The 55,059-nt window shown below is 72.4% G+C and carries 57 protein-coding genes (2 of these 57 running past the window's edge); 28 read left to right on the forward strand and 29 right to left on the reverse strand.

Going from position 1 to position 55,059, the window contains the following annotated elements; all coding sequences use genetic code 11:
• On the reverse strand, positions 1-619 hold the 5' portion of the coding sequence (locus AC067A_RS24985) for a phosphoglyceromutase (protein WP_479244702.1). The gene continues 140 nt to the left of window position 1, outside the view; only the first 619 of its 759 coding nucleotides appear in the window; its start codon is at positions 617-619; the stop codon falls past the left edge of the window.
• Positions 620-744: 125 nt separating this feature from the next.
• On the opposite strand from AC067A_RS24985, the gene AC067A_RS24990 reads away from it, so the two are divergent.
• Positions 745-2,184, forward strand: coding sequence for an MDR family MFS transporter (locus tag AC067A_RS24990; protein WP_479244703.1), 1,440 nt, complete (start codon positions 745-747; stop codon positions 2,182-2,184).
• Positions 2,185-2,218: 34 nt separating this feature from the next.
• Here AC067A_RS24990 and AC067A_RS24995 read toward each other — a convergent pair whose 3' ends face one another.
• Complete coding sequence (locus tag AC067A_RS24995; RefSeq protein WP_479244704.1) at positions 2,219-3,145, reverse strand: MBL fold metallo-hydrolase; 927 nt, start codon at positions 3,143-3,145, stop codon at positions 2,219-2,221.
• 111 nt (positions 3,146-3,256) lie between these two features.
• Between AC067A_RS24995 and AC067A_RS25000 the strand changes: the two genes are divergently transcribed.
• Entirely contained in the window at positions 3,257-4,270 is a 1,014-nt protein-coding gene (locus AC067A_RS25000; protein ID WP_479244771.1) for an AraC family transcriptional regulator, read from the forward strand.
• A 123-nt stretch (positions 4,271-4,393) separates the two neighbouring features.
• Here AC067A_RS25000 and AC067A_RS25005 read toward each other — a convergent pair whose 3' ends face one another.
• Entirely contained in the window at positions 4,394-4,888 is a 495-nt protein-coding gene (locus AC067A_RS25005; protein ID WP_479244705.1) for a type III secretion system chaperone family protein, read from the reverse strand.
• Positions 4,881-6,248, reverse strand: coding sequence for a D-inositol-3-phosphate glycosyltransferase (mshA, locus tag AC067A_RS25010; RefSeq protein WP_479244706.1), 1,368 nt, complete (start codon positions 6,246-6,248; stop codon positions 4,881-4,883). Before mshA ends, AC067A_RS25005 begins: the two co-directional genes overlap by 8 nt.
• Positions 6,249-6,686: 438 nt before the next feature.
• On the opposite strand from mshA, the gene AC067A_RS25015 reads away from it, so the two are divergent.
• The 3 genes from AC067A_RS25015 (at position 6,687) to AC067A_RS25025 (ending at position 10,633) form a co-directional block, all read left to right on the forward strand.
• Positions 6,687-7,481 (forward strand): class I SAM-dependent methyltransferase, encoded by a 795-nt coding sequence (locus tag AC067A_RS25015; RefSeq protein ID WP_479244707.1) that lies wholly within the window; start codon positions 6,687-6,689, stop codon positions 7,479-7,481.
• A gap of 335 nt (positions 7,482-7,816) precedes the next feature.
• Complete coding sequence (locus AC067A_RS25020; protein WP_479244708.1) at positions 7,817-8,866, forward strand: C40 family peptidase; 1,050 nt, start codon at positions 7,817-7,819, stop codon at positions 8,864-8,866.
• A gap of 531 nt (positions 8,867-9,397) precedes the next feature.
• On the forward strand, positions 9,398-10,633 hold the full coding sequence (locus AC067A_RS25025; RefSeq protein WP_479244709.1) for a PP2C family protein-serine/threonine phosphatase: 1,236 nt from the start codon (positions 9,398-9,400) through the stop codon (positions 10,631-10,633).
• A 189-nt stretch (positions 10,634-10,822) separates the two neighbouring features.
• On the opposite strand, the gene AC067A_RS25030 is transcribed toward AC067A_RS25025, so the two are convergent.
• The 3 genes from AC067A_RS25030 to AC067A_RS25040 all read right to left on the reverse strand — a co-directional run bounded on the left by AC067A_RS25030 (position 10,823) and on the right by AC067A_RS25040 (position 12,354).
• Positions 10,823-11,167, reverse strand: coding sequence for a DUF2516 family protein (locus AC067A_RS25030; protein ID WP_479244710.1), 345 nt, complete (start codon positions 11,165-11,167; stop codon positions 10,823-10,825).
• Positions 11,168-11,258: 91 nt separating this feature from the next.
• Positions 11,259-11,879 carry a hypothetical protein gene (locus tag AC067A_RS25035; protein ID WP_479244711.1) on the reverse strand — a complete coding sequence of 207 codons (621 nt, stop codon included), beginning with the start codon at positions 11,877-11,879 and terminating at the stop codon, positions 11,259-11,261.
• Positions 11,880-11,907: 28 nt separating this feature from the next.
• A complete protein-coding gene (locus tag AC067A_RS25040; RefSeq protein ID WP_479244712.1) occupies positions 11,908-12,354 on the reverse strand; it encodes a helix-turn-helix domain-containing protein in 447 nt (148 codons plus the stop codon).
• 152 nt (positions 12,355-12,506) lie between these two features.
• On the opposite strand from AC067A_RS25040, the gene AC067A_RS25045 reads away from it, so the two are divergent.
• Positions 12,507-12,959 (forward strand): helix-turn-helix transcriptional regulator, encoded by a 453-nt coding sequence (locus AC067A_RS25045; RefSeq protein ID WP_479244772.1) that lies wholly within the window; start codon positions 12,507-12,509, stop codon positions 12,957-12,959.
• Between the two features lie 10 nt (positions 12,960-12,969).
• Positions 12,970-13,386, forward strand: coding sequence for a VOC family protein (locus tag AC067A_RS25050; protein WP_479244713.1), 417 nt, complete (start codon positions 12,970-12,972; stop codon positions 13,384-13,386).
• Here AC067A_RS25050 and AC067A_RS25055 read toward each other — a convergent pair.
• The gene (locus AC067A_RS25055) at positions 13,364-14,014 is read right to left on the reverse strand and encodes a hypothetical protein (RefSeq protein WP_479244714.1); all 651 of its coding nucleotides are present in this window, start codon (positions 14,012-14,014) and stop codon (positions 13,364-13,366) included. The genes AC067A_RS25050 and AC067A_RS25055 overlap by 23 nt on opposite strands.
• 78 nt (positions 14,015-14,092) lie before the next feature.
• On the opposite strand from AC067A_RS25055, the gene AC067A_RS25060 reads away from it, so the two are divergent.
• The 3 genes from AC067A_RS25060 to AC067A_RS25070 all read left to right on the forward strand — a co-directional run bounded on the left by AC067A_RS25060 (position 14,093) and on the right by AC067A_RS25070 (position 17,274).
• Positions 14,093-14,578: a MarR family winged helix-turn-helix transcriptional regulator gene (locus AC067A_RS25060; protein ID WP_479244715.1), complete on the forward strand. Its 486-nt coding sequence runs from the start codon at positions 14,093-14,095 to the stop codon at positions 14,576-14,578.
• 249 nt (positions 14,579-14,827) lie between these two features.
• Complete coding sequence (locus AC067A_RS25065) at positions 14,828-16,267, forward strand: MFS transporter (RefSeq protein ID WP_479244716.1); 1,440 nt, start codon at positions 14,828-14,830, stop codon at positions 16,265-16,267.
• On the forward strand, positions 16,264-17,274 hold the full coding sequence (locus AC067A_RS25070; protein WP_479244717.1) for a helix-turn-helix transcriptional regulator: 1,011 nt from the start codon (positions 16,264-16,266) through the stop codon (positions 17,272-17,274). Before AC067A_RS25065 ends, AC067A_RS25070 begins: the two co-directional genes overlap by 4 nt.
• Positions 17,275-17,298: 24 nt before the next feature.
• On the opposite strand, the gene AC067A_RS25075 is transcribed toward AC067A_RS25070, so the two are convergent.
• Positions 17,299-18,543 (reverse strand): GNAT family N-acetyltransferase, encoded by a 1,245-nt coding sequence (locus AC067A_RS25075; RefSeq protein ID WP_479244718.1) that lies wholly within the window; start codon positions 18,541-18,543, stop codon positions 17,299-17,301.
• Between the two features lie 226 nt (positions 18,544-18,769).
• On the reverse strand, positions 18,770-19,390 hold the full coding sequence (locus AC067A_RS25080) for an RsiG family protein (RefSeq protein WP_479244719.1): 621 nt from the start codon (positions 19,388-19,390) through the stop codon (positions 18,770-18,772).
• A 139-nt stretch (positions 19,391-19,529) separates the two neighbouring features.
• On the opposite strand from AC067A_RS25080, the gene dtd reads away from it, so the two are divergent.
• Entirely contained in the window at positions 19,530-19,955 is a 426-nt protein-coding gene (dtd, locus tag AC067A_RS25085; RefSeq protein ID WP_479244720.1) for a D-aminoacyl-tRNA deacylase, read from the forward strand.
• A gap of 110 nt (positions 19,956-20,065) precedes the next feature.
• Here the strand turns inward: dtd and ygfZ are convergent, their stop codons facing one another.
• The 6 genes from ygfZ to AC067A_RS25115 form a co-directional block, all read right to left on the reverse strand.
• Positions 20,066-21,037, reverse strand: a complete 972-nt coding sequence (gene ygfZ, locus AC067A_RS25090) for a CAF17-like 4Fe-4S cluster assembly/insertion protein YgfZ (RefSeq protein WP_479244721.1) — start codon at positions 21,035-21,037, stop codon at positions 20,066-20,068.
• Positions 21,038-21,046: 9 nt separating this feature from the next.
• On the reverse strand, positions 21,047-21,484 hold the full coding sequence (locus AC067A_RS25095; RefSeq protein ID WP_479244722.1) for a Fur family transcriptional regulator: 438 nt from the start codon (positions 21,482-21,484) through the stop codon (positions 21,047-21,049).
• Between the two features lie 112 nt (positions 21,485-21,596).
• Positions 21,597-22,169 (reverse strand): heme-binding beta-barrel domain-containing protein, encoded by a 573-nt coding sequence (locus tag AC067A_RS25100; protein ID WP_479244723.1) that lies wholly within the window; start codon positions 22,167-22,169, stop codon positions 21,597-21,599.
• 227 nt (positions 22,170-22,396) lie between these two features.
• The gene (locus tag AC067A_RS25105; protein WP_479244724.1) at positions 22,397-23,284 is read right to left on the reverse strand and encodes a hypothetical protein; all 888 of its coding nucleotides are present in this window, start codon (positions 23,282-23,284) and stop codon (positions 22,397-22,399) included.
• On the reverse strand, positions 23,281-24,069 hold the full coding sequence (locus tag AC067A_RS25110) for a hypothetical protein (RefSeq protein ID WP_479244725.1): 789 nt from the start codon (positions 24,067-24,069) through the stop codon (positions 23,281-23,283). Before AC067A_RS25110 ends, AC067A_RS25105 begins: the two co-directional genes overlap by 4 nt.
• Entirely contained in the window at positions 24,066-24,965 is a 900-nt protein-coding gene (locus AC067A_RS25115; protein WP_479244726.1) for a hypothetical protein, read from the reverse strand. The genes AC067A_RS25110 and AC067A_RS25115 overlap by 4 nt, the downstream gene beginning before the upstream one ends.
• Positions 24,966-25,152: 187 nt before the next feature.
• Here AC067A_RS25115 and AC067A_RS25120 point away from each other — a divergent pair, with 187 nt between their 5' ends.
• Entirely contained in the window at positions 25,153-25,515 is a 363-nt protein-coding gene (locus tag AC067A_RS25120; protein WP_479244727.1) for a DsrE family protein, read from the forward strand.
• A 9-nt stretch (positions 25,516-25,524) separates the two neighbouring features.
• On the opposite strand, the gene AC067A_RS25125 is transcribed toward AC067A_RS25120, so the two are convergent.
• From AC067A_RS25125 to AC067A_RS25160, 8 genes are all read right to left on the reverse strand, one after another.
• Complete coding sequence (locus tag AC067A_RS25125; protein ID WP_479244773.1) at positions 25,525-25,866, reverse strand: DUF3099 domain-containing protein; 342 nt, start codon at positions 25,864-25,866, stop codon at positions 25,525-25,527.
• Positions 25,867-25,917: 51 nt separating this feature from the next.
• Positions 25,918-26,205 carry a DUF1416 domain-containing protein gene (locus AC067A_RS25130; protein ID WP_017242395.1) on the reverse strand — a complete coding sequence of 96 codons (288 nt, stop codon included), beginning with the start codon at positions 26,203-26,205 and terminating at the stop codon, positions 25,918-25,920.
• 51 nt (positions 26,206-26,256) lie between these two features.
• Positions 26,257-27,102 carry a sulfurtransferase gene (locus AC067A_RS25135; protein WP_017242394.1) on the reverse strand — a complete coding sequence of 282 codons (846 nt, stop codon included), beginning with the start codon at positions 27,100-27,102 and terminating at the stop codon, positions 26,257-26,259.
• Between the two features lie 168 nt (positions 27,103-27,270).
• The gene (locus AC067A_RS25140; protein WP_350497993.1) at positions 27,271-27,351 is read right to left on the reverse strand and encodes a putative leader peptide; all 81 of its coding nucleotides are present in this window, start codon (positions 27,349-27,351) and stop codon (positions 27,271-27,273) included.
• A 274-nt stretch (positions 27,352-27,625) separates the two neighbouring features.
• The gene (locus AC067A_RS25145; protein ID WP_479244728.1) at positions 27,626-28,315 is read right to left on the reverse strand and encodes an LmeA family phospholipid-binding protein; all 690 of its coding nucleotides are present in this window, start codon (positions 28,313-28,315) and stop codon (positions 27,626-27,628) included.
• 155 nt (positions 28,316-28,470) lie between these two features.
• Positions 28,471-29,784 (reverse strand): hypothetical protein, encoded by a 1,314-nt coding sequence (locus AC067A_RS25150; protein WP_479244729.1) that lies wholly within the window; start codon positions 29,782-29,784, stop codon positions 28,471-28,473.
• 10 nt (positions 29,785-29,794) lie between these two features.
• Complete coding sequence (locus tag AC067A_RS25155; RefSeq protein WP_033203785.1) at positions 29,795-30,049, reverse strand: MoaD/ThiS family protein; 255 nt, start codon at positions 30,047-30,049, stop codon at positions 29,795-29,797.
• Between the two features lie 45 nt (positions 30,050-30,094).
• Positions 30,095-30,928: an alpha/beta hydrolase gene (locus AC067A_RS25160; protein ID WP_479244730.1), complete on the reverse strand. Its 834-nt coding sequence runs from the start codon at positions 30,926-30,928 to the stop codon at positions 30,095-30,097.
• Between the two features lie 216 nt (positions 30,929-31,144).
• Here AC067A_RS25160 and AC067A_RS25165 point away from each other — a divergent pair, with 216 nt between their 5' ends.
• Together AC067A_RS25165 and AC067A_RS25170 are read left to right on the forward strand one after the other, a co-directional pair.
• On the forward strand, positions 31,145-31,954 hold the full coding sequence (locus tag AC067A_RS25165; RefSeq protein ID WP_479244731.1) for a response regulator transcription factor: 810 nt from the start codon (positions 31,145-31,147) through the stop codon (positions 31,952-31,954).
• A 24-nt stretch (positions 31,955-31,978) separates the two neighbouring features.
• On the forward strand, positions 31,979-33,007 hold the full coding sequence (locus tag AC067A_RS25170; RefSeq protein WP_479244732.1) for a LacI family DNA-binding transcriptional regulator: 1,029 nt from the start codon (positions 31,979-31,981) through the stop codon (positions 33,005-33,007).
• Between the two features lie 51 nt (positions 33,008-33,058).
• Here AC067A_RS25170 and AC067A_RS25175 read toward each other — a convergent pair whose 3' ends face one another.
• On the reverse strand, positions 33,059-34,276 hold the full coding sequence (locus tag AC067A_RS25175; protein ID WP_479244733.1) for an FG-GAP-like repeat-containing protein: 1,218 nt from the start codon (positions 34,274-34,276) through the stop codon (positions 33,059-33,061).
• Between the two features lie 179 nt (positions 34,277-34,455).
• Between AC067A_RS25175 and AC067A_RS25180 the strand changes: the two genes are divergently transcribed.
• The 3 genes from AC067A_RS25180 to AC067A_RS25190 are packed head-to-tail and all read left to right on the forward strand — an operon-like array spanning position 34,456 to position 37,753.
• Positions 34,456-35,526, forward strand: a complete 1,071-nt coding sequence (locus AC067A_RS25180; protein ID WP_479244734.1) for a S1C family serine protease — start codon at positions 34,456-34,458, stop codon at positions 35,524-35,526.
• A 47-nt stretch (positions 35,527-35,573) separates the two neighbouring features.
• Positions 35,574-36,302 carry a response regulator transcription factor gene (locus AC067A_RS25185; RefSeq protein WP_479244774.1) on the forward strand — a complete coding sequence of 243 codons (729 nt, stop codon included), beginning with the start codon at positions 35,574-35,576 and terminating at the stop codon, positions 36,300-36,302.
• Positions 36,299-37,753 (forward strand): sensor histidine kinase, encoded by a 1,455-nt coding sequence (locus tag AC067A_RS25190; protein WP_479244735.1) that lies wholly within the window; start codon positions 36,299-36,301, stop codon positions 37,751-37,753. Before AC067A_RS25185 ends, AC067A_RS25190 begins: the two co-directional genes overlap by 4 nt.
• Here the strand turns inward: AC067A_RS25190 and AC067A_RS25195 are convergent.
• Both AC067A_RS25195 and AC067A_RS25200 read right to left on the reverse strand, forming a co-directional pair.
• Positions 37,718-38,569, reverse strand: a complete 852-nt coding sequence (locus tag AC067A_RS25195; protein ID WP_479244736.1) for a phosphatidylinositol-specific phospholipase C — start codon at positions 38,567-38,569, stop codon at positions 37,718-37,720. The two genes, AC067A_RS25190 and AC067A_RS25195, sit on opposite strands and share 36 nt — an antisense overlap.
• A 197-nt stretch (positions 38,570-38,766) precedes the next feature.
• Entirely contained in the window at positions 38,767-40,599 is a 1,833-nt protein-coding gene (locus AC067A_RS25200; RefSeq protein WP_479244737.1) for a bifunctional metallophosphatase/5'-nucleotidase, read from the reverse strand.
• Positions 40,600-40,741: 142 nt separating this feature from the next.
• On the opposite strand from AC067A_RS25200, the gene mshD reads away from it, so the two are divergent.
• From mshD to pstB, 11 genes are all read left to right on the forward strand, one after another.
• Positions 40,742-41,668, forward strand: coding sequence for a mycothiol synthase (gene mshD, locus AC067A_RS25205; protein WP_479244738.1), 927 nt, complete (start codon positions 40,742-40,744; stop codon positions 41,666-41,668).
• A gap of 118 nt (positions 41,669-41,786) precedes the next feature.
• The gene (locus AC067A_RS25210) at positions 41,787-42,173 is read left to right on the forward strand and encodes a GntR family transcriptional regulator (RefSeq protein ID WP_026058795.1); all 387 of its coding nucleotides are present in this window, start codon (positions 41,787-41,789) and stop codon (positions 42,171-42,173) included.
• Positions 42,170-43,015, forward strand: coding sequence for an ABC transporter ATP-binding protein (locus AC067A_RS25215; RefSeq protein ID WP_479244739.1), 846 nt, complete (start codon positions 42,170-42,172; stop codon positions 43,013-43,015). Before AC067A_RS25210 ends, AC067A_RS25215 begins: the two co-directional genes overlap by 4 nt.
• Positions 43,012-43,995, forward strand: a complete 984-nt coding sequence (locus AC067A_RS25220) for an ABC transporter permease (RefSeq protein WP_479244740.1) — start codon at positions 43,012-43,014, stop codon at positions 43,993-43,995. Before AC067A_RS25215 ends, AC067A_RS25220 begins: the two co-directional genes overlap by 4 nt.
• A gap of 265 nt (positions 43,996-44,260) precedes the next feature.
• Positions 44,261-46,504 carry an RNA degradosome polyphosphate kinase gene (locus AC067A_RS25225; RefSeq protein WP_479244741.1) on the forward strand — a complete coding sequence of 748 codons (2,244 nt, stop codon included), beginning with the start codon at positions 44,261-44,263 and terminating at the stop codon, positions 46,502-46,504.
• Positions 46,491-47,579, forward strand: a complete 1,089-nt coding sequence (locus AC067A_RS25230) for a CHAD domain-containing protein (protein WP_479244742.1) — start codon at positions 46,491-46,493, stop codon at positions 47,577-47,579. Before AC067A_RS25225 ends, AC067A_RS25230 begins: the two co-directional genes overlap by 14 nt.
• On the forward strand, positions 47,576-47,989 hold the full coding sequence (locus AC067A_RS25235) for an NUDIX hydrolase (RefSeq protein ID WP_479244743.1): 414 nt from the start codon (positions 47,576-47,578) through the stop codon (positions 47,987-47,989). Before AC067A_RS25230 ends, AC067A_RS25235 begins: the two co-directional genes overlap by 4 nt.
• Before the next feature lie 1,277 nt (positions 47,990-49,266).
• Entirely contained in the window at positions 49,267-50,409 is a 1,143-nt protein-coding gene (gene pstS / locus AC067A_RS25240; protein WP_479244744.1) for a phosphate ABC transporter substrate-binding protein PstS, read from the forward strand.
• 111 nt (positions 50,410-50,520) lie between these two features.
• A complete protein-coding gene (pstC, locus tag AC067A_RS25245) occupies positions 50,521-51,495 on the forward strand; it encodes a phosphate ABC transporter permease subunit PstC (RefSeq protein WP_479244745.1) in 975 nt (324 codons plus the stop codon).
• On the forward strand, positions 51,492-52,565 hold the full coding sequence (gene pstA, locus AC067A_RS25250) for a phosphate ABC transporter permease PstA (protein ID WP_479244746.1): 1,074 nt from the start codon (positions 51,492-51,494) through the stop codon (positions 52,563-52,565). The genes pstC and pstA overlap by 4 nt, the downstream gene beginning before the upstream one ends.
• 29 nt (positions 52,566-52,594) lie before the next feature.
• Positions 52,595-53,371 carry a phosphate ABC transporter ATP-binding protein PstB gene (gene pstB, locus AC067A_RS25255; RefSeq protein ID WP_479244747.1) on the forward strand — a complete coding sequence of 259 codons (777 nt, stop codon included), beginning with the start codon at positions 52,595-52,597 and terminating at the stop codon, positions 53,369-53,371.
• 111 nt (positions 53,372-53,482) lie between these two features.
• Here the strand turns inward: pstB and AC067A_RS25260 are convergent, their stop codons facing one another.
• Together AC067A_RS25260 and AC067A_RS25265 are read right to left on the reverse strand one after the other, a co-directional pair.
• Positions 53,483-54,481 carry an inorganic phosphate transporter gene (locus tag AC067A_RS25260; protein WP_479244748.1) on the reverse strand — a complete coding sequence of 333 codons (999 nt, stop codon included), beginning with the start codon at positions 54,479-54,481 and terminating at the stop codon, positions 53,483-53,485.
• Positions 54,482-54,486: 5 nt separating this feature from the next.
• Positions 54,487-55,059, reverse strand: partial view of a DUF47 domain-containing protein gene (locus tag AC067A_RS25265; RefSeq protein WP_033203812.1) — the 3' portion only. It continues 48 nt past the right edge of the window; the window shows 573 of its 621 coding nt (coding positions 49-621); its start codon lies beyond the right edge, outside the window; its stop codon occupies positions 54,487-54,489.

Below are 55,059 nucleotides of genomic sequence, written 5' to 3' on the forward strand. Positions count from 1 at the left end.
CGGCGATGTCGGCGTCGGAGATGCCGTCGAGGTGCTTGACGAGGGCGCGGAGGCTGTTGCCGTGGGCGGCGACGAGGACGGTGCGGCCGGCGAGGAGGTCCGGGACGATGGAGTCGTACCAGTAGGGGAGCATGCGCTCGACGACGTCCTTGAGGCACTCGGTCTGCGGGCGCAGCTCCGGGGGGATCGTCGCGTAGCGGGCGTCGTGGGCCTGCGAGTACTCGTTGTCGTCGGAGAGCGCCGGCGGCGGGGTGTCGTAGGAGCGGCGCCACAGCATGAACTGCTCCTCGCCGAACTCGGCGAGGGTCTGGGCCTTGTCCTTGCCCTGGAGGGCGCCGTAGTGGCGCTCGTTCAGACGCCAGGAGCGGTTGACCGGGATCCAGTGGCGGTCGGCCGACTCGAGGGCGAGCTGCGCCGTGCGGATCGCGCGCTTCTGGAGGGAGGTGTGCAGCACGTCGGGGAGCAGGCCGGCGTCCTTGAGCAGCTCGCCGCCGCGCGTCGCCTCCTTCTCACCCTTCGCGGTGAGGTTCACGTCCACCCATCCGGTGAACAGATTCTTCTCGTTCCACTCGCTCTCGCCGTGGCGGAGGAGGATCAGCTTGTACGGTGCGTCGGCCATGCGTACGAGCCTAATCGACCGCTGACGATTGACGCGCGTCGTCAATCCGTTGGCGTCCGGCGTATGAGATGCGTAAGTTACGAGAGCCGTATGCAGGGCTTACGCACAGCAGGGGACCGCCACACATGACCATCGCTTCGCTCAGACGATCAGCCCGTACGACCGTGTCCGGCTTCCCCCGGGGATTCTGGTGGCTCTGGCTGTCGACCCTCGTCAATCGGACCGGGGCCTTCGTCCTGACGTTCCTCTCCCTCTATCTGACGGTCGAGCTCGGGCACTCCGCGTGGTTCGCCGGTCTCGTCGTCGCCCTGCACGGCCTCGGCGGCGTCGCCGGCTCGCCGCTCGGCGGCGCGCTCACCGACCGCTGGGGCCGGCGCCCCACCATGATCACGATGCACCTGGCGGCCGCCTCCTGCGCCGCCGCGCTGGCCTTCGTCACCAGCGCCTGGGGCATCGCCGCGGTCGTGCTCCTCATGGGCGTCGCCATGCAGGCCGTCCGGCCCTCCATCAACGCCGCCATCGCCGACATGGTCCCCGCCCACGACGTGCGCCGGGCCTACGCCCTCAACTACTGGGCCCTCAACCTCGGCTTCGCCATCGCCGCCATCGGCGGCGGCGCCGCGACCTTCCTCGGCTACCGCACCCTCTTCGTCGTCGACGCCGTCGCCACCACCCTGTGCGCCGTCATCGTCTTCCTCCGCCTCCCGGAGACCCGTCCCGAGAGCCGCACCGACCTCTCGGGCGAACCGGTCGCCGAGGAGAAGGTCAGCATGCTGACCGTGCTGCGCGACGCTCCGTTCCGCACGCTCGTGCTGCTGAACCTCCTCGTCTGTCTCGTCTTCACCGCCCCCTGGATCGGTCTGCCCCTGACGATGGCCGGCCAGGGCCTGGCCCCGTCCGCGTACGGCGTCGTCATCGCCGTCAACGGCATCGTGATCGTCGGCTTCCAGCTGCTGGTCAACAAGCTGACCGACAAGCGCTCCCCCGTCGTCCTGCTGAGCCTCTCCTCCCTCCTCTTCGCGCTGGGCACGGGCGCCACCGCGCTCGCCGGCTCCTCCGTCGCCTTCGCCGCGACGGTGGTCGTCTGGACCATCGGCGAGATGATCCACGTCCCGACGAACGCCGCCGCCACCGCCCGCCTCGCCCCCGAGCACGCCCGGGGCCGCTATCAGGGCGTGATGGGCATGTCCTGGGCCGTCGCCGGTTTCGTCGCCCCGATCGGCGCCGGCGCGATCGTCGACGGCCCCGGCCCCGACGTCCTGTGGGCGGCGACGGCCGCGATCGGCGTCGTCGCCGCCGTCGGCTACTTCACCCGGCTGCGGAAGGCCCTCACCGAGGAGCCCGACCTCCCGAAGCTCACGGACCGCAAGGAACTCGCCGACCTCACGGACCTCATCGATCTCACGGACCGCAAGGAACTCGCCGACCTCACGGGCCCTGCGGAGCTGGCCGTCACGGACCGCACGGAGCTCGTCGGCCTCGGCGACCGCACGGAGCTCGCCGGTCTCACGGACGTGGACGTGGACGGCAAGGACACCGGGAAGTCGCCTTCCGTCAGCGCCTGATGCGGTTGGTGTCGGCGCCTGATGTCGTCCCCCGTCAGCGCCTCATGCGGTCGGTGTCGTAGGCCGCCCACCCCGCCACGGCGAACCCCTGCCCCTGCCTGCGCACTTCGGCGGCGCCCGCCCCGCCGAAGTGCGCGGGCACGACCAGTTCCCGTTCGTCCGCGGCCCTTTCGAGGATCCGGCGGCGGCTGGTCGCGGCGCGGGCGGGGTCCAGGCAGAAGCAGCTGGCGTGTGCGGGGTCGAGGATCTGCACGGGGCTGTGGAGGAGGTCTCCGACGAAGACCGCGCGTTCGGTCCCGGAGGCGAGCCGCAGGACGGCGGAGCCGGGGGTGTGACCGGGCGCGGACTCCAGGACGAGGTTCTCGTCGATGCGGTGGGTCCCGTCCCAGAGCGTGACCAGACCCGCGCGGTGTACGGGCGCCACGCTGTCCTCGTAGACGAGCCGGTCCTCCTCCTGACGGCCGGCGCCGTACGCGTTCTCCGGGCCGAAGTGGAAGTCGTCGGCGGCCGGGAGGAGGTACCGGGCGTTCGGGAACGTGGGCGCCCACTCCCCTCCTTCGTCGTACGTGTTCCAGCCGACGTGGTCCGCGTGCAGATGGGTGTTGACGACGACGTCGACGTCCTCGGGCCGGACGCCCGCCCGCTCCAGACGGCCGACGAAGCCGTCCCGCCGCCGGTGGAAGTGCGGCGAGTGCGGCCGCTCGCGCCCGTCGCCCACCCCGGTGTCCACCAGGACGGTCCGGCCGCCGCTGCGCAGCACCCAGCTCTGCAGCGCCATCACCGCGTCGTCGGTGTCCGGCGTCCAGTGGCCCGGCGCCAGCCACTCCTCGTTGTCCTTCCACACCTGCGCCCCGGCGTCCGGCACGAGGGTGCGAGCGGGCGCGAACGGCCCCTGCCACTCGACGATCCGGATGACCTCGACGTCCCCCAGGACGATGCTCTGTGCGCTCTCGTTCGTCATGCGACCGACAGTAGGGAGGAGCGGTCGAGCCTCTCAATGTTCTTTCCGCTCTTCCTGATACGCGAGAAGCTCAACCCCGGTGCGGTGGCCGGGGGTACGCTCCCGGACATGGTGGACGTGGTGAGCGACGCGATCGCGGCCGTACGCGTCGGGCAGCCGTTCTCGGAGCGGGTGCGGGTCGGCGGCCGCTGGTGCGCGCGGCTCGATCCGTACGACGGGGCCGGCTTCCACGTCGTGCTGCGGGGGAGCTGCTGGCTGCTGCCCGACGGCGGCGAACCGGTCGCGCTCGGCGCCGGGGACGCGGTGCTGCTGCCGCACGGCACCGGGCACGTCATCGCCGACGCGCCCGCCGACGCGGCGACGGTGGCACGGGCGGCGTCCTTCGCCCGGTGGGCCGACGAGAACCTCCCGCGCCCGCCGCGGGCGTACGACGGCGCGCGCGAAGCCACGGCACGCGAGACCGACGCCCTCCACGACGTCCCGTCCGAAGCCGTGGCACCCGAAGCCGACGCTCTCCACGACGGCGCGCGCGAGGTCGAGATGCTCTGCGGCAAGTACCGCCTCGACCGCAGCCACGCGCACCCCTTGCTCGCGGAGCTTCCGCCGCTCGTCCACCTGCCCGGTCACGGCGGCGGCCCCGAGCTCCGGGCCGCCATCGGCCTGCTGGGGGGAGAGCTGGACGCGCAGCGGCCCGGCTCGTCCCTCGCGCTCCCGAGCCTGCTCGACCTGCTGTTCGTCTACATGATCCGGTCCTGGATGGCCGGGAGCACGACCGGAGGGTGGCCGGCCGTCCTGGGCGACCCGGTGGCCGCGGCGGCGCTGCGCGCGCTGCACTCCGACCCGGCCGCCCCCTGGACCGTCGACCGGCTCGCGGCCGAGGCGGGCGTCTCCCGCCCCACCCTGGCCCGCCGGTTCACCGCCCTCGTGGGCAGGCCCCCGATGGCGTACCTCACCTGGTGGCGGCTGACCCGCGCCGCCGCCCTGCTCCGGGACACCCGCGAGCCGCTGGCCACCGTCGCCCGCCGCGTCGGCTACGCCTCGCCGTACGCCCTCTCGCACGCCTTCCGCCGCGAGTTCGGCACGACCCCGGGCCGCTACCGGAACGACCCGGTCACCCCGGGCTGAGGACCGTGCCCGGGCCAAGGACCGGGCGCTACCGGAACGACCCGGCACCCCGGGCTGAGGACCGGGCGCCGCTACCGGAACGCCCAGGCGGTCCCGGGCCGGGGCCGGGCCGCGCGTGTCGGGTCAGTTCGTGGGCTTCTGGGTCAGGTTCCTGAACGCGTCGAGGTTGCGGGTCGACTCCCCGCGCGAGACCCGCCACTCGTACTCGCGGCGGATTGCCGAGGCGAAGCCCAGTTCCAGGAGCGTGTTGAAGTCGCCGTCCGAGGCCTCCAGGACGGAGCCGAGCAGCCGGTCGAGTTCGTCGGGGGTGACGGCGGAGAGGGGGAGCTTGCCGGCCAGGTAGACGTCGCCGAGGCCGTCGACCGCGTAACCCACCCCGTACAGCTTGAGGTTGCGTTCGAGCAGCCAACGGTGGACGCCGGCCTCGTTCTCGTCCGGGTGGCGGATCACGAAGGCGTTCAGCGAGAGGGAGTGGCGCCCCACCCGGAGCGAGAGCGTGGTGAACAGCTTGCGCGTGCCCGGGAGTTTCACGACGTACGAGCCGGGCTCCGGGGACTCCCACTCCAGCTCGGCGTCGTTGAACGTGTCCTCGATGATCCGCCGAACGTCCTCAGCCATGGTGCGAGCGTACGCGACGGCGGTTCTCGCGCAGCCGGTGGTCGTGCATGGCGGCCGTGTACACGTCCGCCGTGCCCGAGGCGGCCGTGTCCCAGCCGAAGGAGCCGGCGTGCCGGGCCGCCGCCGCGCCCATCCGGGCCGACAGTGCCGGGTCCGCCGCGAACCGGCCGAGCGCCCGGGCGTAGTCCGCCGGGTCGTGGCCCTGGACGAGGAAGCCGGTCACGTCGTCCCGTACGGCGACGGGCAGACCTCCGACCGCCGCCGCGACGACCGGCGTGCCGGCCGCCTGCGCCTCGATCGCGACGAGCCCGAAGGACTCGCTGTACGAGGGCATGACGAGGACGCTGGCCGCGCGGAACCAGTCCGCGAGCCGGTCCTGCCCCACCGGCGGGTGGAAGCGCACGACGTCCGCGATGCCGAGCCGGGCGGCCAGCTTCTGCAGCTGCTCCGGCTTGGCCAGACCGCTGCCGCTGGGACCGCCGACCACCGGGACGACCATGCGGGAGCGCAGCGAGGGGTCCCGGTCCAGGAGCAGGGCGGCCGCCCGCAGCAGGATGTCCGGGGCCTTCAGCGGCTGTATCCGGCCGGCGAAGACCGGGACGAAGGCGTCCTGCGGGAGGCCGAGCCGGGCGCGGGCGGCGGCCCGGCCGTCCGCGGGGCGGAAGTGGTCGAGGTTCACGCCCGGGTGGACGACGGCGATCTTGCCGGGGTCGGCGTCGTAGAAGCGGGAGAGCTCGTCGGCCTCCTCGGCCGTGTTCGCGATCAGCCGGTCGGCGGCGGAGACGATCTGCGTCTCGCCGATGACGCGGGCGGCGGGTTCGGGCGTGTCGCCCTCGGCGAGCGCCGCGTTCTTGACCTTCGCCATGGTGTGCATGGCGTGGACGAGCGGGACGCCCCAGCGCTCGGCGGCGAGCCAGCCGACGTGGCCGGAGAGCCAGTAGTGGGAGTGGACGAGGTCGTAGTGCCCGGGGCGGTGCCCCGCCCACGCCTGCATCACGCCGTGCGTGAAGGCGCAGAGCTGGGCCGGCAGCTCCTCCTTGGCCAGGCCCTCGTACGGGCCCGCGTCCACGTGCCGTACGAGCACGCCGGGGGTGAGCTCGACGACCGGCGCGAGCCCGCCGGTGGTGGCCCGGGTGAAGATCTCCACCTCGATGTCGATGGCGGCGAGGCGCTTGGCCAGCTCGACGATGTAGACGTTCATGCCGCCCGCGTCGCCAGTGCCCGGCTGGTGCAGCGGGGAGGTGTGGACGCTGAGCATGGCCACCCGCCGCGGGGTGCGGTTCCGGCCGGGGAGCCGGAGCCTGGCAGGCGCCGGGTGCCGGTGCCGGGTGCCGGCGAACCGGGACACGTACTGGCTCACGTCGGCGGTCCTTCCGCTCGGGGGCTGAGCTGACGGGCTGAGCTGGGGTGGAGCCGGGCCGACCGGGGTCGGCCGGGATGGAGCCGGGTCGATCGGGACCGACCGGGACGCCCCGGGGTGGGACCGGGTCGATCCGGGATCGAGCTCCTCTCGGGCACGACTCCAGGAGGGCGTGCTACGCCCTCCAGCCGCGACAACACCGGAATGGCCCCTTTCATTTCCGGAGGCCGGGCGTTTTGCCAATTCGTTGCCGGGGCGCGGCCGGGGCGGGAGCCGGGCAGGACCGCGTCAGGCCGGGCAGGGCCGCGTCAGGGCCGGGCGGGACCGCCTCAGGACAGGCAGGGTCGCGTCAGGCCGGGCGGGACCGCGTCAGGCCCGGAACGGTCGGACCCGGGGTACGGCCATGGGCGCCCTCCACCCACCCCGTACGCTCAGGGCATGGCCCCGCGCACCACCCGCCCCGTCGGCACACCGACCCGCGGGACCACCAACCCCAACCGGCTGCGCCGCATGGACCGCTGGATCGCCGCCGTCCACGGCCCCGCCCTGCGCCGCTCCCCCGAGCCGCCGCTCGCCGTCGACCTCGGGTACGGGGCCGCCCCCTGGACCGCCGTGGAGCTCCTCGCCCGCCTGCGCACCGCCGACCCCCGCACCCGGCTGTACGGCATCGAGATCGAACCGGCCCGGGTCGAGGCCGCGAAGCCGTACGAGCACGAGGGCCTCACCTTCGTGCACGGCGGCTTCGAGGTGCCGGTGCCCGGCCGGGTCGCCCTGATCCGGGCGGCGAACGTCCTGCGGCAGTACGACGAGGAGCAGGTCGCGGCCGTGTGGGCGCGGCTCTGCGGGCGGCTCGCGCCCGGCGGACTGCTCGTGGAGGGCACCTGCGACGAGATCGGCCGCCGGCACGTGTGGGTGGCGCTCGACGCGGGCGGGCCCCGCACGGTGACCTTCGCGACCCGGCTCGGCTCGCTCGACCGGCCCTCGGACCTGGCGGAGCGGCTGCCGAAGGCGCTGATCCACCGCAACGTGCCCGGCGAACCGGTGCACGCCTTCCTGCGGGACTTCGACCGCGCGTGGGCCGCGGCCGCCCCGTACGCCTCCCTCGGCGCGCGTCAGCGCTGGATCCGCTCCGTCCGCGACCTGGCCGCCGACTGGCCCCTCGCGGACGGGCCCCGGCGGTGGCGGCAGGGAGAGGTGACGGTGCGGTGGGAGGCGCTGGCGCCACGCGGGTGACGGAGGGCCGGTGATCGGGTGATTCCAAGCGCTCCGGACCGCATCGAGGCGCTCGGAACCGCTCGGGACTCCACGCTTCCCCTCGGCTCCCCTCGGCTCCTTTGGGCTCCCTTCGGCCCCTTTCGGCCCCTTGGGATTCACTCGGATTCCCCGACTCCCGTCGAATTTCCCGTACGTCGGGAACGTCGCGCCCCCATCAGCCGTCCCCCGTGGGGGGAACGGGCCCGACAGGCCCCGGTTTCCCCTGTTGCTTTCCGGTTTCGCATGGCACTATCGCCAAGGTCACCGACAAGTTACTGACGGTAAATCAGATCTGTTCACTCGAGGGGGAGCTCGTGAATCGACGCCGCCACGCCACTGCCGCGATCACCCTGATCTGCGCCCTGACCGTGTTGGCCTCGCCCGCGCTCACCCTCCAGGCGTCCGCCTCGCCGCTCCCGCCTCCGCCGCCGAAGAAGAGCCTGGAGGAGGTGCGCAAGGAGATAGAGGTCCTGTACCGGCAGGCCGCCGCCGCCACCGACGCGTACAACCTCGCCGAGGAGAAGACGAAGGAGCAGTCCGCCGAGATCGTCCAGGTCGCCCAGCTGATCGTGGCCGGCCGCACGAAGATCGAGGCGCTCAAGGCCAGGGCGGGCGCCGCCGCCCGCGCGCAGTACCGCAACGGCGGGCTCCCCGACGGCGCGCAGCTCGTGCTCACCGACGACCCGCAGCTCTTCCTCGACAACGCGGGCCGCCTCAAGGCCGGGGCGAAGGCCACCACGGACCTCCTCGGCGAATTGAACCGCACCCAGGCCCAGTTGGACCTCTACGCCAAGGACGCCGGCGAGAACTGGACCAAGCTGGAGGCCAACCGCGTCCGGCAGGCCAAGGCCAAGCAGGAGATCAACGACAAGATCGCCGCGGCCAAGAAGCTGGAGTCCGAACTCGCCGCGGAGGAGCGGGCGCGGCTGCGGCGCCTGGAGGAACAGGCGCAGTACCGCGCCCAGACGACCTGGCTCGGCACCGGCGTCCTCGCCGGCCTGAAGGCCGACACGACGCCCGAGGCCAAGCGGGCGATCGCGTTCGCGACGGCCCAGATCGGCAAGCCGTACGAGTGGGGCGCCGAGGGACCGGGCACGTTCGACTGCTCCGGGCTGACCCAGAGCGCCTGGAGCGCGGCCGGCACGGACATCCCCCGCACCTCCCAGGAGCAGTGGCGGCTCCTGCCGCGCGTGGCCATCAAGGACATGCGCCCCGGCGACCTGATCGTCTACTTCAAGGACGCCAGCCACATCGGCATGTACGTCGGGAACGGGGCGATCGTGCACGCGCCGCGCCCCGGCCGGAACGTGACCCTCGCCGGCGCGGGCTCGATGGACATCCTGGGAGTCGTCCGCCCGGTGTGAGCCTCCGGCCCCGGAAACCCCGGAGGCGACGCGGCCCGCCGCCCGAGGAGCCCGGCCGCGACGCGGCCCGCCACCCGGGAAGCCCCGGCCGTGACGCAGTCCCGCCCAGGAAGCCCCGTACGCGACGCAGTCCCCGCCCGAGGAGCCCCGGACGTGACGGGCGCCACCGCCGGGCCGCGGGCGTGTCGCGGTCGATGTGACGGAGTGCACGCGCGGGGCCGGTGTGGGGGGCGGCGGCATGGCGTGACGTTTCTCATTGCCGTCGGAGCCCTCCGGGCGGGCCGTGGGGGCAAGTACCTCCCCATCCGCGGCATATGCCAACGACGCCACGGGGGCTCACACTCCGATCACCATTCCGCTGCGCACCGCCCTACCGCTAGGGTCCGGGACGGGCGGGACGCCACCCGGCGCCCTGCGCACCCTCGGGGGGAGGGAAGGAAAACCGGACCGATGCCCGTATCGCTACCGCGTCAGAGAATCGTCTCTGCAACTGCGGGACCCGGCGAGGCCACCCCTATGGACGCCACCGCTATGACAGGCACAGTCACCGTCACAGGCACCGATCGCTCCGATCGCACCGATCTCACCCTCCTGGTCGTCGAGGACGACCCGGCGGGCGCCTTCGCCGTGCCCGAACTGCTCGACGCGGCGGACGCCGCGGGCACCCGGGTCCGCATCCGCACCGCCCGCAACCTCACCGAGGCCGAGCGGCTCCTCACCGACGACGTCCACTGCGTCCTCGTCGACCTGTCCCTGCCCGGCCCCCGGGCCGCGGCCGGCGACGACCCGCTCGCCCCCCTGCGGCACATCCTCCGCCTCGCCCCGCGCCACGCCGTCCTCGCCCTCGCCGCATCGGCGGACGCGGAGCTGGCCGCCGAGGCCGTACGGGTCGGGGCCCAGGACCACCTCTTCCGCGAGGAGCTCGACGGGCGACTGCTCAGCCGGGCCATCCGGTACGCGGTCGAGCGCAAGCGCGCCGACGCCGTCCAGGTCAAACTGGCCGAGTCCCGCCTCCGGGCCCAGGAGAACGCCCGGCTGGAACGCGGACTGCTCCCCACCCCGCTCCTGGAGGGCTCCGACCTCCGGTTCGCGGCCCACTACCGCCCCGGCCGCTCCCGCGCGCTCCTCGGCGGCGACTTCTACGACGTCGTCCGCACGCCCGACGGCACCGTCCACGCCATGATCGGCGACGTGTGCGGGCACGGCCCCGACGAGGCCGCGCTCGGGGTCGAGCTGCGGATCGCCTGGCGGGCCCTGACCTTCGCGGGCCTGTGCGGGGACGAGCTGCTCTCGACCATGCAGCAGGTCCTGGAGCACGAGCGGGAGAGCGAGGAGATCTTCGCGACCCTCTGCACCGTGGACATCGCGCCCGACGGGCGCCGGGCCGGCCTCTGCCTGGCCGGCCACCCCTCCCCGCTGATCGCCCGGCAGGACCGGGCGGCCAGCCTGCTGCCGTACGAGGACGGCGGCCCGGCCCTCGGGCTGCTGCCGCGCGCCCGCTGGCCGCGCCGCCAGGTGGAGCTGGGCGGCGCGTGGAGCCTCCTCATGTACACGGACGGTCTCATCGAGGGCCGTTCCGCCGGCCCCGGCTCGCCCCGGCTCGGCCAGGACGGCATGGTCTCGATGATCAACCGCCAGCTGACCTCGGGCCTGCGCGGCGAGGAGCTCCTGGAGGCGGCCGTCACCGAGGTCCGGTCCCTCAACGGCGGCGAACTGACCGACGACGTCGCGGTCCTGGCCCTGGAAAGGGACAGGGCCCGGGGGTAACCCCCGGGCCCTGTCCGTCCTCTTCTCCGGCGAACCGGCCGCGATCGTCCGGCACTCCCGCGAACCGGCCGCGCTCGTCCGGTGCTTGCGCGAGTCAGCCGCGCTCGTCCGTACTCCCGCGAACCGGCCGCAGTCGGCCGTACTCGCGCGAGCCGACCGCGATGGGCCGGTGCTTGCGCGAGCCGGTCGCTACCGGCCGCCGTTGTACGGGCCGTACGGTCCGTCGCTGCTGGAGCCGCCGCCGCGGCGGCCCCGGCCTCCGCCGGAGACCTGCGCGAGGGCGGGGCGGACGTCCACCATGAACACGATGGCCGCGATCAGCCCGGCGATCTGCAGGAACAGCATCGGGAGCAGCAGGTTCAGGACGAGGTTGATGCCCAGGATGATCAGCCAGAACTTCTTCGTCTGCTTCTCGGCGGCACGGTAGGCGTCCTCGCGCGCCATCGCGGCGAAGACGAGCGCGGCGACGGCGAAGCCGGTGAAGACAAGGAAGATCACCAGGAAGAGAAGGGAGTCGAATCCCGCGCGCAACATGCTGAGCACCGCCTAGTGAAATGGGAGAGAGAGCGCCTCGCGGTCAAGGTACCCGGTACAACGCACCAGGTACCCGTATTGGTGCCCCGCCCTACTCCTTCCCGGCGGCGACGTCCTCGGCGGCGGCCTTCCTGACGGTGGCCTTGCGGGCCGTGGTCTTCTTGGCGGAGGCCTTCCTCGCCGTGGGCTCGGCATCGGTGCCGGCGGTCTCCGGCTCCGTCACGGAAGCGTCCGCGCCCGCGTCGGCCTTGGTCCCGGTCTCGGAGTCGGTCTCCGTCCCGGGCTCGACGACGACGGCGATCTCGACGATCTCCTCGGCCACCTCGCCCCGCCAGGCCTTCACAGCCTCCTCGCCGTGGGCGGCGACCTCCTCGTACTTCTCGCGCGCCTTCACTGCGTACTCGGCGGCGACACCGACGCCGCGCAGGGCGAGGTCCTGGGCCGTCTCGCCGATCTTCTTCAGGTCCGTGTCGAGGACGCCGACGACCTCGGCGAACTTCGACTGCACGGTGGCCTGGGCCTCCTTGGCCTGCGCGGTCACCTTCTCCTGCACGGCCTTCGGGTCGGTCTTCCGTACGGCCTCGATCCGGGCGGGCGCCTCGGCGGCGAGGTGCTCGATCAGGCCGGGCACCTTCCTGGCCTGCTGCGCGACGAGGTCGGCGGTGCCGGCGGCGAAGAAGAGAGGGGTACGCAGTTCGTCGATGATGGCCATGCTGGTGGTCCTCCCGGTGTGACGTGTACTAGCTCGTGGTCGGTCCGGCATCGGGCGCGGCGGGAACCGTCGGAGCGCTCTCGGTGGCGGTCGCCGTCGTGGCGGTCGCCGCTGCGGCGGCCGCGGCCTCGGCGGCGTTCTCCTTGCGGAACGAGTCGTAGATCTGGAGCAGCACCTGCTTCTGCCGCTCGTTGATCGAGGGGTCGGCCAGGATGACGGCTCGCGTCTCCAGGTCGTCCCGCTCCTTCTCGTCGAGGATCCCCGCCCGCACGTAGAGCGTCTCGGCAGAGATCCGCAGCGCCTTCGCGACCTGCTGCAGCACCTCGGCGCTGGGCTTGCGCAGCCCCCGCTCGATCTGGCTCAGGTACGGGTTCGACACCCCGGCCGCCTCGGCGAGCTGACGCAGGGACAACTGCGCGGTCCGCCGCTGTTCGCGGAGGTACTCACCGAGATTGCCGACGTTGAGCGATGCCATGCTCCGACCATGCCAGCTCCTGCTAACTATTGCAAGCAGCCGCTTGCAAGAGTGTCCTCGACGTAAGGCCCGCGATCGCCCCCGCGGCGCCGTGCGATGCTGGTGGGGTGACCCTTGAGGACCTGGTACGGCTGCGGCGCGCGCGGGACACCATGGATCGGGACTACGCGTCACCCCTGGACGTGCCGGCCCTGGCCAAGGTCGCCCTGATGTCGACCGGCCACTTCACCCGCAGCTTCCGGGCCGCCTACGGCGAGACGCCCTACAGCTACCTGATGACCCGCCGCGTGGAACGCGCGAAGGCCCTGCTGCGCCGGGGCGACCTGAGCGTGACGGAGGTCTGCTTCGCGGTGGGCTGCACCTCGCTCGGCTCCTTCAGCTCGCGCTTCACCGAGCTGGTCGGCGAGACCCCGAGCGCCTACCGCGCCCGCCGCCACGAGACGGGCGCCGCGATACCCGCCTGTGTCGCCAAGATCCTCACCCGCCCGGTGAGGCACGGCGGGGCCGCCGGGACGTCCGGGTCGGGATCGCGCGGCAGGACCGCCACGCCCGCCCCCGGCGAACCGGTCAGGATCCGAGAAGCGGAATCGGCCGCCGCGTTTTAGCGTCGGCGACATGAACGTCAAACTCTCACAGTGCTTCATCGCCGTCGACGACCACGACAAGGCGCTCACCTTCTACCGCGACGCCCTCGGCCTGGAGGTCCGCAACGACGTCGGGTTCGAGGGGATGCGCTGGGTGACCGTCGGATCGCCCGAGCAGCCGGACGTCGAGATCGTCCTCGAACCGCCGCTCGCCGACCCCAACGCCTCCCCCGCCGACCGGCAGGCCGTGGCCGAGCTGCTCGCCAAGGGCATGCTCCGCGGTGTGATCTTCGCGTCCGAGGACGTCGACAAGACCTTCGAGACCATCCGCGCCGCAGGCGGCGAGGTCCTCCAGGAGCCCGTCGACCAGCCCTACGGCGTCCGCGACTGCGCCTTCCGCGACCCCGCCGGCAACATGGTCCGCTTCACCCAGCCCCGCAAGCCCTGATCCACCCCCCACGCGACGCTCCCCGCACCCACCCGGCGAGCGTCGCGTAGTCATTCCCCCCCCCCAGCCCCCACCGGCCGTCCACCCGGTGCAGCAGCGCCTGCCCCACATGGTGAGCGGCCACCCACGCGCGGTCCACCGCGCCGATCTCGTCGTCCACCCACGCGAACGGCCGCCCCGCGGCCCACGCCACGAGCGCCGGGGTCTTCCAGTGGAGCCCGGGCCGCTCCGCCCCGTCCGCCCCGTCCGGCCACTCCGCCGCGTCCGGCCCGTCTGACCCCTCCGGCCCGTCCGGCCCGTCCGGCCCGTCCGGCCCGTCCGGCCAGGGCACCAGCGGGAGTTCGGGCAGCCCCAGGCGGGGCGCGACCCAGGTGTTCGCGTCCGCTTCCCGCGTGGTCGCCCACACGAGCTCGTACGGAAGCGCCGCGAGCCGGGGCCCCTGCGCGGGATCGAGCCGTGCGAGCAGCGGACTCACACCGGTCGGCGGCTCCGGCGGATACGTCGGGTGGGCGGGGTCGGCGCCGTCGCGCGTACCGAAGGGGATCAGCGGCCCGTCCACATCCAGGAAGAGCAAGGGCAGGGGGCCGTCGGGGGCGGTGCCGGTCCGCTCCCCCGCGTGCGACGTCATGCCTCCATCCTGCCCGGCGGCGCAACTCGTCCGCTTCTCGATAATCCGTGACGGATCGAGTCTCGGTAGGCTGGGGGCATGACCGCCATGGCACCCACACGGACCGAACCCGACCTGTCCTATCTGCTGGACCACACCAGTCACGTCCTGAGGACGCGGATGGCGGCGGAGCTCGGGGAGATCGGGCTGACCGCGCGCATGCACTGCGTGCTGGTGCACGCGCTGGAGGAGGAGCGGACGCAGGCGCAGTTGGCCGAGATCGGGGACATGGACAAGACCACGATGGTGGTGACGGTCGACGCACTGGAGAAGGCGGGGCTGGCCGAGCGGAGGCCGTCGAGCACGGACCGGCGGGCGCGGATCATCGCCGTGACGGAGGAGGGGGCGAAGGTCGCGCGGAAGAGCCAGAAGATCGTCGACGGGGTGCACGAGAGTGCGCTCGGGTCGCTGCCCGAGGACGAGCGCACGATCCTCCTCCGCGCGCTGAACCATCTGGCGACCGGCCACCTGGGCACCCCCGTGGAGAGCCCGAAGCCCGCCCGCAGGGCCCGCCAGCGCGGCTGACCCCCCGCCGCCACCGGGTCCGCCGTCACGGGTGACCCCCACCGTCCCCAGGCACCCCGCCGCGAGCGCCCCACCACCCCCAGACCCGCCGGCACGAGCACCCCCGCCACTCCCAGTCCTCGCCGGGAGCCGACAGGCGCGGGGGCTCCCGGTCGACCGGGCGAGAAGTCCTCCCGTAAAAAATAGTCTGCAACAAAACCTTCTGCTAACGTCTCTCCTGTAGCCTCCGTCGAACAGGAGAGACCTGCCATGCCCACGCCTGCCACCACCTCCCGACAGCTCGCGCTCGGCGTCCTCGCCACCGGGATGCTGATGACGGTCCTCGACGGCAGCATCGTGACCGTCGCGATGCCGGCCATCCAGGGGGACCTCGGATTCACGCCCGTCGGCCTCAGTTGGGTCGTGAACGCGTACCTGATCGCGTTCGGTTCGCTGCTGCTCCTCGCCGGCCGGCTCGGCGACCTGATCGGGCGGAAGCGGATGTTCCTCGCCGGGACCGGGATCTTCACCGCCGCGTCGCTCCTCGCGGGGGCCGCCGCCTCCCCCGGCGTTCTGATCGCCGCCCGCTTCCTGCAGGGCGTCGGCAGCGCGATGTCGTCCGCCGTCAGCCTCGGCATCCTCGTGACGCTGTTCACCGCACAGCGCGAACGGGCCAGGGCCATCGCGGTGTTCAGCTTCACCGGCGCCGCGGGCGCGTCCATCGGACAGGTCCTCGGCGGCGTGCTCACCGACGCGCTCGCCTGGAACTGGATCTTCTTCATCAACCTGCCCGTCGGCGCCGCCACGCTCCTCGTCGCCCTGCGCGCACTCCCCGCCGACAGGGGCCTCGGACTCAGGGCCGGAGCCGACGTCATCGGCGCGCTGCTCGTCACCTCGGGCCTGATGACCGGCATCTACGCGGTCGTCAGGATCGAGGAGTACGGGGCCGGTTCGGCACGCACCCTCGGCCTCGGCGGTCTCGCCCTGGCCCTGCTCGCCGGCTTCCTCGTCCGCCAGGCGCGGACCGCGCACCCGCTCATGCCGCTGCGGATCCTCCGCTCCCGCAGCGTCGCCGGCGCGAACGCCGTCCAGATGCTGATGGTCGCCGCCCTGTTCTCCTTCCAGATCCTCGTCGCCCTCTACCTGCAGAAGGTCCGCGGATACGGCGCCGCCGAGACCGGTCTCGCGATGCTGCCGGCCGCCGCCGTCATCGGAGCCGTCTCCCTGGGCGTCTCGGCCCGTCTCATCGCCCGCTTCGGCGAGCGGAACGTCCTGCTCACCGGCATCGTCATGCTCGTCGGCGTCCTCGGCCTGCTGACCCGCGTCCCCGTCGACGCCTCCTACGCCACCGACCTGCTGCCCGTGATGCTCCTCGCCGCCGGGTTCGGACTCGCCCTCCCCGCCCTCACGTCGCTCGCCATGTCGGGCGCCGACGAGGCGGACGCGGGCCTCGCCTCCGGCCTGTTCAACACCACCCAGCAGATCGGCATGGCCGCCGGCGTCGCCGTCCTGTCCACCCTGGCCGCCACCCGCACCGAGACCCTCACCGCCGCCGGCCACCCCGCCGCCGAGGCGCTCACCGGCGGCTACCACCTCGCCTTCGCCGTCGGCACGGGCCTCCTCCTCGTAGCCCTGGCCGTCGCCGCCGGCGTCCTGCGGCCGGCGAAGGCCTCCGCCGAGACCAAGCCGCGCATGACAATGGCGGCATGAGAGCCGATCGACTCGTCGCCGCCCTGCTCTTCCTCCAGACCAGGCAGCGGGTCACCGCCGCCGAACTCGCCGCCGAACTGGACGTGTCCGAACGGACCGCCCGCCGGGACCTCGAAGCGCTCGCGAGCGCCGGGGTCCCGGTCTACTCCCAGGCCGGCCAGGGCGGCGGCTGGTCGCTCGTCGGCGGAGCCCGTACCGACCTCACCGGCCTGACGGCGCCCGAGATCCGCGAGCTGTTCCTGCTGACCGGGCCCGACGCCGGTGCGAGCCCCCGGACCCGGACCGCACTGCGCAAGCTCGTACGGGCCCTCCCCGCGCCGCTCAGGGACGGCGCCGAGGCCGCCGCCCGCGCCGGGGTCGCCGACGGCATCGACTGGGCGGGCACGGACAGGGAGGAACCCCTGCTCGCCCCCCTCCAACGGGCCGTGGTCGAGGGGCGCGAGCTCCGGATCGGGTACGCCCGGCCGGGCCGGGACCCGCACGAACGGACCGTACGACCGCTGGGGATAGCCGCCAAGGCAGGCGTCCGCTACCTCGTCGCCGACACCGAGCACGGTCTCCGCACCTTCCGCGTCGGCCGCGTCACCTCCGTCACCGAGACCGGCAACCCCGTCGTACGCCCCGAGGACTTCGACCTCGCCACCGTCTGGCGCACCCTCGCCGCCCGCATGGAGGACCGGCTGGTCGCCGCGACCGTACGCGGACGGGCCGCCCCCGGCACCGAATCCGTCCTGGAAGGCCTGCTCGGCGGGCGTGTACGGTACGGCGAACGCGACCCGGACGGCTGGACGGCCATCGAGGCCGACGGCCCCTCCCCCGAGGTCGTCGCCGCCCGGCTCGCCGGCCTCGGCGCCCGCGTCGAACTCCACGACCCGCCCGAGGCCCGCACCGCCCTGGCCCGCATCGGCGCCGAACTCACCGCGCTGTACGGCACGGGAGCGCCGGGGGGAGACCCGTCAGGCGAGCTCGGAAGAGCCGGGGAGCGGCCCGCCCCCTCGCGCCCGTGAGAGCCGGGGCGGATCCGTCCCCGCTCAGAAGATGTCGGGCGAGAACGGCCGCAGCGGCGTACGGAACAGCAGGTCCGCCCGGGCCGCGGCGCCCGCCGTCGTCTCCTCCACGCGACCCAGCCGGGCCAGCCGCACCGCCGACTCGTCGCCGAACGCCAGCGTGCCCAACTCGGCGACGTCGAAGGCGAGATCGGCCGACTCGGCGGTACGGACACAGGAGACGCCCGCCGGGGAGGCGTCCAGCCGGAACCGGCCGCCCGCCAGACCGTCCGCGTCCCGCACGTCCAGGACGAGGCTCCCCTCCACCGGATACGTCCGGCTCTCCAGGACCCGGACGACGTCCAGGACCCGGACCCACAGCATGTCCACGTACGTCAGCGTCCGCGCCGCGCGCGGGTCCGGCAGCAGCAGCGGCAGCGGGTCGTCGGGCGCCCGGTAGCCGGAGCGGACCGTGGCGATCCAGTCGATCGAGCAGAGGTAGTGCCACAGGGCGCGCTCGGCGGCCGGGGTGAACGCGATCAGGTCCCGCACGGTCGCCGTGTTCACCGGCTGCTTCGCGTCGTCCCACTTGTCGTCGGCCGAGTACGCCACGTACCCCTCGACCTCCCCGGACTCCGCCCGGTACACCGCGTAGTACGGCTCCCGCCACGGCTCGCTCCGGTGGCCCAGACCGGTGCCGATCTCCCAGCCGCGCGCGTCGCGGTCGGTGACCCCGGCGCGGACCGCGGCAAGCCTTCGGTGCACCTCGGGGCCCGTCTTGCGGATCTCGTCGCCGTCGGTCAGGTCGATCCGGCCGCCGTCCTCCGGGCGGCCCGAACGGCGCGGGTCGAGACCGGCCCGGCGCACGTCCACGCTCCACTCGGTCGCCCAGCTCGCGGCACCGAAGCCGTACCGCCCGTAGATCGGGTACTCGGCGGCGATCAGCGTCGCGATCGCGTCCCCGCGTTCCTTCGCGGCGGCCAGGTCCGCGCTCATCATCCTGCTGAGCAGTCCGCGCCTGCGATGCGTCGGGGAGACGGTGACCTGGGTGATCGCGTCGGCCGTGAGGCTGCCGCCGCCGACCGTGCTGACCTCCTGCCGGAACGACCGGAAGGTGGCGACGATCCGGCCCCGGTCGAAGGCCCCGAGCGTCCGGTCGAGGTCCGCGTGCGCCAGCCGGTCAGCGGCCTCCGCCTCCGACACGACGGGCGGCCGCAGGAACCCGGTCCGAAGCGCCCGCTGCCAGTCGGGGAACTCCGACTCCGCCACCGTACGCACGTCGACAGTCATCCCTCGACCCTATGCACGCCCCCCACACCCCGCACCCGAGTTTCCCCCGCCCCGCCCCGTCCCACCGGACCGGCCGCCGACGGCGGACGGACCGCGCTCACCCCGCCGGGTGGCCGCAGCCTCCGCCACTCCTGCCACTCCGGCCGCCGCCTCCGCCACGCCGGTCGCCGGTCGCCGCCCCCGCCACGCCGGCCGCCGGCCCTCCGGGCAGGCCTGCCGCCGGCGCTCACGCCAGCAGGTCGTCGACCTGGGCCTCGCCGTCGCGGTAGCGGCGGGCGATCTCCGCGCTGCAGTCGTCGGCGGTCCGCTGGAGGTGCTGCCGCCGGCGCGAGATCTGTTGCTCGTACCCCGCCAGGCGTCCCATCGCCGCGTGCAGCTCGTCGTCCGTGCGGGCCGTCAGGTCCGACAGCTCGACCTCCGACAGCATCTCGGCCGCGAGCCGCCGGTACTCCTCGCCGCGCGGCGTCGACAGCGTCACGTGCCGTGCCGAGCTGCGGTGCCGCGACGGCACGTCCGCGAGGATCTCGGACAGCCGGTCGAGGACCGGGGCCTCCGGATCGGTCCGCCGCGCCAGCTCGGCCCGCAGGATGTCGATCCGGCCCTGGAGCATCCGCCGTACGTAACTCAGGTCGGCCTCGTCGCTCTGCGCCTCGCGCCGCAGCGTGCGCAGCTCGGGCAGCCGCAGCGCGCCGAGGTCGGGCCGCGCCGCCTCCGGCAGGGCGGCCTCGGCGGTCCGCTGCACGGGTGGGCGCTTCACGGGGCCTCCGCCCGGTCCTCCGCCCGGGAATCCGGAGCGGATCAGCGGTACGGGACCGGACGGCGTCGGCCCGGTGCCAGGTGCACTCATGAGAATCGTCCCCTCGACCGGTGCGGAGCCGCACCGCCTCCTCCGCATGGTGCCACTCCTGCACGCGCGCGTGCAGGCGCTCTGCACCCGTTCGGCCCCTCGTCCTTCGGACCACTGCCCGCTCGGTAGGTTGGTACGCATGCGAGCTGTGGTGCAGAGGGTCGACGGCGCGAGCGTCGTCGTCGCAGGGGAGACCGTCGGTGAGATCACCGGCGAGGGGCTGTGCGTGCTGGTCGGGGTGACCCACGACGACACCCCGGAGAAGGCCGCCCAATTGGCCAGAAAGCTCTGGTCCGTCCGGGTGCTGGACGGCGAGAAGTCGTGCTCCGACGTGAACGCGCCGCTCCTCGTCATCTCCCAGTTCACGCTCTACGGAGACGCCCGCAAGGGCCGCCGCCCCACCTGGAACGCCGCCGCGCCCGGCCCCGTCGCCGAGCCCCTCGTCGACGAGGTCGTCGCCCGGCTGCGGCAGTTGGGCGCGCACGTGGAGACGGGCCGCTTCGGAGCGGACATGCGCGTCTCGCTCACGAACCACGGCCCGTTCACGGTGCTGGTCGAGGTCTGACCCGCGGCGGCGGGAGCCGCCCCGGTGGGAAGCGGCCCCGGTGGGAGCGGCCCCGGCGGGAGCCGCCCCGGTGGGGGGCCACCGCGAGGGAGGCCACCGCGAGGGGTCCCCTACGGCTCGACGACCGTCTCCTGCGCGGCCGCCGTCGTCCCGGCGATCAGCGGGGCGTCCACGGGCACGTTCCGCTTCACCAGGGCGAGGGCGATCGGACCCAGCTCGTGGTGGCGGACGGCGGTCGTCACGAAGCCGAGCTGCCGGCCCTCCTCGCCGTCGGCGGCGAGCCGGACGGGAGTGCCGTGCCCCGGCAGCAGCACCTCGCTGCCGTCCAGGTGGAGGAAGACGAGCCGGCGCGGCGGCTTCCCGAGGTTCTGCACCCGGGCGACGGTCTCCTGGCCCCGGTAGCAGCCCTTCTGGAGGTGGACGGCGCTGCCGATGAGGCCGATCTCGTGCGGGATGGTCCGGTGGTCGGTCTCGAAGCCGAGCCGGGGCCGGTGCGCCTCGACCCGCAGCGCCTCGTACGCGAGGAGGCCGGCGGCCGGACCGTGCGAGGCGGCGAAGGACTCCAGGTCGGCGCGGGGCAGGAACAGGTCGCGGCCGTGCGCCGTCTCCCGTACGACCACGCCCTCGGGCACCTCGGCGACGGAACCGGCCGGGAGGTGGACGACCGCGACGTCCTCCGTGCGGTCGGCGACCTCCACCCGGTAGAAGAACTTCATCGACTCCAGGTACGCGACGAGCTCCTCCCGCGTCCCCGGCTCGACGTGCGCCCACACCGTCTCGCCGTCGTCGACGAGGTACAGGGCGTGCTCGATGTGGCCGTTCGCGGAGAGGATCAGCGCGTCGGTCGCCCGCCCGGCCGGCAGGTCGGTCATGTGCTGGGTGAGGAGCAGGTGCAGCCAGCTCAGCCGGTCGTCACCGGTGACGGCGACGACACCGCGGTGCGACAGGTCGACGAAACCGTCGCCGGCGGCGAGGGCGCGCTGCTCGCGGAACAGGTCGCCGTAGTGCGCGGCGACACCTTCGTCGCGGCCTTCGGCGGCGACGGCACCGGGCAGGGACAGCAGGGGGCTCGGGCTCTTCATAAGAAGAGCCTACGACTCGGCGGCCGCGACCTTCCCGGCGCAGTCCGCGCACCGGCCGAAGATCGCGAAGTGCTTCATGTCCGTCTCGAACCCGAAGGTCTCACGGAGCTTCCCGGTGAACTCCGCCGCCACCTCGACGTCCGCCTCGATCACCTCGTCGCAGTCCCGGCAGACCAGGTGCAGATGGTGGTGCCGGTCCGCGAGGTGATAGGTCGGGGCGCCGTGCCCCAGATGGGCGTGGCTCACCAGCCCGAGCTCCTCCAGGAGCTCCAGGGTCCGGTACACCGTCGAGATGTTCACCCCGGAGGCCGTTTTGCGGACCTCGCCGAGGATGTCGTCCGGAGTCGCGTGCTCCAGCTTGTCCACGGCCTCCAGCACAAGCTGCCGCTGCGGCGTCAGCCGGTACCCACGCTGCCGCAGATCGCTCTTCCAGTCGGTGCTCACCACGCCCCCCAGTGTAGGAGGGCGCGGCGCGGCACCCCAGACCCTCAGCGGCCTCAATGGCCTCAGTGGCCTGAGACCTTCAGCGGCCTCAGCGGCCTCAGCGGCCTCAGCGGCCTCAGCGGAAGAACGCGATGCCGTCGTCCGGCATGTCGGGCAGGTTGCGGGCCATCTCCGCGACCTCCTCGGGCGTGACGACCTTCTTCAGGTGCGCCGACATGTACGGGCGGAGCGGGACCTCGGGGGTCGCCTTCTCGCCCACCCACATGAGGTCGCTCTTCACGTAGCCGTAGAGCCGCTTGCCGCCGCTGTACGGACCCGAGGCGCCGGTCCGGGCGACGGCGTCCGTCGCCAGGTCGATCTGCGGCTTCTGGTCGGCGAGCTCGCCGTACCAGATCTCGACGATGCCCTGGTCACGGACCATGACGACCTCGACCTGACGGTCCTTGTCGATCCGCCAGTAGCCGCTCTCGCTCTCCAGCGGACGGACCTTGTTGCCGTCGTTGTCCAGGACCCACGAGTGCGAGTGGTACTCGAGGAAGTCCCGGCCGTCGTGGCTGAACGTCACGGACTGGCCGAAGTTGCACTTCTCGGCGCCGGGGAAGTCGGAGACACCCGCGCCCTCCCACGTACCGAGCAGGAACGCGAGGGGGACGAGGTCCGGGTTGAGGTCGGACGGGATCTCGATCATGAGCAGCTCTGGCGTTCTCTAGAGGTGGTTACCGCTGGCCCTGGTACAGCTTCTTCACCGCGAGACCGGTGAAGGCGAGCACGCCGACACAGACGAGGACCAACAGTGCTTCGAAGAAATAGATCACGGGGTGCTCCTCGACTGAGGTGTGAAGGCGGAACGGGCCGGACCCCAGCTTAGTGGGCCGGGGTCCGGGCCACTCGGTGAGGTGGGTCTCCCGGCCCCCGCTACCCGAGCAGCTGGTTCTGCAACGTGACGGTCTGCCGGAACGGCACCTCCAGCGCCTCGCCCTTCCGCGTCTGCGTGATCAACGCGAGCGTGTCCCCCGCCTGCACGTACGCCCAGCGCGTCTGCTCGGGTCCGTGGGGCTTCTGTTCCCGGTAGGCGTTGGCGCGCGTGTCCGGCACGTCGATGTCGTCCGCGAAGGTCTCCGGGTCGACGCCTTCCACTCCCTCGGGGAGCGCCGTCGGACCGGAGGTGCTGTCCACCCCGACGGCCCCGCGCAGGTACTCCTCGGCGTACGCCACGGAGCTGAACCGGAGCAGGTGGATGCTGGTGCGGGTGCCGTCGGGGGTCGTCCAGCCGCGGGCGGCGATGTGCCGGAGGGCCGAGTCCGCGAGCGTCTGCCGCAGGTCGCCGCGGAACTCCTTGCCGTAGAGGGAGAGGTACGCGTCCGTGGACACGAACCCGCCGTTGAGCTTCGGGTCGGGCGTCGCACCGGCCGGCGCGGGCAGCAGCAGTGCGCGCGGGTCGGCGTAGTGCACCTCGCCGTCGTTGCCGTCGGTGAAGGGGCGGGGCCGGTCCGCGGGCAGCGCCGGCAGCGTGAGCCGCGGGTACTCCCAGCGGCCGTCGCTCTCGGTCGCCAGACCGGGTACGTCCTCCCGGTCCATGGCGGTGATCCCCATGGCGGCACCGGCGCCCACGCCGCCGCACACGACCACGGCGGCCGTCCAGCGGGCGACGGCCCACAGGACACGGCGGCCGCGCCGGGGCGCGGCGGGCACGGCGTCAGGCGCCGGCTCCGGGGCGGCCGCGACCTCGGCCGCGACCTCCCCCGCGTCCGCGGCCGTCCGGGCCTGCTGTTCGGCCTGCTGCTCGGTCAGTTGCTCGGTCATACGTACTCCCCCGGAGACGCGATGTGGCGGAGCTGCTTCTCGACGAGGTCGGCCACGGCCTTCTCGTCGAAGGGCGGGGATCCGTACGCCCTGACGGTGATCATGAACTCGCCGTCGTATGCCGAGCAGACCATGTCCTGGAGGTCGGGATTCTGCCGGCCGCCCCGGTACGTCGTGGGCGTCTCGGGCTCGGGCCCCAGGTAGCAGGCGGAGTTCTTCGCGTACTCCTTGATCTTCGGGCCCTTGCGCAGCTTCAGGAGCTCGGAGATGTCCTTGCGGACCTCGAAGAACCTGCGGACCGCCTTCTTGTCCTTCATGCGCAGGATGAGCACCTCGGCCTGGTAGGTGCCGGCGTCGTCGGCGTACGCGCGCATCGCCATGCCCTGGATGCCGAGCTTGTCGACCTCCTTCTCGTACGCGCGGCGCTGCTTGCCGTAGTAGCCGTTGCCCGTCAGCTTGAGGAGGGCCTGGGCCTGCTTCGCCGACACCTCGGCGTCGTTGCCGTAGCCCTCGATGTCCGACCCGAGCACAAGGCCGTCCGGCACCGGCAGGAGGAGTTTGCTCAGCGGCGTCGACGCCCGGCCCCGCAGGAAGCCGGCGGCGGGGTCGTCGGGGGTCGCGGTCGTGCCGGGCTCCGCCCACGCCACCGTGGGCGCGGTCCGGTCGGCGCCGTCGGCCGTGACGGCGGTGTACGCGACGCCGCCGCCGACGGCCCCGAGCACGAGCACGGAGACCAGGACGTTCTTCAGGATCCGGCGGGTGCGGCTCCCTGACTTCTCGCTCACAGGCGCCCCAGCTGCCGCTCGGCCAGAGAGCGGATCTCGCTCTCGGCGATCTTGTGTGTGTCGTACATGAGGATCGTGATCGCGATGTCGCCGCGCTGGATGAAGGCACGGGCCTCGTACGCGTCCAGGTAGCCGGCCTCCCGGTGTACCGGGTAGATGTAGTAGCGGCCGTTCGTGGAGCCCTTCACCTCGTGTCCGAGGGATCCGGACTTCCCCTCGCTCGCGGTGATGCGCTGCTGCTGTGTCGCGTGCTCGAAGGCTCCGAGCCGGGAGTCCGCCCGGTACTGCACGAGTTCGATCCGGACGCTCTTGTACTCGCCCACCAGCCATCCGCGCGTGGCGATGCGGCGAACGCCCGAGGTGAGCGCCTCCTCGAGCCTCCCCTCGGGCATGGTGAACGTGTCGGCGTACGCGTCGAGCGGCTGCCACCCGTCCGTCCCGTCGGCGCGCGCCCCCTTCGGCCGCGGCAGCAGCAGCTTCCGCAGGTCGCCCTGCGCCTTCGACTGCAGGTCCTCCTTCGCCGACAGCGGCTCCGGTTCCTCGCCCTCGGGGAGCGGCTTGGCCGGGTAGGCGAGGGCGGGCTGGTTGAGGGCGGGCAACGGGGTGGGTTCGCGGTCGGCCTGGATGCGGTAGCCGACGGCGGTGCCGCCGACGAGACCGAGGACGGCGGCGACGGCGATGAGCCCGACGGTCCGGAGGACCCGGCGGCGCGGCCGTGCAGCGGCGTCGGGGGCGTCAGGGTCGGGGTCGGCGTCGGGGTTTGCGGGCGCTTCCGGAGCGGTGTCGGCTTCGGCGGGCGCTTCCGGAACCGCGTCGGCCGGCGGCGCGGCGTCGACAGGTGTTTCCGGCGCCGTTGTGGCCGGCGGCTCCGGTTCGGCGGGAGCTGCGGGATTCACGACCGGAGTAGCTGATTCCGGTACGGGATCGGGCGACGGCGGTGGCGCTGTTCCCTGGTTCGGGATGGTTTCTTCGTTGCTCAAGAGTCCCCCCACGAGACCTGAAGCGCGGATTCCGTCATCCGCGCACCCAGCAGACACGCGAGGGGCGCAGGGGGTTGCAGCGCCGCGCATTACAGTTCGGCATATGGCGAAGAAGCTCGTGATCAAGGTGACCGCAGGGGCCGACGCCCCCGAACGCTGCTCGCAGGCCTTCACGGTGGCCGCCGTCGCCGTCGCGAGCGGGGTGGAGGTCTCGCTCTGGCTGACCGGCGAGTCGTCGTGGTTCGCGCTGCCGGGCCGGGCGGCGGAGTTCGAACTTCCGCACGCCGCGCCGCTGCCGGACCTCATCGAGTCGATCCTGGCGGCCGGCCGCGTCACGCTCTGCACCCAGTGCGCCGCCCGCCGCGAGATCACCGAGGCGGACGTCCTCGACGGCGTCCGGATCGCGGGCGCGCAGGTCTTCGTCCAGGAGGCCATGGCCGACGAGACCCAGGCCCTCGTCTACTGATCCCGACGCCTACCGGTCCCGGCGCTTCTTGCCGTCCAGCTCGTCCCACCACTCGTCGGACTTCGGGTCGCCCGACGGGTCGTCCCACCAGCGGTCCTCGGGGCCGCGACGGTTGGCGACCATGGCGGCGACGGGCGGGATGACCATGGCGACGACGCACATGCCGACGGCGACGGGCACGGAGAAAAGGCGCACGACGGCCCAGGCGCCCACGAAGAGGACCAGGCAGGCACCCATCATCCAGAAGTAGACGTGCCGACGCCGTGCGTACACATCTTCAGCGTACGGCGGGGCGGGCTTCCCGGCGCGGAACGGGGAAGACCGGAGGGCCGTGCCTCGAGTCCTGGAAATGGCGTCCAACCCCCCAGGAGGCACGGCCCTCCGGCCGTTCGGGTGCGCGGATCAGACCGCGATGGCGACCTCTGCGAGGCCACCCTTCTGTGCGACGACCTGGCGGTCGGCGGTGCCGCCGGGAACCAGGGCGCGGACGGTCCAGGTGCCCTCGGCCGCGTAGAAACGGAACTGTCCGGTGGCGGAGGTCGGGACCTCGGCCGTGAACTCGCCGGTCGAGTCCAGGAGGCGGACGTAACCGGTGACGGGCTCGCCGTCCTTGGTCACGAAGCCCTGGATGGTGGTCTCACCGGGCTTGATCGTCGAGGCGTCGGGGCCGCCGGGCTGCGCTCCACACATGATGTTCTGTCCTTACGGTCGAGGGGTCCGGAGGGGAGGAGGTCCGGGGACTTACTTGTTGGCGCCGAGCTCGATCGGCACGCCGACGAGGGAGCCGTACTCGGTCCACGAGCCGTCGTAGTTCTTGACGTTCGTGACCTCGAGCAGCTCGTGCAGGACGAACCAGGTCAGCGCGGAGCGCTCACCGATGCGGCAGTAGGCGATGGTGTCCTTCGCCAGATCGACCTGCTCGGCCTCGTAGAGGGCCTTGAGCTCGTCGTCCGACTTGAAGGTGCCGTCGTCGTTGGCGTTCTTCGACCACGGGATGTTGCGGGCGCTCGGCACGTGGCCGGGGCGCTGCGACTGCTCCTGCGGGAGGTGCGCCGGGGCGAGCAGCTTGCCGGAGAACTCGTCGGGCGAGCGGACGTCGACCAGGTTCTGGGCGCCGATCGCGGCCACGACGTCGTCGCGGAAGGCGCGGATCGAGGAGTCCTGGGCCTTGGCCTTGTACTCGGTGGCCGGGCGGGACGGGACCTCGGAGCCGTCGACCAGGTCGCGGGAGTCGAGCTCCCACTTCTTGCGGCCGCCGTCGAGGAGCTTCACGTCCTGGTGGCCGTAGAGCTTGAAGTACCAGTAGGCGTAGGAGGCGAACCAGTTGTTGTTGCCGCCGTAGAGGACGACCGTGGTGTCGTTGCCGATGCCCTTGGCCGAGAGGAGCTTCTCGAAGCCCTCCTGGTCGATGAAGTCGCGGCGGACCGGGTCCTGGAGGTCCTGGGTCCAGTCGATCCGGATGGCGTTGCGGATGTGGTTCTTCTCGTAGGCCGAGGTGTCCTCGTCGACCTCGACGAGGGCGACCTGCGGGTTGTCGAGGTTGGCCTCGACCCAGTCCGCGTCGACCAGTACGTCGCTGCGAGCCATGCTGTTCTCCTCCGGGGCAGTGTGCGGCGGTGTGGTGCGGGTGGTGCTGTGTGTCGTGCGGTACGCGTCGTCGCGTGGCGTACGAACGGCGGACGTGCGTACGGCTTGCACAGGGCGGCCCTGACCGCGGTGGGAGGGCCTGAGGAATACGGGAGTGACGGGTCCCGCTCAGACGGAACGACAGAGCATGGCGGCGACGCGGCACAGGTCTACTGCCCGCCGCTTCGTGAGATCCGCCTGTCGCTTCATGCCCTCGATCGTAGGGACGGACAGGCGGCCGTGTCACCGGCGTGTCGCATTTTGAGACACGATCGTCCGAAAAGCGAGACGGGATCACCCTGCGGAGCGGCTTCGGACGCCTCCGTACCCACGCGTCCGGTTGTCCTCCTACGGATCGGACAACACCGTCTCAGCATATGGCCGACCAGGGCAGCGAGGGGCTGCGAAGGGGCCGGAAAGGCACCCGGGAGGGGGTGAGGAGGGTGCGCGGGGGGCAAGGGGGACAGGGGGCGGGCGCCGGGGCTCAGCCCGCCAGGACGACGTCCTTGCCGGTCACCATGACGGCGAGGCCGTCCGGGCGGGGCTCGACCTTCTCGACCTTCATGCCGGCGATCATGCCGATGGGGCGCTCGAAGTCGGTGCGGGCGCGGACCAGTTCCTCGACGCCGGGGATGCCCTCGCCGGGCACCTCGTCGGCGCGGACCCGGATCGTGCCGCCGTCGACGACGGTCACGGTGGACAGGACCGTCCGGGTCAGGGTGCGGCCCATGATCTTCACGCCGCCGGTCACCTTCACCTTGCCGTTGCCGCCGTAGGCGACGGTGGCGTCCTGGTCGGACGCGGCGGCGGTGAGGTCCGCGTACGAGATGAGCGCGGTGCCGGACGCCGAGCCGGCCTTCGCGCCGGCCCAGTCGCCGGTGACGGTCACGTCCCGCAGGACGGCGGTCAGTTCGCCGACCCGGATGCGCTTGCTGCCCGCCGTCGCCTGCACGCCGGTCGCCGTCACGTCGACCTGGTCGAACCGCTTGTCGGCGACCTGGGTGAGGAAGGGGAAGCCCTTGATGTCGACCTCGATCGACTCGCTGCTCGCGGCCGACAGCTTCACCCGGCTGGACGCCTCCGACTCGGCGTAGGCCACGGCCAGCCGGTCGATCCCGACGAGGACCCCGCCCAGCACGACGGCCACGATCAGCAGAATCCGCAGTGCTCGCATGGGATGTGTGTCCCCCCGGTAGAAAGCTTCGGTGTGTGAAGACCTTCGACGGCGGAGGTCTTCGGTGGGAAAGTCTTCGGCCCCCCGACACGAAGATCGACGTGTCGGAGGGCCGGTTGGTTCCCGGGGCCGGTGCGGGCCCGGCCGGGAGGGGCTCAGACCAGGGCGCGCCCGAGCAGGTAGACGGCGGGGGCGGCGGCCGTGAGCGGCAGCGCGACGCCCGCGGTCATGTGGACGAACCGGGAAGGGTAGTCGTAGCTCGCCACCCGCAGGCCGATCAGCGCGCAGACCCCGGCACCGAGGCCGAGCAGCGCTCCCTGGGTGCCCAGGTCCGTGAGGCCGCCGACCGCGACCCCGGCGCCCGCCGCCGCGAGCAGCGCGGCGATCAGCGAGACCGGGCCGGGCAGCGGCAGCGCCCGGGCGAGGACGGCGGCGGCGACGGCGACCCCGCCGACCACCACGGCGTCGGGCGCGGCGCCGAGGTGCCCGGTGGCGACCACGGTCAGCGCGGCGGAGGCGATGGTGGCCATCAGGCCGTACATCCGCTCGTCCGGGTCGGCGTGGCTGCGCAGCTGGAGGACCAGGCAGAGCAGCACCCAGACGCCGAGCGTGCCCAGGATCGCGGGGGCCGCGTGCTCGCGGCCGGTGGCGAGCAGGGCCGCGTCGGCGACGAGGCCGCCCGCGAACGCGAGGGCGATGCCCTGCCGGGCCGGCCACATGCCGTTGAGGCGGAACCAGCCGGCGGCGGTCAGCCCCTGGAGCAGGACCAGCGGGACGAGGAGCCCGTACGACCCGAGGGCGGCGCCGCCGGCGAACAGCAGTCCGAGGACGGCGGTCAGCGCGGCCGGCCGCATGCCGGGCTCGATGACCGGCGACCGGCCCTCGGCCCTGGCCCGCTGGGCGTCGGTGATCCGGGTGTTCCCGGCCGTCGTCGGCGAGGAGTACGCGGGGCCCGCCTCCGCCGCGGGGGCGGACGCGGCGGCCGCTGCGGGCGCCGGGACCGGAGGGGCGGGTGCGGCCTGCTGCTGCCCGGCCTGGTGGCCCGCGTGGTGACCGGCCTGGTGGCCCGCGTGGTGGCCGGCCTGGTGGCCCGCGTGGTGACCGGCCTGGTCGACGGCCCGGTCCGCGTACGCCGGGTACTGCTCGTACGGCTGCCCGGCCGACTGCTCGTACGGCTGCGGCTGCGGCTGACCGTACGACTGCCCGGCCGGCTGCGGGTAGGGCTGTTCCCCGGACTGCGCGTACGACTGCGGCCGGTACGCCGTCTCCGGCGTCCCGTGGGGCGCCGCGGCCCTGGCGGCCTGGATCTGGTCGTAGGAGACGGCCGGCTGGTACGTGGTGTCCCAGGTCTGGCCCTCCCACGTCTGCGTGACGTCGGCCGGGGGCTGCTCACCGCGGTGCTGCCCGTCCTGCCGGCCGTCCGCGTACGGGTCGTACTGCTGCCCGCCGTAGTAGTGGTCGTTGCTCATGCTCTGGGGTTCACCCTCCTGCGAACGGGGGGAGCACCTCGACCGTGCCGCCCTCGGCAAGCCGTACCGTCTCATGGCTCCGGGTCCCGACGGGGTCGCCGTCGACCAGGAACGAGCACCGGAGGAGGACCTGCGTCAGCTCGCCCGGGTGCTTCGCACGGGCCGCGTCGAGGGCCTCCGCCAGGTGCTCGGCGGCGTACGGCTCCTCTGCGACTCCGGCGGCGGCCTTGGCCGCGGCCCAGTAGCGGATGGTTCCCGCTGCCATAGCGGCGCTCCCTTCGTTCGTGTGCGCGCCGCCCCCCATGATGGGCTATGCGCGCGTGAGCCAGTCCCCGAGCCGGGCGAGCAGCTCGTCGTCCGCCGCGTTCTCCGCGTGCCCCATGCCGCGCTCCAGCCAGAGCTCCGCGTCCCCCGCGCCGGCCAGCATGCGCGGGTGGTCGAGCGGGAAGTACGGGTCCCGGTCGCCGTGCACGACCAGGAGCGGGGTCGGCGCGATCAGCGGCACCGCCTCCACCGGGGAGAGGGGCACGGGGTCCCAGGCGCGCCGCTCGATCCGGGTGCGGAACCCGTAGCGGCCGACGAGGCGGCCCGCGGGCCGGGTGACCACCCAGTGGAGGCGGCGCATCGGAGCCGTACCCCGGTAGTACCAGCGGGCGGGCGCGGAGACGGAGGCCACGGCGTCCGCGCGCGCGTCCGTGCCCCGCTCCAGGGCGGCGTGACGCAGGACGACGGACCCACCCATGGAGAAGCCGACCGTCGCCACGCGCGCGTGGCCGAGCTCACGGGCCCAGCGGACGGCGGCGGACAGGTCGAGGACCTCGCGGTCGCCGACCGTGGACAGGCCGCCGGAGCCGCCGTGTCCACGGAAGGAGAAGGTGACGACGGACGCGCCGCGCTCCGCGAAGGCGCGGGCGGCGCGCCGGACGGCGGGCCGGTCGGCCGAACCGGTGAAGCCGTGGGCGACGACGACCGCCGTACCGGTGACCGCCGAATCGGTGACACTTGCCGCGGAGGGTTCGTAAACCGCCTCGATCAGGACACCGTCATCGGTACGCAGCATCACGCGCAGCGGCACCGGACGGTGGACGGAAGTGAGAGAAGAGACATCCACGATGTGAAATCGACCCTCTGCCTCGGAACTCATGTGGGCTATTCTGCTTGGCAGAGGATCCGGGCAACGCAGCCCCCGGGTCCTTTTGTGTTTTCCGACCGTTGTTACGGACGGATGAACGAAAGCTCTCAGGGCGCGAGAGCCGCACGTGAGCACACATAGACGTCCTCGCAGGGACCGAGGAGGAACCGACGTCATGGACGAGCGAACGACGCACTACCGACCGACGACCCGGGTAGGTGGGGAGCGATGAGCTCACTGCTGCTCCTGACCAACGCCCTCCAGCCGTCGACCGAGGTGCTCCCCGCACTCGGCCTGCTGCTGCACAACGTCCGGGTCGCCCCGGCCGAGGGCCCCGCCCTCGTGGACACCCCCGGCGCGGACGTGATCCTCGTCGACGGCCGGCGCGACCTCCCGCAGGTCCGCTCGCTCTGCCAGCTGCTGCGCTCCACCGGGCCCGGCTGTCCGCTGATCCTCGTCGTCACGGAGGGCGGCCTCGCGGCCGTCACCGCCGACTGGGGCATCGACGACGTCCTCCTCGACACCGCGGGGCCCGCCGAGGTCGAGGCGCGCCTCCGGCTCGCGATGGGCCGCCAGCAGATCGTCGCCGACGACTCCCCGATGGAGATCCGCAACGGCGACCTGTCGGTCGACGAGGCGACGTACAGCGCGAAGCTCAAGGGCCGGGTCCTCGACCTGACCTTCAAGGAGTTCGAGCTCCTCAAATACCTGGCCCAGCACCCGGGCCGGGTCTTCACGCGTGCCCAGCTCCTCCAGGAGGTGTGGGGGTACGACTACTTCGGCGGCACCCGGACGGTCGACGTCCACGTCCGGCGGCTGCGGGCCAAGCTGGGCCCGGAGCACGAGTCGCTGATCGGCACCGTCCGCAACGTCGGCTACCGCTTCGTCACCCCGGAGAAGGTCGAGCGGGCCGCCGAGGAGGCGCGCGCCAAGGAGGGGGCCCGTTCGGACACGCGCGTCAAGGACGCCACGGGGGGTGTCACCCCCTCGGAGGACACGAACGTGGCGGATGCCACAGTGCGACCTGCCGGTAGGTAGGTCCCCCCGCGTAGACTTCCGCGCGTGGCCAAGGTGACGCGGGATGACGTAGCTCGACTGGCAGGTACTTCTACCGCGGTCGTGAGCTACGTCATCAACAACGGACCCCGGCCGGTCGCCCCGGCCACGCGCGAGCGTGTCCTCGCCGCCATCAAGGAGCTGGGCTACCGGCCCGACCGGGTGGCCCAGGCGATGGCGTCCCGGCGCACGGACCTCATAGGCATGATCGTCCCCGACGCCCGGCAGCCGTTCTTCGGCGAGATGGCGCACGCGGTCGAGCAGGCCGCCGCCGAGCGCGGGAAGATGGTCCTCGTCGGGAACTCCGACTACCGCACCGAGCGCGAGGTCCACTACCTGCGCGCCTTCCTGGGGATGCGGGTCTCCGGGCTGATCCTGGTCAGCCAGGGCATGAGCGAGCAGGCCGCGAGCGAGATCGAGGCCTGGGACGCGCGCGTGGTGCTGCTGCACGAGCGGCCCGAGGCCATCGACGACGTCGCCGTCGTGACCGACGACATCGGCGGCGCCCAGCTCGTCACCCGTCACCTCCTGGAGCACGGCCACCCGTACGTGGCGTGCCTCGGCGGCGTCCCGAACACCCCGGCCGTCGGCGACCCGGTCGCCGACCACGTCGAGGGCTGGCGGCGCGCCATGGCGGAGGCCGGCCGCTCCACCGAGGGCCGGCTCTTCGAGGCCCCGTACAACCGCTACGACGCCTACCAGGTCGCCCTCAAGCTGCTCGCCGGCCCGGACCGGCCGCCGGCCATCTTCTGTTCCACCGACGACCAGGCCTTCGGTGTCCTGCGCGCCGCCCGCGAGCTGCGCATCGAGGTGCCCACGGAGCTGGCCGTCGCCGGCTTCGACGACGTGAAGGAAGCCGCGCTCACCGACCCGCCGCTGACCACCATCTCCTCGGACCGGCCGGCGATGGCACGGGCCGCCGTGGACCTCGTCCTCGACGACTCCCTCCGCGTCGCGGGCTCCCGCCGGGAGCGCGTGAAGCTGTTCCCGTCGGCCCTGGTGGTGCGCCGCTCCTGCGGCTGCGACGGCGACTGAGCCGGGCGAGGGGGCGACGGCCCGGCCCTCGCCCCCTACGGAGTGCCGGGGTCAGAACACGCCGTTCTGCTTCCACCAGGCCCAGCCGTTCAGTTCCTGGACCGGCCGGAGGACAGCGGGCGCGGTGCCCGAGCCGCGGTAGCCGAGGAGCCGACCGGGGAGGCCTCCCCGGTAGAGCTCGTTCGTCGAAGCCACCAGGTCGTTGGTGCCGTCGCCGTCGTAGGAGCCGACGGCGAGGACGTACTCCATGACGTTCCAGCCGCTGCCGACCAGCGTCCGCGGTGCCAGGGTGCCGTTGTTGCGGCCCGCGTAGAACCAGAGCCTGCCGTCCCGGTCGCGGGCGATCAGGTCGGCCTTGCCGTCGCGGTTCATGTCACCGCTTCCGACCAGGCGGTTCATGGCCTGCCAGCCCGTACCGACGGCCTTCCGCGTCGCGAACGAACCGTCGCCGCGTCCGGGGTAGAGCCACAGCTTCCCGGTCCCGTCCCGCGCGATCAGGTCGGCCTTGCGGTCGCCGGAGAGGTCGCCCACGGCGGTCACGCCCGACAGGGCGTTCCAGCCCGTGCCGATGTTCCTCCGGGTGCCGAGCGAACCCGTGCCGGTGCCCGGGTAGAGCCACAGCTTGCCGTCGCGGTCCCGGGTGATCAGGTCCTCGCGGCCGTCGCCGGAGAAGTCTCCGTGCCGGGTCACCGCCGTCATGGCGTTCCAGCCGCTGCCGAGCAGTCGGCCCGTGCCGTCGCCCGGCAGGAACCACAGGCGACCCGCCAGGTCCCGGGAGAGCACGTCGGCCCTGCGGTTGCCGTCCAGGTCGCCGAACCCGGCGGCCGTGGTGCCGGGGTCGGAGATCCAGTGCGGGTAGGCGTTGCCCTCGCACTCGTTCTCGGTGCGTACGAGCTTGATCGAGCTGATCGCCTTGTCCAGGCTCAGGTCGTAGCCCGTGCCGGAGCCGGTGGAGAACTCGGCGAAGTACGTGGAGGAAGGGCCGTTCAGCGCGTAGTTCGCGTCGCTGTAGAGGCAGGCGATCACCGAGGTCTTGTTCGTCCACGAACGCAGCTTGTCGTTCCACGTGCCCAGGGTGGCCATGCTCTTGTTCGTCTTGAACATGGTGCCTGCGCCGGAGGTCCCGGTGAACCCGCAGAAGTAGCCGGACGGGCAGCGGTCCATCCACGACGAGGCCAGTGCCGTCCCGGCCGGCAGCGTGGCCCCGAGGAGGCCCCCTGCCAGTACCCCGGTCAGTGAGGCCGCGAGTCTCCTGGTCGTCCTGCGCACGTTGTCTCCCCTCCCCGCGTCCCTCGGACGGGACGCCTACGCGTGCACCGTAGACGACGGCGCGGACGGCCTTCGCCCAGGCCTCGGAGAACGTTCTTTACATGGGGCATACAGGGTTCTGTCGGGCTTCTCAGCCGGTCCTCAGACGGCTCTCATGAACAGCTCCGAGAGTCATTGCCATGACGGACTTCCAGGAGCAGCCGCAGCAGCCCCACTACCCGCCGAGGCCTCCGTACGAGCCGACGCGGCCGATCACGACGGAGCCGGGCACGACGATCTGGCCGTCCGGCGGGCACGGCGGGCACGTGCCGCCGCCCGTGGAGCCGCCGGTGGCCCTCGCCGCGGCCCCCGCTCCGGGCTCCCGCCGCCGCGCCAAGCGCGGGGTCGGCCTCATGGCGGCCGTGGCCATCGCGGCCGCGGCGATCGGCGGCGGCACGGCGACGCTCGTGCAGCAGCTCACCTCCGACGGCCCCGCGACCGCCTCCTCGGCGGTGAACGGCACCAACGTCTCCGCGAGGAGCAAAGGCACGGTCGCCGGGGTCGCGGCGGCCGTCTCCCCCTCCATCGTCGAGATCTCGGCGAGCTCGAACGCGGGCAAGTCCACCGGCTCGGGCGTGATCATCACCTCCGACGGCGAGATCGTCACCAACAACCACGTCGTCTCCGGCGCCTCCTCGGTCAGCGTGCAGCTCAGCGACGGCAAGACCTACGAGGCCGACGTCGTCGGCACCGACCCCGACAAGGACCTCGCGCTGATCAAGCTGAAGGGCGCGTCGGGCCTCAGGACGGCGACGCTCGGCGACTCCTCCGAGGTGAAGGTCGGCGAGGAGGTCGTGGCGATCGGCTCCCCCGAGGGCCTCACCGGGACCGTCACCAGCGGCATCGTCTCCGCCCTCGACCGGGACGTGACGGTCGCCAAGGACGACGACGGCGGCGGCCAGGACCAGCGGCAGCAGTACGACCCGCGGCAGGGCTGGCCGTTCGAGTTCGGCGGACAGCGGTTCAACGGCGACACCGGCTCGTCGAAGACGACGTACAAGGCGCTCCAGACCGACGCCTCGCTGAACCCCGGGAATTCCGGCGGCGCGCTGATCAATATGAACGGCGAGATCATCGGAATCAATTCGGCCATGTATTCGCCCAGTTCTTCGAGCGGTTCCACCGCCGGAAGCGTCGGCCTCGGATTCGCCATCCCGATCGACACCGTGAAGGCCGATCTCGACAGCCTGCGCGCGGGCGGCGACAACTGACCGCCGAACGGACGGCGTGCGACGCTGATCGCATGACGGGACAGCCCATGACGGGACAGCAGAACGAAGCCGAGCGCATCCTCGTCGTCGACGACGAGCCCGCCGTACGGGAGGCGCTGCGCCGCAGCCTCGCCTTCGAGGGGTACGGGACGCAGGTCGCCGTCGACGGCCTCGACGCGCTCGCCCTGATGGAGTCGTACGCCCCCGACCTCGTCGTCCTCGACGTCCAGATGCCCCGGATGGACGGCCTGACCGCGGCACGCCGCATCAGGGCCTCCGGCTCCACCGTGCCGATCCTCATGCTCACCGCCCGCGACACCGTCGGCGACCGGGTCACCGGACTCGACGCGGGCGCGGACGACTACCTGGTCAAGCCGTTCGAACTCGACGAGCTGTTCGCCCGGATCCGGGCCCTCCTCCGGCGCAGCTCGTACGCGTCGGCGGCGTCGCCCGGCCCCGCCGACGGCGACGTGCTGGCCTTCGAGGACCTGCGGATGGACCTGACCACCCGCGAGGTGACGCGCGGCGGACGGACCGTGGAACTCACCCGCACCGAGTTCACCCTCCTGGAGATGTTCCTGGCGCACCCCCGGCAGGTGCTGACCCGCGAGCAGATCCTCAAGGCGGTGTGGGGCTTCGACTTCGAACCGAGCTCGAACTCGCTGGACGTGTACGTGATGTACCTGCGGCGCAAGACCGAGGCCGGCGGCGAGCCGCGCCTCGTCCACACGGTGCGGGGCGTGGGCTACGCGCTGCGCGGAGGAGGCGGGGAGTGACCGGTCACCCGGCGCGGCGCCCCTGGGCGCTCCGCCCCCTGGCGTGGTTCCGTTCGCGGCCGCTGCGGTCGCGGCTCGCGCTGCTGACCGCGGCCGCCGTGGCGTTCGCGGTGGCGGCCGTGTCGCTGGCCTGCTGGTTCGTGACCCGGGCGCAGCTGGAGGCGGAGATGGACTCGTCGCTGCGCAGCACCCGCCTGGACGCGAACGGCGTGCAGAGCCTGCTCGCCATGTGCCGGCAGGGCACGACGCCGCCGCCGGTGGCGGGCTCGTACACCGTGCAGGTCATCCTCGCCAACGGCAGCGTCTGCACCTCGGGGAAGGCCGCGATCCCGGCCGGGCCCGGCGACCTCGGGGTGGCCCGGGGGCAGCTGGAGGGCGCCCTGCACACGGTCAGGGACGACGCCGGACGCGAGATGCGGGTCTACACCTACCCGCAGGAGGGCCCCATCGGGCTCGCGGTCTCCGTCGCCCGGCCGCTCGCCGAGATCGACAACTCGATGTCCACGCTGCGCTGGGTCCTGCTGCTGGTCTCCGGGATCGGGGTCGTCGGCGCGGGCGCGGCCGGCCTGTGGGTGGCGCGGACCGGCCTGGAGCCGGTGAACCGGCTCACCGGGGCGGTCGAGCACGTCGCCGCGACCGAGGACCTGACGGTCCGCATCCCGGTGGAGGGCGAGGACGAGATCGCCCGCCTCTCCCGTTCCTTCAACGCCATGACGGCGGCGCTGGCCACCTCGCGGGACCGGCAGGCGCAGCTCATCGCCGACGCGGGCCACGAGCTGCGGACCCCGCTGACCTCGCTGCGGACGAACGTCGAGCTCCTCGCGCGCAGCGAGGAGACCGGCCGGGCGATCCCGCCGGACGACCGGCGGGCCCTGATGGCCTCGGTGAAGGCGCAGATGACGGAGCTGGCCTCGCTGATCGGCGACCTCCAGGAGCTGGCCCGCCCCGACACGGCGCGGCCCGGCCCGCTGGAGGTCGTACCGCTGCACGGCGTCCTCCGGACCGCCCTCGACCGGGCGCGGCTGCGCGGCCCCGAGCTGACCTTCGTCACCGACCTCGCCCCCTGGTACGTGCGGGCGGAGCCGGCGGCACTCGAACGCGCCCTGGTCAACGTCCTGGACAACGCGGTGAAGTTCTCGCCGCCGCGGGGCGAGGTCGAGGTGGCCCTGATGCGCGGCGAGCTCACCGTCCGCGACCACGGCCCCGGCATCTCCCCCGACGAGCTCCCGCACGTCTTCGACCGCTTCTGGCGCTCCCCGTCGGCCCGCAGCCTCCCCGGCTCCGGCCTCGGCCTGTCGATCGTCGCGCGTACGGTGCGGCAGGCCGGCGGCACGGTGTCGCTGGCCCCCGCTGCGGGCGGCGGCACCGTGGCGAGTCTGCGGCTGCCGGGCGCCCCGACGCCGCCGCCCGAGCTGTCAGTTGTGCCGGAGGAGGGCCTCGACGAGGCCTGACCGGGTGTTCGGGTAGTCCATCGGGACGATGCCGAGCCCGGTCCGTCCGGCCATCTCGGAGCCGTCGAGGAACCCGTGGACCCAGGGGTTGAGCCGGTCGGAGTTCCAGCGGGGCGGGAGGTAGGCGGAGGTGCTCACGAAGTTCACGTAGAGCGGGCCGGGCTGTGCGGCGGCCGTGCGGAAGTGGGCCTGGATCTTCGGGTACTTGGCGTCGGGCAGCGCGTTCCAGTCGTCCTGGACGGCGAAGGCGGGGCCGCCCCACCTCAGCCCGGGCAGCCCGCCGTTGTCGGCGAGCAGCACGACCCGTCCGCGGGCCTCGCCGAGCGCGGGGAGCGTGTCGCCGATGCGGAAGAGGGGGCGCCAGCCGCGCCGGTCGAGGTAGTCGTCGAAGACGGCGCGGAAGGTGGCGTCGGACTCCTCCGAGTACTCCTGCTTGACCCGCATGAGGACGGTCTCGGAGGGGTGGGCGGCGAGGAAGTCCCGGCAGGCGACGAGGACGTCCCCGAACATCATGTTCTGGTACGAGGCCCCGTGGTGGATCGCGAACGACCCGCCGGTCACCCGGCACCGCACGTCCAGGAAGCGGATGCCGCTGTCCAGTTGCTGGGCGATGGTGGTGTTCTGGCACTCGCTCCAGGCGCCGCCGAAGCGGGCCCCCGAGTCGTGCGTCCCGGGGATGGTGAGGCGCCGCAGGTCGGTGGCGTCCCCGTGCGCTCCCATCCACGCACGCGTGTCCGCGGCCGCCGCCGGCGGGGCACTGACCAGGAGGGCGGCTCCGGCGGCTGCCGCTCCCACGAGAAATCGTCGTCGGTCCATGGCACCGCACTATGACAGGTACGCATCAACAAGCACAGACGGGATCACGCCTGAATCCGACAGCGGAGAGGGCGGCGGCCCGCCGGTCCGGATACGACGGCGGAGAGAGGCGGTGGATCGCCGGCCCGAATCCGGCACGGAAAAGGGGCGGCGGTCCGCCGGAACGGACCGCCGCCCCCCTCAGGGACCCGGAAGGGTCACTTCACGACCGTGATCCGGTCCGCCGCCGGCACCGGCAGCGGCGCGGCGGCCGAGGAGTTCTTCGCCAGGTAGGCGTTGAAGAGGTCCAGGTCCGAGGCGCCGACCAGCTTGTTCGTGCCGGTGGCCAGGGCGCCGAAGCCGTCGCCGCCGCCCGCGAGGAACTCGTTCATCGCGACGCGGTAGGTCTTCGACGGGTCGATCGCCTCGCCGTTCAGCCTGATCGTGCCGTCGACGACGCGGTCCGCGCCCGTCTTGGTCATGTCGAGCGTGTAGGTGAGGCCCTTCGAGACCTGAAGGATCTTGATGCTGTTCAGGTTCGAGCCGCTGACCTGCTGCTTCAGCGCGGTGATCAGGTTCGCGCCGGTCAGGTCGACGACGTTCATCATGTTGGTGAACGGCTGCACGGTGAAGGACTCGCCGTAGGTCACCACACCGTCGCCCTCGGCGCCGGACGCCTTGAAGACCAGGTCGGAGCGGATACCGCCCGGGTTCATCAGGGCCAGCTGCGCGCCGCCCTTGTCCGCCGGGGCCAGGCCCTCCAGCTGCGCGTCGGCGATCAGGTCGCCGAGCGGCTTCTCGTACGCCGTGGAGCCGCGGCCGTTGATGTCGGCGGCGATGTAGCCCTGCGGGCGGTTCGCGATCGGCGCGGCGAGCGTGCGCCAGTCCTCGATCAGCTCGGTGAGGTCCGCGGCCTTCGGCACGTCACGCGAGACGACGTGGTTGGCCGAGTCGACCGCCGTGCGCACGATGTCCTTGGTGGCGCGGTCGTACGTCAGCGTCGTGTCCGTGTACAGCTTGCCGAACGAGGACGCCGAGGTGACCAGACGCGGCTTGCCCGCCGGGTCCGGGATGCTGCACACGTACGCCTGGTGGGTGTGGCCCGTGACCAGCGCGTCGACCTGCGGCGAGACGTTCTTGGCGATGTCGACGATCGCGCCGGAGACGCCCTCGCCGTCACCGTCGCCGTCACCGTCGCAGTTGTAGTTGTACGAGGCCGAGGCCGGCATGCCGCCCTCGTGGACCAGGGCGACGATGGACTTGACGCCCTTGCGCTCCAGGACCTTCGTGTACTTGTTGATCGTCTCGACCTCGTCGCCGAACTTCAGGCCCTTGACGCCCTCGGCGGTGACGACGTTCGGGGTGCCCTCCAGGGTCACGCCGATGAAGCCGATCTTGACGCCGTCCTTCTCCCAGACGAAGTACGGGTCGAGCAGCGGCCTGCCCGTCTTCTCGTTCGTCACGTTGGCCGCGAGGTACGGGAAGTCGGCGCCCTCGAACTCCTCGCCCTCGACGAAACAGCCGGCCGTCGGGTGACAGCCGCCGTCCTGCATGCGGGCCAGCTCGCGCGCGCCCTCGTCGAACTCGTGGTTGCCCACCGAGGTGACGTCCAGGTCCAGCGCGTTCAGCGCGCCGATGGTGGGCTCGTCGTGGAAGAGACCGGACAGCAGCGGGGAGGCACCGATCAGGTCGCCGGCTGCGGCCGTGATGGAGTAACGATTCCCCTCACGCGCCTGACGCAGGTGCGTCGCCAGGTACTCGACACCGCCCGCGTCGATCTTCTCGGTCGTCCCGTCCAGCTTCGTCCGGGTCACCTGACCCGACGACCCGGCCGGCGGCTCCAGGGTGCCGTGCAGGTCGTTGAAGGACAGCAGCTGGACGTCGACCATCCGCCCCCATCCCTTGCCGTTCGTCCCCTGCCCGGCGGCGTACGCGTCCCCCGCCGCCCCCGCCGACGGCATCGCGGCGACGAGCGCCCCGACCGTCGCCAGCCCGGCACCGGCGGCCAGAATCCGCCGTGCCCTCTTGTTCTTCCTCGGCGTCGCTGCCATCTCTCCCCTTGCCCCGATTCGCGGCCTTGATCTACTCCCCGTTGCGCGAGCAGCCTAGAGTCAACGCGCGTAGCGCAACAGGGGGTAGTGGGTTACAAGACAGTTGCCTCTTGCTGACGGGGTGTCGCCGTAGGCTCGGGTCATGACTTCCGATGCGGCGCCGGCCATCGAACCGGGACGGCAGATCAACACGTACGACGAGCTCACGCCGGAGCAGGTCCGGGACGTCCTGGACCTCCTGGAGGCGGCCGACCACGCCGACGGGGTGCACGCCGTGTCCGAGCAGGGGCGGCTGTACCTGCGGCACGGCAGGCGCGAGGGCGTGACCCACCTCCTGCTCACCGTCGGCTCGCGCCTCTACGGGTACGCGCAGCTGGAGGAGACGGACCCGATCGAGGCGCCGGCCGCCGAGCTCGTGGTCCACCCGGGACAGCGGGGCCGCGGCCACGGGCGGGCGCTGGGCGCCGCGTTGCTCGCCGCCTCCGGCAAGCGGCTGCGCGTCTGGGCGCACGGCGGCAAGTCGGCGGCCCGGCACCTGGCGCAGGTGCTCGGTCTGACCCTCTTCCGCGAGCTGCGGCAGCTGCGGCGGTCCCTGGTGCCGCTCGACATCCCGGAGCCGGTGCTGCCGGAGGGCGTCACCGTCCGGACGTTCACGCCCGGCCAGGACGACGCGGACTGGCTCGCCGTGAACGCCGCCGCGTTCGCGCACCACCCCGAGCAGGGCTCGCTCACCCAGCGGGACCTGGACGACCGGACGGCCGAGCCGTGGTTCGACCCGAAGGGCTTCTTCCTCGCGGAGCGGGACGGGAAGCTGATCGGCTTCCACTGGACGAAGACGCACGCCGAGGAGCAGCTCGGCGAGGTGTACGTGGTCGGCATCCTGCCCGACGCCCAGGGCGGCGGCCTCGGCAAGGCGCTCACCGCGATCGGCCTGCGGCACCTGGCGGCCCAGGGGCTGCCGACGGCGATGCTGTACGTGGACGCGGACAACACGGCGGCGGTCCGGGTCTACGAGGGCATCGGCTTCGCCACGCACGAGGTGGACCTGATGTACCGCACGGAGTCTTGAGTCTCCGACGGAAGGGGGCGGTTGACACCGTCTCCCCGGGAAGGGGGCGGTTGACACCGCCCCCTTCTTTGCACCACCCTTTCACTACTTGATTAGTGAAAGGGTGGTGCAAGGGATCGTGGTCGAGTACCGCATCGACCGGCGCAGTGGCGTCGCCACCTACCTCCAGATCGTCCAGCAGACGAAACAGGCCCTCCGGATGGGCCTCCTGGAACCCGGCGACCGACTGCCCACCGCGCGCGAGGTCGTCGAGGCGACGGCCATCAACCCCAACACGGTCCTCAAGGCCTACCGGGAACTGGAGCGCGAAGGACTCGTCGAGGCGCGCCGCGGCCTCGGCACCTTCGTCCGCGCCACCCTCGGCACCGGCCCCGCCGACTCGCCCCTGCGCGGCGAACTCGCCGACTGGGCACGGCGGGCCCGGGCCGCGGGACTGGAGCGGGAGGACGTGGCCGCGCTCTTCACATCCGTACTGAAGGAACACTTCGAGGGGGACGACGCATGACGAGAGACGGCATCGCGCTGGAGGCCGATCTCCTGGGCAAGAAATACGGGGGCCGGGCCCGCGGCTGGGCCCTGCGCGAGTGCGACCTCACCCTCCCCGCCGGCCGGATATGCGCCCTCGTCGGCCCCAACGGCGCCGGCAAGTCCACCCTCCTCGCCCTCGCCGCCGGACTGCTCCGGCCCACCGAAGGCACCATCGAGGCCCCCACCCGCGAGCGCCTCGCGTACGTCGCCCAGGACAAGCCGCTCCACCCCCGGCTCACCGTCGCCGACACCCTCCGCATGGGCCGCGAGCTCAACCCCGGACGCTGGGACGACACCGTCGCCCGTCGGGTCGTCGACGGCGGCGGCCTCTCCTCCGACACCCTCGTACGCGACCTCTCCGGCGGCCAGCGCACCCGCGTCGCCCTCGCGCTCGCCCTCGGCAAACGCGCCGAACTGCTGCTCCTGGACGAGCCGATGGCCGACCTCGACCCGCTCGCCCGCCACCAGCTGATGGGCCTCCTGATGGCCGAAGCGGCCGAACACGGCACCACCGTCGTCATGTCGTCGCACATCCTCACCGAGCTGGAGGGCTCCTGCGACCACCTCGTCCTGCTCCACGGCGGCAAGGTCCGCCTCGAAGGACCCGTCGACGACCTCCTCGCCGCGCACACCCTGCTCACCGGACCCGTCGGGGACCTCGCCCCGCACACGGTCGTCGAGTCCCGCACCACGGGCCGTCAGCTCACCGCCCTGGTCCGCCGCGAAGGGCCGGTCGAGGGCCCCTGGGAGACCTCCGACCCCTCCCTCGAAGACCTCCTCCTCGCCCACCTGCGCACCACCGAAGGAGCCTCGGCATGAGCACGCTCGCCCTGAAGGGCCCCTACTGGGTGACGGTCCGCCAGTACCGGCGCACGCTGTGGCTGACCGGCGCCACCGTCGTCCTGGCCCTGGCCGGCGTCGGCGCCCTGCGCCTCTGGGACGCGCAGACCCCCGACCGCTTCGTGCAGGACGGCTACCGGGTCCCCGCCGACGAGAACCGCGGCTACGAGACACTGCGCCTGGCCATGGAGTACGGGGGCGTGTACCTGCTCCTCCTCCCGCTCCTCGTCGGCGTCTTCGTCGCGGGCCCGCTCGTCGCCCGCGAGTTCGAGTCGGGGACGTACAAGCTGTCCCTCACCCAGTCGGTCAGCCCGGCGGCCTGGCTCCGCGCCAAACTCCTCACCACCGTCACCGTCTCCCTCCTCACCCTGCTCGCCCTGCTCGGCGTCTTCCGGATCGGCTGGAGCCGCGTCTCCGGCAGCTACTACCTCACCTGGGCCGACCGCGGCCCGTACGAGGCCACCGGCATCGTCCTCCTCGCGTACGTCCTCGCGGCCGTCGCCGTCGGCGCGCTCGTCGGCCAGCTGATCCGCCGCACCCTCGTCGCCATGGCGGCCACCGGCCTCGTCATGGGCCTGGTCCTGCTCGTCATGGGCGCGGTCCGCTGGTCCTTCCTGCCGGTGCGCCGGGACACCGGCGCGGCCGGCGCCGGGCTCATGGTGCCCGCGGACGGCCACGTGACGGACTCGGGACTCCTCACCGCCTCCGGCGCCCGCTTCGACGAGATGACCTGCTGGGAAGAAGCCGCGAGCACCCCGGGCACGGACGTCACCGAGGGCCTGTGGGGCAAGGTGGAGGCCCAGTGCCAGGCCCGGCACGGCGTGACCACCCAGTTCGTCGACTACCACCCCGCCTCCCACTTCTGGCCCACCCAGCTCATCGAGAGCGGCATCGTCCTCGCCCTCGCCGCCCTCGCAACCTACGCCGCCTTCCGCGTCCTGCGGGCCCGGCACCGATAGGAACCCGGCGGTCGCGGCCCCGGCACCGGCAACAACGCGCCCCCGCCGAGGCCCGTCACCCGTAAGGAGGAATCGGGGGCGGGGCCCTGACAAGGGCCCCGCCCCCGATTCCCGTACGACATGTCGTCGTTACCGGCCATTCAGACACGCTTGCGACGCTCACTCAATGAAGCGCTCCGTGTCCAGCCTCCCCAAAGGGAGACTTCCCGGCCCCACGGCCCGCTCCGACGCGCCCCACCACCCCTTCGCGCGGAAGAATGGGCCCATGAGCCAGCAGCCCGCCGAGGTACCGGTCCAGTCCTCCGCCACGCCGTCCGCCCAGCCCTCGCTCGGTTCCATAGCCGCGCACCGCCCGCACGTGCTCAACGCGAGCACCGCGGCGGACCTCGACCACGACCTGGACGCCGATCCCGACACGTACGAGGACGACGGCACAGCGGGCGACACCCTGCCCCAGGGGCGCTTCCTCGACCGGGAACGCAGCTGGCTCGCGTTCAACGAGCGGGTGCTCGAACTCGCCGAGGACCCCACGACACCCCTCCTCGAACGGGCGAACTTCCTCGCGATCTTCGCCTCGAACCTCGACGAGTTCTTCATGGTCCGCGTCGCCGGCCTCAAGCGCCGCATCGCCACCGGCGTGGCCACCCGCTCCGCCTCCGGCCTCCAGCCCCGCGAGGTCCTCGACCTGATCTGGACGCGCTCGCGCGAGCTCATGGCCCGGCACGCCGCCTGCTACCAGCAGGACGTGGCCCCGGCCCTGGCCGACGAGGGCATCCACCTGATCCGCTGGCCCGAACTCACGGAGAAGGAGCAGGCGCGGCTCTTCACCCTGTTCCGCCAGCAGATCTTCCCGGTCCTCACCCCGCTGGCCGTGGACCCGGCCCACCCCTTCCCGTACATCTCGGGCCTGAGCCTCAACCTCGCCGTGGTCGTACGCAACCCGGTCAGCGGCCACCGCCACTTCGCCCGCGTCAAGGTGCCGCCGCTGCTGTCCCGCTTCCTGGAGGCCTCACCGCAGCGGTACGTGCCCCTGGAGGACGTGATCGCCGCGCACCTCGAGGAACTGTTCCCCGGCATGGAGGTGCTCGCGCACCACATGTTCCGGGTGACCAGGAACGAGGACCTCGAGGTCGAGGAGGACGACGCGGAGAACCTGCTCCAGGCACTGGAGAAGGAACTGATGCGGCGCCGCTTCGGCCCCCCGGTGCGCCTGGAGGTCGAGGAGTCCATCGACCCGTACGTCCTCGACCTGCTGGTCCGCGAGCTGAAGGTCTCCGACGCCGAGGTCTACCCGCTGCCCGGCCCGCTCGACCTCACCGGCCTCTTCGGGATCGCCGGGCAGGACCGGCCCGAGCTGAAGTACCCGACGTTCGTCGCCGGCACCCACCGGGACCTCGCCGAGGTCGAGTCGGCGTCCGCGCCGGACGTCTTCGCCGCGCTGCGCGAGCGCGACGTGCTCCTGCACCACCCGTACGACAGCTTCTCCACCTCCGTCCAGGCCTTCCTGGAGCAGGCGGCGGCCGACCCGGACGTCCTCGCGATCAAGCAGACGCTCTACCGGACCTCCGGCGACTCGCCGATAGTGGACGCCCTCATCGACGCCGCCGAGTCCGGCAAGCAGGTCCTCGTCCTCGTCGAGATCAAGGCCCGCTTCGACGAGCAGGCCAACATCAAGTGGGCCCGCAAACTGGAGGAGGCCGGCTGCCACGTCGTCTACGGCCTCGTCGGCCTCAAGACCCACTGCAAGCTGTCGCTCGTCGTCCGCCAGGAAGGCGAACTGCTCCGCCGCTACTCGCACGTCGGCACCGGCAACTACCACCCGAAGACCGCCCGGCTGTACGAGGACCTCGGCCTGCTCACCGCCGACCCGCAGGTCGGCGCGGACCTCTCCGACCTGTTCAACCGGCTCTCCGGCTACTCCCGCCGCGAGACGTACCGCCGCCTCCTGACCGCACCCAAGTCGCTGCGCGACGGCCTGGTCTCCCGGATCACCAAGGAGATCGCCCACCACCACGCCGGCCGCCCCGCGTACGTACGGATCAAGGTCAACTCGATGGTCGACGAGGCCGTCATCGACGCCTGCTACCGGGCCTCCCGGGCCGGAGTCCCCGTCGACATCTGGGTCCGCGGCATCTGCGCCGTACGCCCCGGAGTCGCCGGCCTCTCCGAGAACATCCGCGTCCGCTCGATCCTCGGCCGCTTCCTGGAGCACTCCCGGGTCTTCGCCTTCGGCAACGGCGGCGAACCCGAGGTCTGGTTCGGCAGCGCCGACATGATGCACCGCAACCTGGACCGCCGTATCGAGGCCCTCGTCCGGGTCACCGACCCGGCCCACCGGGCCGCGCTCACCCGGCTCCTGGAGACCGGGATGTCCGACACCACCTCCTCCTGGCACCTCGGCCCCGACGGGAACTGGACGCGGCACGCGACCGACCCCGAGGGCCGCCCCCTGCGGCACGTCCAGGAGATGCTCATCGACGCGCGGAGGCGCCGGCGTGCACAGCCCTGACCACTCGGCGGACGTCACGGCGGGCGAGGTCCTCGCCCCCTACCTCCACGCCCGGGCCGCGGACTTCCTCCGCGGCCTCCGCCTCCACGGCGACAGCGGCTCCGACTCGGCCGGCGCGGAGGAAGCCACCCGCACCCTCCGCGGCGCCGCCCGCCGCATCAGCGCCACCCTCCACACCTTCCGCCCCCTCCTCGACACCACCTGGGCCGACCACCTCCGCACCGAACTCGCCTGGCTCTCCGGCACCCTCGCCCTCGAACACGCCTGCACCTCCCGCCTCGTCCGCCTCGTGGACGCCCTCTCCCGCCTGTCGAACGGGACGGGGGCCGGGGCCGGCGCAGACACGGTCGGTGCCACGGGTGCCGGCGGCATCGGCCGTACGGCCGGTGGCGGAGGCGAAGGCGGGGCCGGTGGCGGAGGCGGCAGGCCGCCCGTGCCCGCCGCCCGCGGCAGCGAGGCGCACGGGCTCACCGTGGGCGCCGCCCGCGCGGGCGCCCTCCTCGAACGACAACTGACCCTGGCCCGTACGCGCGCCCACTCGGCCGCGCTCCAGGCGCTCGGCTCCGCCCGCTTCCACGCCGTCGCCGACGCCATCGCACTCCTCGCCTCCGAAGTGCCGCTCGGCCCGATCGGCGCGGCCCCCGCCGTGGAGGTCCTGGACGGGCCCGCCGAGGTCGCCGAGCGGCGACTCCTCGACGCGGTGGCCGGCCTGCCCCTGACCCGGGCGGCCCACCCGTACAACGCCGCGGCCCTCGCCCTCGGCACCGGGGAAAGCCAGGACGCACCCTGGCACCAGACGCGGCTCCTGCTCCGCCTGCACCGTTACGCCTCCGAGGCCCTGCACACCGGCGGCGAACCCGACTCCGCCCTCTACGAGGCGGCCCGGACCCTCGACCGGCACCGCGACGCCGCGGAAGCCGCGACCGCGGCCGCCACCGCCGCCCGCACCCCCCGCATCGCCCCGGCCACCGCCTACGCGCTCGGCGTCCTCCACGCCGACCAGCGCCACGAGGTCGAAGCCGCCCGCTTCGCCTTCCAACAGGCCTGGCGCCGAACCACCGCCCCGGTCCCATGACCACCCCACCCCCCGTCCTCGCCGCCGGCTGCGTCCTGTGGCGCCCGGCACCCTCCGGCCACGGCATCGAGATCGCCCTCGTCCACCGGCCCAAGTACGACGACTGGTCCCACCCCAAGGGCAAGCTCAAGCCCGGCGAGTCGGCGGAGGCCTGCGCCCTGCGCGAAGTCCTCGAGGAGACCGGCCGCGACTGCGAACTCGGCCCCCGCCTGCCCACCGTCCGCTACACCGTCGCCGGCCGCCCCAAGCACGTCCTTTACTGGTCCGCCCGCGCCCTCTCCGGCACCTTCACCCCCACCAAGGAGATCGACGCCCTCCTCTGGCTCCCCCCACCCGCCGCCCGCCTCCGCCTCACCCAACCCCGCGACCGCACCCTCCTCGACACCGCCACCTCCCTCCCCCACCCCTGACCCCGCCCACCCGGCGCACCTCCGCCCCCAGACCCTGAGCAGACCCCCGCCTACACGGCGCACCTCCGCCCCCAGGCCCTGAGCAGGCCCCCGCCCGGGCCGCGGGGCACCCCATCCGCCCGGATCCCGGGCAGGCCCTCCCACCCAGGTCGCGGGCAGGCCCTCCACAAGGCGAAACCACCGAACCGCGCCCACCCCGCGCCCCCGGGTTGTGGGCCGCACCCACCCTGCCCCCCGGGGTTGTGGGCAGGCGTTCCGCGGGGCGGAACGGGTGGGCACAACCCCACGACGGCGCCGCACCTCCGGCGCACCGCTCAGGCACGGAAGCCCGGGCCCGGCAAAGGGCGCCGTCCCGTGTGCCCACCCGTCCCGCCCAGCGGGACGATTGCCCACACGGCAGGTGGGAGAGGGCGAAGCACTCGGCGCGGGGCGCGGGTGCGTGCGCAGCCAGGGACGGGGCATGGGCCCACGTGGACATGGGGCCCGCAGCCCAGGGACGGACAGCGGACCAAACGGCCAGGGCGCAGCCCAGGGACGAGCAGGGGACCAAACGGCCAGGGCGCAGCCCAGGGACGGACAGCGGACCAAGCGGCCGGGGCGCAGCCCAGGGACGGGAAGGGGACCGAGTGGGCCGAGCGAGCCCAGGGACGGGCAGAGAACCAAGCCAGCAGGGCGCAGCCCACGGGGTCGGGGCCGCACCCCACCGGGTCGGGCACGCACCCACCGGCTGGGGGCCGATCCAGGAAGGCGCTGGACGCAAGCCCCGGGTGCGGCAGGCGCAGCCACGAAGGCGCCGGGGCGCAAGCCCATGCACCCACCGGCTGGGGCCCGAGCCCCGGAAGGCGCTGGGCGCAAGCCCCGGGTGCGGCAGGCGCAGCCACGAAGGCGCCGGGGCGCAAGCCGCAGACAGGCCGTGGCGCAAGCCGCAGCCGCGGCGGGCGCAGCCGCAGCAGGCGCAGGCACGACGGGCGCAGGCACGACGGGCGCAGCCGCAGCGGGCGCAGCCGCGGAGGGGCGGGGCGGCGGAGGGGCGGGGCGGCGCCCGGAACGGGGGCCTGACGGGGATGCCGCCCGCCCAAGGGCCCCGCACCCGGGCTTACGGCACGGTTCACTTCCCGTTCACCCTCCCCCGCCGACCGCTTCACCTGTTCTGCCTAATTTCGGCCTTACACGGTGCACGGAGCACAGCGATGCACCCACCAAACCGACACACGCCGCCGTAGAACGTTAGGACACTCGGTCCGCGCCAGGGCGGCTTCTGGAAGGAACACCCGAAAGTGAAGCTTTCGCGCAAGAACGGGCTTCGCGCCTCCGCGATCGGTGCCCTCGTCGTCTCCGGTGCGCTCGTCCTCTCGGCGTGTGGTTCGGACAACAACACGGAGACCCCGACCAAGGACGGCTCCTCCAAGGCCGCCACGACCGCGTCGAACATCGCCTGTGACGGCGCCAAGGGCCAGCTTCTGGCCGCCGGCTCCAGCGCGCAGAAGAACGCCATGGACCTGTGGGTGAAGAACTTCCAGGCCGCGTGCTCCGGTGTCGAGGTCAACTACCAGGCCATCGGTTCGGGCGGCGGCATCACCAAGTTCAACCAGGGCCAGGTCGCCTTCGCGGGCTCCGACTCCGCCCTGAAGGACGAGGAGGTCGCCGAGTCGCAGAAGATCTGCAAGGGCGGCAAGGGCATCAACCTGCCGATGGTGGGCGGCCCCATCGCCATCGGCTACAAGCTGGACGGCGTGGACAACCTGGTCCTGGACGCCCCCACCCTGGCCAAGATCTTCGACACGAAGATCACCAAGTGGAACGACCCGGCGATCGCCAAGCTGAACCCGGGCGCCAAGCTCCCGGACACCACCATCCAGGCCTTCCACCGCTCGGACGAGTCGGGCACCACGCAGAACCTGGGCAAGTACCTTTCGGCCACCGCGAAGGCCGACTGGAAGTACGACCCGAAGACCAAGTCGTGGCCCGCCCCGGGCGGCCAGGCCGCCAACGGCTCCTCCGGTGTCGCGACCGCGGTCAAGGACGCCGAGGGTTCCATCGGCTACTTCGAGCTCTCGTACGCCACGGCCAACAAGATCTCCACGGTCAGCATCAACACGGGTGCCTCCGCCCCGGTCGCCGCGACCACGGACAACGCCTCCAAGGCCATCGCCGCCGCGAAGGTCAAGGGCACCGGCAACGACCTGGCCCTGTCCCTCGACTACACGACCAAGGCCGAGGGCGCCTACCCGCTCACCCTGGTGACGTACGAGATCGCCTGCGACAAGGGCAACAAGGCCGAGACTCTCGCGACCCTGAAGGCGTTCCTCACCTACACCTCCGGCGAGGAGGGCCAGAAGGTCCTCTCCGAGGCCGGCTACGCCCCGCTCCCGGCCGAGATCGCGGCCAAGGTCCGCGCGATCGTCCCCACCCTGTCCTGACCCCCGGCCGGGTCCGGCCCCCCACCTCCCGTGGAGGGGCCGGACCCGGCATCCGGTGCACCGCCGCCAGGGCCCCGTACCCGTACGGGACCCGCAGACCGGAGAAAACCCATGGCTTCCACGACACCAGACATACAGAGGAGCCGGCGCGCCAAGAGCGCGTCCCGCCCCGGTGACCGCATCTTCAGCGGCCTGTCCCGAGGCTCCGGCATCACCCTCCTCGTGATCATGGCCGCGATCGCGGTCTTCCTCACCTACCGCGCCGTCCTCGCCCTCTCGAAGGACAGCACCAACTTCTTCACCACCTTCGAGTGGAACCCGGCCGCGAACCCGCCGGTCTTCGGCATCGCCGTCCTCGCCTTCGGCACGGTCGTCTCCTCGATCATCGCGATGCTCATCGCGGTGCCCGTCGCGATCGGCATCGCCCTCTTCATCTCGCACTACGCCCCGCGCAAGCTGGCCAAGCCGCTCGCGTACGTCGTCGACCTGCTCGCCGCCGTGCCCAGCATCATCTACGGCCTCTGGGGCGCGATCTTCCTCGTCCCGTACCTGGACGGCCTGAACAAGTGGCTCGACCAGTACATGGGCTGGACGTACGTCTTCGACAAGTCCAGCGACGGCGTCGCCCGCAACCTGTTCACCGTGGGCATCCTGCTGGCGATCATGATCCTGCCGATCATCACCAACGTGAGCCGCGAGGTCTTCCTCCAGGTCCCGAAGATGCACGAGGAAGCCGCCCTCGCCCTCGGCGCCACGCGCTGGGAGGTCATCCGCATGTCGGTGCTGCCGTTCGGCCGCTCCGGCATCATCTCCGCCTCCATGCTGGGCCTGGGCCGCGCGCTCGGCGAGACCATGGCCGTCGCCGTGGTCCTCTCCCCCAGCTTCCTCGTCTCGGGTCACCTGCTCGACCCGGGCGGCGGCACCTTCGCGCAGAACATCGCCGCCAAGTTCAACGAGGCCAACGAGTTCGGCCGGGACGCGCTGATCGCCTCCGGTCTCGTCCTCTTCGCCATCACCCTGCTGGTCAACGGCGCCGCCCGCTGGATCATCGGCCGCCGCAAGGAGTACTCGGGGGCCGCGGCATGAGCCACGCCATACAGGAACGTCCGGTCTCGGCGGCCCCGCGCCGCGGGTCCCTCTCCCACGCCCGCCTCCCCCGCTGGACCCCGGCCGCCGTCGCGGCCGGCTCGATCGCCGGAGGCATCGGCATCGGTCTCGGCGCGGGCTGGCACAGCAAGGTCCAGTGGGGCCTGATCGCCGCGCTGCTGTTCGTCCTCTGCACGTACGCCCTGACCAGCAAGGTCGAGGGCAGCCGCCAGGCCAGGGACCGCGTCGCCACCAGCGTCGTCTGGGTCTGCTTCGTCCTCGCCGTCGTCCCGCTGCTCTCCCTCGCCTGGGTCACGGTCAGCAAGGGCATCGGCGTCCTCGACGGCTACTTCCTGACCCACTCGATGAACGGCGTCCTCGACGCCGAGGCCGGCGGCGGCGTCTACCACGCGCTGCTCGGCACCATCGAGCAGGTCCTCATCGCGACCCTGATCGCCGCGCCGATCGGCCTGCTGACCGCCGTCTACCTCGTCGAGTACGGCGGCGGGAAGCTCGCCCAGGCCGTCACCTTCTTCGTCGACGTCATGACGGGCATCCCGTCGATCGTCGCCGGCCTCTTCATCCTCGCCACCTGGAACCTGATCCTGGGCTTCGGCCCCTCCGGTTTCGCCGGCGCGATGGCCCTCGCCATCCTGATGATGCCGGTCGTGGTCCGCTCCACCGAGGAGATGCTCAAGCTCGTCCCGAACGAGCTCCGCGAGGCCTCCCTCGCCCTCGGCATCCCCAAGTGGCGCACCATCCTGAAGGTGGTCCTGCCCACCGCGATCGGCGGCATCACCACGGGCGTCATGCTCGCGGTCGCCCGCATCACCGGTGAGACGGCCCCGGTCCTGCTCCTCGTGTTCGGTACGAAGCTCATCAACCCGAACCCCTTCGAAGGCGCCCAGTCCTCCCTGCCGCTCTACGTGTACGAGCAGTTCGCGGTGGGCACCGACGCCGCGATGGCCCGTGCGTGGGGTGCCGCGCTCGTCCTGATCGCCTTCGTCATGATCCTCAACCTGGTGGCCCGCGGCATCGCCCGCTGGAAGGCCCCGAAGACCGGCCGCTGACCGCGGCTACATTGGAAGTAGTGATTCACATGGCCAAGCGAATCGACGTCAGCGGCCTCTCCGCCTACTACGGCGCCCACAAGGCGATCGACGACATCTCCATGACCGTCGAGCCGCGCTCCGTGACGGCCTTCATCGGCCCCTCCGGCTGCGGCAAGTCCACCTTCCTGCGCACCCTGAACCGCATGCACGAGGTGACCCCCGGCGGCCGCGTCGAGGGCAAGGTGATGCTGGACGACGAGAACCTGTACGGGTCGCACGTCGACCCGGTCGCCGTGCGCCGCACGGTCGGCATGGTCTTCCAGCGCCCCAACCCCTTCCCCACCATGTCGATCTTCGACAACGTGGCGGCGGGCCTGCGGCTCAACGGCAGCTACAAGAAGTCCCAGCTGGCCGACGTCGTCGAGCGGTCCCTCAAGGGCGCCAACCTCTGGAACGAGGTCAAGGACCGCCTGAACAAGCCGGGCTCCGGCCTCTCCGGCGGTCAGCAGCAGCGCCTGTGCATCGCGCGGGCCATCGCCGTCGAGCCGGACGTGCTGCTCATGGACGAGCCGTGCTCCGCCCTCGACCCGATCTCCACCCTCGCCATCGAGGACCTGATCGGGGAGCTGAAGGAGCGCTTCACGATCGTCATCGTGACGCACAACATGCAGCAGGCCGCCCGCGTCTCGGACCGCACCGCCTTCTTCAACCTGGCGGCCGTCGGCCAGCCCGGCAAGCTGATCGAGCTGGACGACACCGAGCGCATCTTCTCCAACCCGAGCGTCCAGGCGACCGAGGACTACATCTCCGGCCGCTTCGGCTAGACCGCTCGCCCCCTGACCGTCATACGGTGCTGCATGGCGGTGCCACCGTGATGACGAAGGGCCCGGCTCCCCCCACGGGGGAGCCGGGCCCGTCCTCGTCCACGACGTCCGTCAGCCGAAGACCAGCTGCACCACGTAGTAGCTCACCGCGGCGACCAGCGCCGCCGCCGGCATCGTGATGAACCAGCCGAGGATGATGTTCTTGGCGACGCCCCAGCGGACCGCGTTGACCCGCTTCGTCGCGCCGACGCCCATGATCGCGGAGGTGATGACGTGGGTGGTCGAGATCGGCGCGTGGAAGAGGAACGCCGAGCCGAACATGATCGACGCGCCGGTCGTCTCCGCCGCGAAACCCTGCGGCGGGTCCAGCTCGATGATCTTGCGGCCGAGGGTCCGCATGATGCGCCAGCCACCCGCGTACGTACCGAGGGACAGCATCACGGCACAGGCGATCTTCACCCACACCGGGATGTCGTCGCCGGACTGCTGCACGTCGGCGATGACCAGGGCCATCACCACGATGCCCATCGTCTTCTGGGCGTCCTGGAGGCCGTGGCCGAGCGCCATGCCGGCCGCCGACACCGTCTGCGCGATGCGGAAACCGCGCTTGGCCTTGTGCGGGTTGGCCTTGCGGAACATCCACATGATCGCGCACATCACCAGGTAACCGACCACGAGACCGACGACCGGCGAGATGAACATCGGGATGACGACCTTGTCGAGCACACCGCCCCAGATGACCTCCGTGCCGCCGGCGAGCGCCGCGCCCACCATGCCGCCGAACAGCGCGTGGGAGGAGGACGACGGCAGACCGAAGTACCAGGTCACCAGGTTCCAGATGATCGCGCCGACCAGCGCGGCGAAGAGGATGCCCATCCCCTTGTCGCCGGTGGGGGTCTCGATCAGGCCCTCACTGACGGTCTTGGCGACCCCGCTGCCCATGAAGGCGCCGGCGAGGTTCATGACCGCCGCCATCGCCAGCGCCGCGCGGGGCGTCAGCGCCCGGGTCGACACCGAGGTGGCGATGGCGTTGGCGGAGTCGTGGAAGCCGTTCGTATACGTGAAGCCGAGCGCGACACCGATGGTCACGATCAGAGCAAAGGTGTCCACGAAGCTCAGGACTCCTTGACCGCGATGGTCTCCACCGTGTTGGCCACGTGCTCGAACGCGTCGGCGGCCTCTTCGAGGACGTCCACGACCTGCTTGAGCTTCAGCACCTCGATGGCGTCGTACTTGCCGTTGAAGAGCTGGGCGAGCAGCTTGCGGTGGATCTGGTCCGCCTGGTTCTCCAGCCGGTTGACCTCGATCCAGTACTCGGTGAGGTTGGCCATCGTCCGCAGGTTCGGCATGGCCTCGGCGGTCAGCTCGGCCGCCCGGGCCAGGACCTCGATCTGCTGCTCGACACCCTTGGGGAGCTCTTCGATGTTGTAGAGGACGACCAGGTCGACGGCCTCTTCCATGAAGTCCATGATGTCGTCGAGGGACGACGCGAGGGAGTAGATGTCCTCGCGGTCGAACGGCGTGATGAAAGAGGAGTTCAGCTGGTGGAAGATCGCGTGGGTGGCGTCGTCGCCGGCGTGCTCCGCTGCCCGCATCCGCTCCGCGATCTCGGCCCGGGCGGAAGGCTCCGCTCCGAGCAGTTCCATCAGGAGCTTGGAGCCCGTGACGATGTTGTCCGCGGACGCGGC

The organism is Streptomyces sp. NPDC043176, assembly GCF_056436715.1.

Bases quoted from the DNA above. Each gene is read 5' to 3' on its own strand.
- AC067A_RS25035 (WP_479244711.1), bottom strand. From the start codon at position 11,879: ATGGCCATCATCGACGAACTGCGTACCCCTCTCTTCTTCGCCGCCGGC.
- AC067A_RS25065 (WP_479244716.1), top strand. From the start codon at position 14,828: ATGCCCACGCCTGCCACCACCTCCCGACAGCTCGCGCTCGGCGTCCTC.
- AC067A_RS25135 (WP_017242394.1), bottom strand. From the start codon at position 27,102: ATGGCTCGCAGCGACGTACTGGTCGACGCGGACTGGGTCGAGGCCAAC.
- AC067A_RS25200 (WP_479244737.1), bottom strand. From the start codon at position 40,599: ATGGCAGCGACGCCGAGGAAGAACAAGAGGGCACGGCGGATTCTGGCC.
- AC067A_RS25145 (WP_479244728.1), bottom strand. From the start codon at position 28,315: ATGCGAGCACTGCGGATTCTGCTGATCGTGGCCGTCGTGCTGGGCGGG.
- AC067A_RS25215 (WP_479244739.1), top strand. From the start codon at position 42,170: ATGACGAGAGACGGCATCGCGCTGGAGGCCGATCTCCTGGGCAAGAAA.
- AC067A_RS25055 (WP_479244714.1), bottom strand. From the start codon at position 14,014: ATGACGTCGCACGCGGGGGAGCGGACCGGCACCGCCCCCGACGGCCCC.
- AC067A_RS24990 (WP_479244703.1), top strand. From the start codon at position 745: ATGACCATCGCTTCGCTCAGACGATCAGCCCGTACGACCGTGTCCGGC.
- AC067A_RS25180 (WP_479244734.1), top strand. From the start codon at position 34,456: ATGACGGACTTCCAGGAGCAGCCGCAGCAGCCCCACTACCCGCCGAGG.
- AC067A_RS25100 (WP_479244723.1), bottom strand. From the start codon at position 22,169: ATGATCGAGATCCCGTCCGACCTCAACCCGGACCTCGTCCCCCTCGCG.
- AC067A_RS25080 (WP_479244719.1), bottom strand. From the start codon at position 19,390: ATGAGTGCACCTGGCACCGGGCCGACGCCGTCCGGTCCCGTACCGCTG.
- pstB (WP_479244747.1), top strand. From the start codon at position 52,595: ATGGCCAAGCGAATCGACGTCAGCGGCCTCTCCGCCTACTACGGCGCC.
- AC067A_RS25185 (WP_479244774.1), top strand. From the start codon at position 35,574: ATGACGGGACAGCAGAACGAAGCCGAGCGCATCCTCGTCGTCGACGAC.
- AC067A_RS25050 (WP_479244713.1), top strand. From the start codon at position 12,970: ATGAACGTCAAACTCTCACAGTGCTTCATCGCCGTCGACGACCACGAC.
- AC067A_RS25150 (WP_479244729.1), bottom strand. From the start codon at position 29,784: ATGAGCAACGACCACTACTACGGCGGGCAGCAGTACGACCCGTACGCG.
- AC067A_RS25225 (WP_479244741.1), top strand. From the start codon at position 44,261: ATGAGCCAGCAGCCCGCCGAGGTACCGGTCCAGTCCTCCGCCACGCCG.
- AC067A_RS25040 (WP_479244712.1), bottom strand. From the start codon at position 12,354: ATGGCATCGCTCAACGTCGGCAATCTCGGTGAGTACCTCCGCGAACAG.
- AC067A_RS25165 (WP_479244731.1), top strand. From the start codon at position 31,145: ATGAGCTCACTGCTGCTCCTGACCAACGCCCTCCAGCCGTCGACCGAG.
- AC067A_RS25075 (WP_479244718.1), bottom strand. From the start codon at position 18,543: ATGACTGTCGACGTGCGTACGGTGGCGGAGTCGGAGTTCCCCGACTGG.
- AC067A_RS25060 (WP_479244715.1), top strand. From the start codon at position 14,093: ATGACCGCCATGGCACCCACACGGACCGAACCCGACCTGTCCTATCTG.
- AC067A_RS25140 (WP_350497993.1), bottom strand. From the start codon at position 27,351: ATGAAGCGACAGGCGGATCTCACGAAGCGGCGGGCAGTAGACCTGTGC.
- pstA (WP_479244746.1), top strand. From the start codon at position 51,492: ATGAGCCACGCCATACAGGAACGTCCGGTCTCGGCGGCCCCGCGCCGC.
- AC067A_RS25195 (WP_479244736.1), bottom strand. From the start codon at position 38,569: ATGGACCGACGACGATTTCTCGTGGGAGCGGCAGCCGCCGGAGCCGCC.
- AC067A_RS25030 (WP_479244710.1), bottom strand. From the start codon at position 11,167: ATGTTGCGCGCGGGATTCGACTCCCTTCTCTTCCTGGTGATCTTCCTT.
- AC067A_RS24995 (WP_479244704.1), bottom strand. From the start codon at position 3,145: ATGACGAACGAGAGCGCACAGAGCATCGTCCTGGGGGACGTCGAGGTC.
- ygfZ (WP_479244721.1), bottom strand. From the start codon at position 21,037: ATGAAGAGCCCGAGCCCCCTGCTGTCCCTGCCCGGTGCCGTCGCCGCC.
- mshD (WP_479244738.1), top strand. From the start codon at position 40,742: ATGACTTCCGATGCGGCGCCGGCCATCGAACCGGGACGGCAGATCAAC.
- AC067A_RS25235 (WP_479244743.1), top strand. From the start codon at position 47,576: ATGACCACCCCACCCCCCGTCCTCGCCGCCGGCTGCGTCCTGTGGCGC.
- AC067A_RS25015 (WP_479244707.1), top strand. From the start codon at position 6,687: ATGGCCCCGCGCACCACCCGCCCCGTCGGCACACCGACCCGCGGGACC.
- AC067A_RS25045 (WP_479244772.1), top strand. From the start codon at position 12,507: ATGGATCGGGACTACGCGTCACCCCTGGACGTGCCGGCCCTGGCCAAG.
- AC067A_RS25105 (WP_479244724.1), bottom strand. From the start codon at position 23,284: ATGACCGAGCAACTGACCGAGCAGCAGGCCGAACAGCAGGCCCGGACG.
- AC067A_RS25220 (WP_479244740.1), top strand. From the start codon at position 43,012: ATGAGCACGCTCGCCCTGAAGGGCCCCTACTGGGTGACGGTCCGCCAG.
- AC067A_RS25070 (WP_479244717.1), top strand. From the start codon at position 16,264: ATGAGAGCCGATCGACTCGTCGCCGCCCTGCTCTTCCTCCAGACCAGG.
- AC067A_RS25160 (WP_479244730.1), bottom strand. From the start codon at position 30,928: ATGAGTTCCGAGGCAGAGGGTCGATTTCACATCGTGGATGTCTCTTCT.
- AC067A_RS25025 (WP_479244709.1), top strand. From the start codon at position 9,398: ATGACAGGCACAGTCACCGTCACAGGCACCGATCGCTCCGATCGCACC.
- dtd (WP_479244720.1), top strand. From the start codon at position 19,530: ATGCGAGCTGTGGTGCAGAGGGTCGACGGCGCGAGCGTCGTCGTCGCA.
- AC067A_RS25130 (WP_017242395.1), bottom strand. From the start codon at position 26,205: ATGTGTGGAGCGCAGCCCGGCGGCCCCGACGCCTCGACGATCAAGCCC.
- pstC (WP_479244745.1), top strand. From the start codon at position 50,521: ATGGCTTCCACGACACCAGACATACAGAGGAGCCGGCGCGCCAAGAGC.
- AC067A_RS25155 (WP_033203785.1), bottom strand. From the start codon at position 30,049: ATGGCAGCGGGAACCATCCGCTACTGGGCCGCGGCCAAGGCCGCCGCC.
- AC067A_RS25005 (WP_479244705.1), bottom strand. From the start codon at position 4,888: ATGGCTGAGGACGTTCGGCGGATCATCGAGGACACGTTCAACGACGCC.
- AC067A_RS25120 (WP_479244727.1), top strand. From the start codon at position 25,153: ATGGCGAAGAAGCTCGTGATCAAGGTGACCGCAGGGGCCGACGCCCCC.